This window comes from bacterium (assembly GCA_016708315.1).
GTDB lineage: Bacteria > Zixibacteria > MSB-5A5 > CAIYYT01 > CAIYYT01 > JADJGC01.
In genome coordinates this window covers 517,463-575,133 of record JADJGC010000002.1, presented here as the reverse complement: position 1 = coordinate 575,133, position 57,671 = coordinate 517,463, and the positions used below count along the sequence as shown (strand labels likewise).

The following is a 57,671-nucleotide window of genomic DNA, read 5'->3' as shown; positions in this document are numbered from 1 at the left end:
GCGCTGGAGATGGACTCTGGCGCCCTGGATGAAATCAAAGGCCATCTTGATACTTTGCGAGGCGAGATTGCCGAATTAGCCAAGTCGGAACCGCTAACAATTAACATTACCAAAGATGGCAACATGATCGGCAGTCTCACCTGCCAGATCGGCGCAGAGCCACTCACAATTGGCAAGATCTTTCCAGGTGAATATCGAATCACTCTTTCCAATGGCCGCCTGCTTTGGTCCAAGCAACTCTCGGCGAATGAATTGCAGTGGGCCATAGCCTTTCCGCAAGCCAAATACCCCGCAGCAGCAATGACCGATCTTGCACAAGCGAAAGCCTCTCTTACGGAGTCTTTGCTTGGCGGCTGCTTGCTTGTTGAAGTCTTTCCCGGAATTGAATTCGGCAACATGCGAATCAGCCATCGCCCAACAAACCGGGATTCGGAAGCGACATGAACTCGGAATCCGCAGTAGTTGGCCAAGCCAAGTTTGGTTTGGTGATTCCCCCGGGGCACAGCGCCATCACCAGCATACACGTTCGCCAAAGAAAAGACAGCTCGGGCCAACGAATTGCCGTTATCGGCGCGGTGCAAGTCGATCAAGCTTCGGTCGACCACATACGAGACATCATCATTCCAGTCATTGACCGAGTGTGTCAGCCTCTCGGAATCAATCCTAGTGACTATGAAATGAGCGTGAAGGGAATTAGCGCAGCGGCCCTGCACGGACTCGACTTTACAGTTTCGGGCCATTCACTTGACCTTGCATTCCTGATGGCTGCGCTTTCAGTGACCCTGAATTTCCCGATTCCAGAAGACACTGTTTTCACCGGTCAAGTTGCGACAGTCGACGGGCATTTCCTACCGGTAAAAGGAATTCCGGAAAAGCTCAATGCCGCCTCTACCGATCCTTCAATAAAGCGATTCATTTTCGCCGGCGTCGATGCGGACGCATCCGCCAAGCAGTTATCACCTGGCGAAACCGACAAAGTCAGAAGGGCAGTAATCGAATATCAGGATCGGCTGGACATCATTGCGGTTCGTGACATTTCTGAGCTGTTGCCGCTGGTAGCAAGTGAGGAAGAGCTCTCATTAGCTTCGCTGAGGTCGGGCTATTTTGAAGGCGAAAGCGGCAATCCTACCTTCGGCAGTCCCGTTGAGAAAGCAACCATGCATCTCGTTCAGGGAAATGATCTTCGCTTCTGGACGGCGGAAGAAGGGAGCTTGTTAAAGAGTGACTTTAAGAAGGCAAGAGAGCTGTTTCATGTCTTCGTGGAGTACTTCGCAGGCATACGGGCATACCCTTCCGGCTTTGGCGACCGACTTTCGCAACTGATCGCTTCAATGCCACCCTATACAAAAAGGAAGCCGGGGATATGGCCATTGGTCGAGATGAAGGATTGCCTCAGCCTGTCGCAGTTAGCCGCTGAATCGGATTACCCGGACGTGAGGTCGCTTTATCGGGCTTCTTTTGGGGACACTGGACGACCATCGCCAGGAGTTGAGCCAGAGGCGCCTTCAAAGATTGCGGGGACAGTAACAACCGCTTTGCTCAAGCACTTGATCGATGAGCTTTCGGCAGAGAGTATCGCCCGGAATCTGCTTCTGCCGATTGACACCGCCCGCGCCGGCTACGTTTCTGACCGCGTGACGGTTGAGATTTTGAGGAGTTCTTAGAATGCATAACGGCATTTTATGCGCATCTACTTCGCCACCGCGGACTCCTGCCAGGGCTTGAGGATTATAACCGAGTCGGACCAGACGCATTGGAACTACTTCGACGCGCTTTTTCAAACTCCGGCGAAGAAAAAGGAGCTTACGTAGAGGCTGTCGATGGCACTCGCGGCGGACTTCGATTAATCTATGATGAAATGACCCGCCACCTCAAAGAGGAAGAGCGCCGAAAATACGTCAGAATGGTTCTGAAAACCGCCATTGATCCATTGGACTTCACAACCAAAACCAACCTGATTAAGTCGCTTATAGAACAACTGGGACCAACACTCCCACCAGAGATTCACAACCAGCCGCCGGAACGATACGCAGCCGATTATGAGCCAATTATCGAAACCTACTCACAATCACTTGACCGGCTTATCGCGATCATTAGATTGATGTAGTAGTATTTGAGGATCAATTATGGGATATCTTTCATCTATACTCGAACAACTTGACGAAAGATACATCGCTAGGCTGATCGCCATCCCGCATGATCAAGCCAGAATGAAATACGCTCCACCACTCTTCGCCATTGTCGACATCGGTGAATTCACACGAGTGATCGGAGAATATTACAATTATCATTTTGTCACCTGTATCTCCCATGGTGGCTACCTAACAGCTTCCGAGTCAGAGGGAAGAGCTAAGGACATTCTTGATCGCGAGTATCGACAGCAACGTGGAGGATTTGTTGGCGCATTCAACGATGCCCGTTTCGGGACAAATGGCGGACTGCGCGCCATACTTGACATCATCGCCGACAGCTTGAAGGCGGAGTCTATCGCAAGACATATGCGCAAGGTTCTTGACGACGAAGTCAAACCAAACTCTTGGGAGGACAAGGTTGATATCATCTCACAGTTCATGTCACGATGTGGACCAGATGTTCTGAAGCAATTAGATACAGCGAACCCAGAGAGATACGCAGCTGACTATGAAGATCTCATCCGGGCTTATGTTGATGGACTTAGAAAAACGTCTGCGTTGTTTCTGAGGATCTGAAAGACGGCAAGATGACGGTTCTTTCAGACTTGCTAGTTAAGCTCGATCCGGTCAAAGTTATCGACGGCCCGGAGCGGCGCGCCGACTTCGGCCTAGATACGTTTCCCTCCGCCAATGCATGCGTAGAAAGTTGTCAGGATTTCCTGCATTTCATGACACTATTCCATCAGAGTGTTCAGTCATGCGTGTGGGAGTACTGGCCGTACTATGACTATAGTTGGAATCGCAACCAGGTATTCAAGCTCTTGCGGTCTTACTTCGGTGAGAATGGGGTAGAGCATGCGCACCTCATAGCTCGCACAGGAATTCACGGCGGTCTATACGGGCTGATGAAGCGGATTGCCAAGCATGCCGCTAGCGAATTTCAACGTATAGATATACATGTGACCGTGGAAGAATTTCTCATGTATCTCGATGATGAGGAAAAGGAAGATGCAGCTCGGGAGTATTCGGAACGGTTTGAAGACTATCTTCCTCCAGAGTTACTTGAGAATAATGGCCTGACGCTTTTGATGCGATTCGAGAAAGTGCTCGAGAACCATCCCTATATGATCCGGAATGTGACCCTGCGAATCTGATTTTACCATTACATTGATGGTCCACCAAAAGTACCGTCCGTCAAGACTCCACAGGACGATTCACCGGACCTCGCCGAAGCGCTTTCGCCTACCAAAGAGATCACCTATCTGAAACAGTCGGTAACTTTGATCCGCCTTAAGCATTGGAAGACCCAGAACCCTGTTGCCGAAGGTTAAGACCAGTGCCAATCGAAAAGTCCATTATAGCCCGTGCACAATCACAAGTCATCGCCGCAAGGGCTCGAGCGGCAATCGAGGCCGAGGCAGCGAAAGGTTGTTTACCCGACATCTTCTCCGGCCCGGTCGCACTTGAGCCGCCGTTCTCACCGTTTGCAATTGGCATGGCAGGAAGCCCATCAGTGTCGACAACGGCCGAACAGTACCAGGCTGTAGCAGCAGTTTCTGAGCCCGTCAGACTCCAGCGGTTGAGAGCTTGGATATCGCCAGATCACAAGTTCAGCTGGGTGAAAGCGGAGCTCTTTCTCAAAATGCTCAAGGGATGCCGGTTCAGGGTGGCATTTGAGATTGTCGGAAATCGCGACAACATACAGCTGGGCTTCTTGGTAACGGACAAGGACGCAGCGCTTCTGGACACGGCATTTCGAAGCCAGTTCGAGGCGTGCGAGATAACTCTCGACATCGAGAATCCATTTGAGCGGTATGGCCATATAGACTGGAGTCAGGCGCTTTTCAGTGACTTCTATCCATTGCCGCCATATTCCCACCTGCTGACGCAGCCGGATGAATTCAAGATCTCTCCACTGGATGCAGTGTTTGTTGCGCTTGAACGTGTACCGAGCGATGCCGTAGGCTGCTATCAAGTATTGCTTCAGTCGACGGCTGCCGACAACGATTGGCATCAGAATGTCAACACGTTGCTCGACTTGGAGTACAATATCAAGCTTCTCTCTGGCTTTTCAGTTCCTTCTCGATCACCGAATCAATCGCCTTCCGGCGAACTTAAGGGCATGGCGTTTGATTCCGAGACCAAGGCTCACAATGACAAACCGTTCTTTGCTTGCGCGTTAAGAATCGGAATGGTTGGTGCCGGTGAAACGAGCAGTGAACATCTTCAAAGGTTGACTGGAGTTGCCCATCTATTCCAGCACGGAGGGCGTCCACTACAATCCGTTACACAGGATGAATACCAAATGGTCATTGCCGCCGGTGCCGTCCAGGCAATGTTCGTTAATGGCCAGTGTCACAGGCACGGATTCCTCTTGAACTCTTCTGAGCTTTGCGGGCTAGTGCATTTGCCGCCGGCGGAAATGCTGGACCGCCGGAAATCGGTGACCATGCTGGAGACACTGCCAGTCAAAGAAGAAACCCTGCTCGCCGGTACGCCGGTCGGCATCTCTGAATTCGCCGGTACGAAAAAAACGGTGTGCATACCGAGCGAAATTAGATCTCGCAGCACTCATCTTATCGCCAGACCTGGAATGGGTAAGTCAACTCTCTTGGAGCACATGGTTCTCAACGATATTCAGGCCGGTGCCGGAGTGGCCGTGCTTGATCCTCACGGTGACTTGGTACGTCGTCTTTTGCAGATTATCCCAGAGGAACACAGGGACCGCGTGATCTACTTTTTCCCTGGAGATCGTTCGTGGGTTCCGCTCTGGAATCCGTTACAAGCCGTTCCCAACCAAGACATCAGCCGTACAGCCGACGACATCGTCTCAGCGATCAAGTCAATTGTCCAAGGCTGGGGCGATCGCCTTGAAAACCTGCTGCGGCATGCCATCTATGCTTTGCTGATGGTCCCCGGATCTTCATTCCTTGACGTCGCCAACTTGCTGCGGAAAGGCTCAAAGGAAAGCAAATCCTTAATTATCGAAATCCAGAAGGTGCTCGACAATGCTATAACACAAAATTTCTGGCAAAACGACTTCGCCAAATACAGCAACCAGGACTTAACACCGCCACAGCATAAATTGAGCAAACTACTTGATGTCTGGCACGGTAGCGTTAATGCTCTCCCAGCCGGAAAGCCGCATTAACTTTCGCGAGATCATGGATTCCGGCAAGATTCTCCTGATCGATCTCGCCGAACTCGGGTCGGATGTTCGAGAATTGTTGGGGAGTTTCATTCTCTCACTGCTCCATATCACCGCGCTTAGCCGCAGCGACACGGCAATCGAACTGCGAAAGCCTTTTCATATCTATTGCGATGAAGCACACCGTTTTCTCAATGCCTCATTTGAGGATTTGATTGCTGAGAATCGCAAGTTTGCGGTGAGTCTCACGCTTGCCCACCAATACCTCGAGCAGTTTAACCGGGCGACTCGCGACGCCATTCTGACCTCGGGATCAACAATTGTGTTTAACGTTGACTTGAACGACGCCCATTATTTAGTCAAGGATTTGCGCAAGTTGGTTGAGCCGGACGACATTGCCAATTTTGGTATCGGTGAAGCGGTTGCTCGTATCGGTACCGACATCGTCAAGATCAAGACCAAAGACAAACTGCCAATTCCCGAAACGAACTACCAGCAACAAATCATTGACCACTCACATCAGCACTACTACAAGCCAATTCAGGAAGTCAAAGATGAAATAGCTGCCGGCGGCACCAAAGCGCGCATTTTCGGTACTTCCGGTGTTTCCATGGCTTCGAGTGACAAACAATCATCGCCGGAGGAGCAGTTCTACTATGAAGAATTCGAATGAAGAAGAGCAATCCAAACGGATCAGAGACATTATTGACAAGGTGCTTTCCGTAACTGCAGTTGAGGAAATGTCCCAAGTCTGGGATGCCGCCATTGGCAGCTACGTTCCCCGGAAGCCGACATCAGTGCATTCACCGAATTCAACGAATGCCTGACAGACTTTGTGCTGCATATGCCTGATTACAGTAGTGCAGTTCCGTCTGAACGCACACGCTCAAAAGCTCTAACCGAGGCAATCTGGCTCCTCGACCAACACTACGACAACAACGGCGCCCGCGGTTACGAAGCGGCATATCTCGATGCCATCGACATCTTTGGCGCCGGAATCGCAAACGTGCTGGCACAACTCGGAGAAGCCATGAAACAACAAAAACTCATCCAGCTGATCGAATGGCAGACCGCCAATCTAATCGATCCCTCCGATTGGCAACTGCAGAAAGAAATCGTTACTCACGTGATCCGAATCCTCAAGGACTCCCTACCTGGGATTATTCAAGACTCCGATTCGTCTCGATTCACCAAGACATATCGCGACTTCATAGCTTTGCTTCAGAATACCCGCCAGATCTAACGGTAATCTCAACAATGCTGATGGCTCAGTGCTCCGATCTGAAACCGGAGCACCAAGCCATCCGCTTGAGTTCAGGAGGGAGTGAAATGGAAAATATGACGCCAATACCGAGCCAAGATATCATTAACCTGTTCCGCCAGCGATTCGTCCAACGCGAGGACTGCTATCCACTTCAAATCGCCGCCAACGGCGGTGGCTATACCGTCATCCGAGAGCCAATAACCGACGCCGTCATTGCAAACCACCTGCAAGGCAACAAGACCATCGGCCTATACTCTTCGGCAGACAGCACGACCAAATGGCTCTGCATCGACATCGACACCCTCGACAAATCCGAACTCCGCAAAGTACAGAGGCGCGTCAGCCAACTTGAAATCCCATTCTTGACCGAATTCTCAGGGAAGAAGGGATACCATATCTGGATCTTCTTCGACAAACCATATCCAAACCGCATTGCCAGAGCCCTGGGTCAAGATATCAGTAATAATCACGAGATCTTTCCCAAACAAGACTACATCGAAACCGGCAAACTCGGAAACCTCGTCAAAGCCCCAATGGGAAAACACCAGGTCACCAACAACTGGTGCGACTTTCTTGACCAAAACCTGAATCCGGAAACAAACGAGCATGAAGTCTTGACGAAAGTGACAACAATTGATCCCGGACAAGCTCTTCAACAAAAGACTCCCCGATACCTGGGAGAAAATCCAGCACCGGAATTCCGGTTCCGTTTCGCCGGAAAACGACCGGCAAAGATACCGGCAAGGCGCAATTGTGCCGGTGATCAAGGATTGCGTCCGACATGCCATTTTCTGCGGAGCCGGCCAGGGCGAAAGAAACCACATCGGACACATCATCGCCAGCGAGCTAAGGCGACTCGGAATCAGCTCCAGCCAGGCAAGGATCATCCTTTCGTCCGTCTGGAATCCGCAAAACAACCCACCACTGAGCGAAACGGAAATCGAGATCATTCTCGGATCAGCCTTCGGCCAAGAAAAATACACATACGGCTGCAAACAAGGCGGCGCACTCAGACAGCGACTGACATGCGTCGGGTTCAAGAACTGCACCTACATAAACACCTTTCGCACCAATTCAAAGAGTGATACTCCTCAAAAGAGCAGTCAACCGTCATGAAGAACCAAAACGGAAACCGGCAGACAGCGCCACGTCCAAACGCCCAGACGCCACTGAGGGGACAATTCCTCGACAAAAAACAACTCGCCGCATATCTCGGACTCAGCATCTTCACCATCGACTCCTGGGTCTCCCAACGAAGAGAAATACCATTCATCAAAATGGAAAAAAAGTCATGTTCGATCTCGCCGACGTGCTAACATGGCTCGAAAGCAAAAAAGTCCACCCGCGCGATCTTAGCGACTGACCTACGATACAAAGAGAGTTTCTCTTGACTATTGGCGAGGACATCGTAGTTTTGACGTCCGTGAGGGAAGGAAGTAGTAATGGCACTCTTTAAGAAAGATAATAGCTGGTACATCGACTATTATGTCGAGGGTGGACGCAAGCGTGAGGCCATCGGACCGAATAAAAAGATGGCAGAGCATGCACTGGCTAAGCGAAAGCTACAGATTGCAGAAAATCGCTATCTTGACATCGCGAAGATGTCGAAGGTTACATTCGAGCAGCTCTCGCGAAATTACCTCCAGTACGCCAAGGCAAATAAACTTTCGTGGGGCCGTGACGAACGTAGCATAAGGCTGCTGAGCAAGAAGTTCGCAGGAATGAAACTCTCCCTAATCACGCCCCTTGCGATCGAAGAATACAAAAACGAGCGAAGACAAAGCGTAGCTCCTGCTACTGTCAACAGAGAGCTCGCGTGTCTGAAACACATGTTCACGAAAGCGATTCATTGGGACATGACGAGCATAAATCCCGTGAAGCTTGTGAAGTTGTTTCGCGAGGATAACGCCCGGACACGATATCTCTCATTGGATGAGATCGACAAGTTACTGTCTTCAATTTCAGAGCGTGTCAAGCCCATGGTGATCACCGCCCTTAATACCGGAATGAGACTTGGTGAGATACTGAAACTCAAATGGGAAGACGTGGATCTGATTAACAGGGTAATAATCGTGCGAAGATCTAAGAACGGTTACTCTAGGGACATCCCAGTTACTGACCAGCTGTATCAAGCTCTGAAGCCGATCGATCAGAGCAAGGAGTATGTTTTCTCTAACGCAGACGGAAATCCCGTGAAGAGCATTCGGACGGCATTCGAGAAAGCAGTTCTACTAGCGGGTCTGAAGGACTTCACGTTTCATGATTTGAGGCATACATTCGCATCACACTTGGTCATGAATGGTGCCGATCTGCTAACCGTGAAGGAGTTGCTGGGCCACCGCACTATTAACATGACAGTTCGGTATTCACACTTGAGTCAAAGCCACAAGAGGGGAGCAGTGGACACATTGAGGTTTCCTGATAGACACTATTTGGACACCAAGGCAAATGGCCAGAAGAAGGCGAAAATCGTATCAGCTTCATCTGCAATGACTTAACGTGTTTGCCGGAGTGGCGAAATTGGTAGACGCAAGGGACTTAAAATCCCTCGTGTGGTGACACACGTACCGGTTCGATTCCGGTCTCCGGCAGATTATTTGCAGACGAATACTGGTGAACTTGGAGGGCGCACTTTCAGGAATTACTAGTACTGACCAGCACTACTTCTTGCTGCTATAATATTGGCCATAATACTCATTGCCGTAGTGATAGGGGAGAGCACGCTGGACGTTATTCAAGATTATCCCGAGTATGTTCGCTTCAGCTTTCAAGATAATATCTCGTGCCCGCTGCACTATTTCCTTTTGTGTCTTGCCTGCGCGAATGACGATAACGACTCCATCTACGGCCGAAGAAATGATCGCCGGATCAGAAACCGGAATAATTGGCGCACAATCAACGATCACTAGGTCAAAACTGAATACCGCCCGTTCGATGACCTTTCGAACCATGTCCTCCCGGATCATCTCGGTTGCGTTTCCATCAACAGTCCCGACGGGGAGAAGCCAGAGGTTGTCAATCCTAGTCGAGGCAAGTGCAGTTTCAAACTCAGCCTTTTCTGTGATCAGTTCCGAGAATCCTATTTTGTTCTCAATCCCGAACATCTCGTGTACCGTTGGACGACGAAGATCTGAATCGATTAGCAATGTCTTGCGTTTTTTGTGGTGTGCTGAAGTAACGGCCAACAATGCCGCAATCGTGGACTTACCTTCGCCGGTGATTGCAGAAGTTACTAGAATCGATCGCGGGGTGATTCCCTTGATCGGACGTGTTACGTTATGCAGCAGGCGACGTAACTCAGTACCGGCAACCGAGTCAAACTTATAGTAGTCGAGAATTGATGGGCGCTTTTCCTTGGCCATATAATCAGAGTATTCCTGTCCGTTTCGATTCTACCCGGTCCGCAGCAATGCGAGTCCATTCACCTACGAAATCGAGATTCTGATGGTTATGATAATGTTTCGGCATAAAGAGTCAAAACATAATAACCACCTTACGTTACAAACATTTGTTCAGTTTGGTTGTTGCCGCACAACTTTCGTCCGATATATTAACGAATCGAATGGACATCCCAACGGCAGATTTGTGTAGAAAGATACCAACGAGCGAGAAAACATGATAATCCAGAACTTCGTAGAATAGCATGGCAAAGACAGAGCGGAGAGGTGCATTCCGAGCGGACATAGATAAGTTCTACCGTGTCCAGTTTGGCAACACAAGTCCATCAATAGTTCGCAAGTGCCGCTTATGGCTCAAGCATTTTGGGCTTCATTGCGTCGCGGTCTATCGTTTCGGTAAGATGGCGGGACGGATTTCACAAGTAAGTCGGTTGTTGGGGATACCCTTTGTAATCGTACACGTAATCTTGAACTATTGGATGCAGTTCTTCCACCACGTAAACATAGATGATGCTACAATCGGTCCAGGTTTCTTCATTGGGCACGTGGGCACTATTTACATCGGTCCAGTAGTAATCGGAGAGAACTTCAGCGTCACTCACAATGTAACAATTGGCGTAGGTCATTCTGAAGGCAAGACTGGCTTACCGTCTATCGGTGATAACGTTTGGATAGGTACTGGATCGGTCGTTTCTGGCGCTATCTCGGTTGGCAACGGTGTCACGATTGCCAATGGCACCATGCTGACCCGCAGTGTGGGAGATGGTTGTTTGGTGGCAGGCAATCCGGGACGTGTGGTGATGAACAGTTTCGATAACAGCGAGCTCTTGACAAAGCGAGAACTGGAATAATGCGGTTTCTCAGGAACTACGATCGCTTGATCTTGGGTGCCTTCCATGAAGCGTAACCGACGCGAGTCGTCACCGGATCTCGATCCAAATTCCATCTCCAAAACAAACGAATTCAAGCTTCCAGCACCGTCAATAATCACCAAAGGCCGACTTGCAATCGTCGGACTAATTGTGCTATCAATCGTGGTAGCATTGGTGTTCGTTAAACTCCCCGAGAAATTTCAGTATGCCTTAGTTGCCGCTGTGCCGGCAATCTTGGTCGGCGCATACATCATCATTAGTCCATTTGCAGGTGTTTGGTGCTTTGTCTTTATGGACTATTTGCGGCCGTACACATTTATTGTCGCACTGCGCCCTCTTCGCCTTGGAATTCTGACGGTTGCAGTAACACTGGTGTCGTGGATAGTTTTTCAAGCCGCCAGAAAGCACAGAATCTACTGGAGTTCACAATGCACGTGGTTTTTAGGCTATCTTCTCATTATTGCGACGGGTATTCTTACTGCACATAACAACTTCCGAGCCTATCAGGCTTTTGAAGGACTCTTGGTCACCTTCCTGATGTTCTTCTTGCTTCTCAATATAGTTGATTCGAAGGAACGATTACTGAGGATCATCTGGCTATTGCTATTCACCCACGTTTATTATGCGCTCAAGGGCATCTACAACTTTGCCTTTGTCGGATACGTCGCCGGTCATCAGGTCACAAGTGGAGTTGTTGGGGGCAGTTTCATGGCGGACGAAAACGACTTTGCGCTCGCTCTGAATGCGATGATACCCTTTGCCTTCTTCATGTTTCAGAACCAGACTTCTAATCTCAAACGATTCTTTCTTATCGGCACCGTACTGGTATTTGTATTGGGTGTCGTATCCAGTCAATCTCGCGGCGGCTGGGTTGGGCTTATGGCAGTTGTTGTCTTTTGCATTCTTAAATCGAAGCGCAAACTTATGAGTCTTTCCTTTGTCGCTCTTCTTGCAATTTCTGTTGCAGTCTTTGCGCCAAGCAGCTACTGGTCCGAGGTGCAATCTATCACGGATACAGAGGAAGCCACGGCAAATTCAAGACTCAATTATTGGATGGCGGCAGTCCGGATGTTCGCTGATCACCCATTGACCGGCGTTGGAGCTGGCAACGGTCCCCTGCGCATGCCTGAATATGTAACAGGTTTCCGGGATCCGGCAACGCAATGGGGTAGGACGTTTCACGGGACCTTGCCTCTTGTTCTTGCTGAGACGGGGTTTCTTGGAATTCTGTGCTACTTAATGATGTTTGCGGTCGCCGTTCGAGGTATGATGGTTGTTCAGAGGAAATACGGTAACGATCACAGAACTGATGAGTGGACACTTGCCAGCGCACTCACCGGAGGAATGGTAGGGTGGATGGCGTCGGCTACATTTCTATCCGCTGCTTACTACCCCCATCTTTGGACATTGTTTGCGATGTCTGGAGTGTTGATGCGGATCTCGAAGTCTAAAGTTGAAGCCACCCCTTGACCTCGAATTTGTTTGAAATGCAATCTACTAATTCCTAACAGAAGACAAAATCAATTAGCTGGTCGGCTTCCGAAGAAATTCAAGTTCAGTCGCAGTATATTTTTGTCTCGCCTTTCGCCGTTTCACAGCATCAAGAAACCAGCTCAGCTCCAATGTCAGTTGTTGTCGGCTACTAAGTGTTTCGCATCCGCATTGATTGACATAATAATCGAGTATATCGCTGACCGGCGCAAACCAGCAATCTCTTTTGGCTCAGATCAAAAAGTAATCGCTTTGTTTCTGAATTTAATTCGTCATTCGCGACAAAACCCTTGCCAAAATGTGTGCTGATGATGCAAAGTCCTCCGTCGCTTTCCAAAGCGGCCTGATTGGCGTTGGAAAGAAGCGAATTGAACTCTTCGACGTTTTCAGCATCGTTTGTCAAGAACCAAGAGTTGATCCAAGGTGTTTTCTTGCTTCGATATACAACTGGCGTAGTTCTGTCTAGAAGATTTATGCCCGTGAAGGTGAAGCTGCGGACATACTTAATGTGCTCTTTCGCGAGATCGCCCCAGAAGTAAGGCGAACCATCAACGTGTCCTTGGAAATAGTCGCTGTCGTCTCCGCTCAATAGTGCATAGAGTTTCTTGGTCAACCAATATGAGAATCGTTCCGAGCCCCAATAGAGATTATCACGGTTACGTCCATGAGCCGCATTACTTACCGGATATGCGCCGAATACTTCCTTGAAGTTGCCAAGACCCCTTTCGATGTCCGCTCTGAGTGAACTTTCCATGCCAGCGCCATGAAATGCAACTTCAAATCCTCTGCGCTTCAGTTCTCGCAAGTACTCAGCGTATTCACGAATTTCGAGCGTATGCGATCCCATATAGTCGCTTGGACCTTTCCAATCAATGCTCCAGACAGACTTTGTGGTGAATATCCCGAGTTCAGTAAGATAGTCATATATGGGTCGAATGGATTCAAGTGTTGCCACATCAGTGTCATCAAACACCGAGAATGCACACCGTTTGCCGCCTGGAAAGATCATAACTATTCCGGACCCAAACCGCCGGCGGCGTCGGCATATCCACGAGTAACATAGGCTCCGACAAAGATTCGCTCGAAGTCGTACTCATTGCCTACGCTGTGAAATCCTGCCCAAATCGTAGAAGGAAGCTTCAAGAAAGCAGCCCGCTTGAGTGCTCGTTTCAGGTCCGGATGTTCGCCGGAAAACATGATTATGTCCGTCTTCTCGGCATAAGCCCTCGCGATGAAATAGTCAACTAAACTGCCAATTATAGTTGGATCAGAAGAGTCCCATAACGCGTCTATGACATTCAGGGATTTCAAACCATCCAGTTGACCACCATCGCTGTATGTCTTGATTGCATACATACCCCATGCTCGAACTCCGCGAGAATCTGTGAGGACAACCTTTTTCCAGCCTTTTGAAGTGGGAAACTGCCAATTCAGGTAGTCTGCTCTTCTAACATTGGTAAGGATGAAATTCTTGCTCTCAACACTCCACAGCTTATCGATGTCCGAGCCGAATTTATCGACCTCGCCGAATGGCGCGTTCTCGCCGGACTTTATCGATCTCTTGACGGAGGAGAAACTCTTCCAGGACTTTATCCCGAGGCACATTGGTATTTTCATAACTCTCAAAGTAATTTCCGTTGCGGGTCTAAGCAGCTTTGGAACGAACCGCTCAACTCTTTCGCCGCTCATTTGCGCAAGAAATGCAGATGGATTGACTATGTGTATGTAGTCTGATATTCTGCCCGGCCAAACCCAATTAGTAGCCTTGAATGCTTTAATCGACGGCTCGACTCGAGCAACACCGGTTACAATTGGCAACGAATTGGTAATGCACGATGCAAGTTTGCGCGCGATTCCCATGCCTCGGTATTCAGGAAAAACATGAATTCCGCCAAGCCAGTAGGCAAGCTGTTCTTTGCCTTCGATCCAAAGCATAAATGGTGTCGACGTTACGTGTCCGACTACAATGCCTTCGTGAATAGCAATCGCCGTTGGCGAAGGACCATCCGAATAAGGATTAGTCGATTGCTCGCCAGGGAACTGCTGATCCGCTGTCTGAGGCTGGGTGGTATTTGCACCGAAGACTTGACGACAGAAGTCGTCTACGAGTTCTCGTTCCGTAGCATAATCGCACAGCCTAACTTCCATTTATCGACATCCTCATTTATCTCAAACTAGCTTCCTCGATACACCATTGTATCGGTTGATCACGATTGGGCAATCAAATTGTAGAGATACTTTATTGGGAGAATCAATCGGACGCCGAACAGAATTTTCAGATTGAAACAATCGCGATACTCGCTTGTTTCCGAATGATGCGAACACTGACATTCTGATGAACTCGCTATTGTGTGTATCGACGAATCACCCTGCGCAGCTTATTTGTGTAACTGATTTTCGATTGTGGTCGATACCTAACGTGTAGTCTATTTGAAGATAGACTTATACAAGCGACAAATCACTTGCAATCTTTGGGTTTCGGTTGTATGTTGTTGAACTGTATGGTTTAAACCAAAGTTCGAGGCGGAACTTAAGTTGGCGGCTAACATCTCTTCAAGCGGAAGGACCTTGTTGCAGAAAGTTTCAGAGTATACTGACGATTGCGAAGGAATCTGGACTGACTACATCAAGAGTTCACCGCGCGCATCAATCGCACATCAGATCGGCTTTCGAAAGGTAATCCGAGAAGGGTTGGGAAATCGACCAGTCTATCTCCTAGTGCGTGACGAAAACCGGGTGACGGGAGTACTGCCGCTGTTTCTGGTTCGTACCTGGTGGAACGTGACATACTTAATTTCGGTACCATGGTTGGACTACGGAGGCATTTGCGCGGACGATCCTGAATCCGAATCACTTCTCTTGAAGGAAGCTCAGCGAATTGCCGAACGAGAGAAGGCTGTATTCATCGAATTGCGATCGGAAAGAAGAAGCAATCAGGCGCTGGCGGGAGTCGATCAAAGGGTAACATTTTTGATGGATTTAACGCCTGGTCCCGACGCCTTGTGGAAGGGCCTTGACTCAAAACTGCGAAATCAAATCCGTAAGTCTCAGAATTCCGGATTGACGGTCAAGTACGGCCGACTGGAATTACTGGACGAGTTCTTTAGGGTATTTTCCTGGAAAATGCACGAACTTGGTACACCAGTTTGGGGCAAGAAGCTCTTTCGCGGAGTTCTAAACGAGTTTCCCGATTCGGTAGAGATTGCGCTGGTCAAGCAGGGCGAGACGACTATTACTGGCGCACTGTTGATGTCGCATAAAGATCGCTTATACGTGCCATCCGCCGCATCATATCGCAAGTATTTGAAGATGTGCCCGTATCACGCTCTCTACTGGAATGTAATCGAACGAGGCAGCCAAGCTGGTTACAAGTATTTTGATTTTGGCCGTTCAATGATAGATTCTTCAACGTATCACTTTAAGGAACAGTGGGTAAGTACGCCAACGCCATTAGAATGGCAATATTCACTGCACCGAATCTCGGAGATTCCGCAAATTAATCCGAGCAACCCTAAGTATCGATTTGCGAAGTGGATTTGGAGCAAACTGCCGCTTGCGGTTGCAAATACTCTTGGACCGGCTGTAATCAAGAATTTCCCATAGTCGCAGATATTGGAGACCGAGGCAAAATCTATATGAATCACCATCTTGTTGCGCCTGCCGGAACTCCTATTGTCTTTGGTGAACTGGTAAAGACACTCTATGATCGTCTGAAGAGCCAATCTCACACTGTTTCACTTTCCGAGAAAATTCAGCGATTCACAGGTTCACGGCATTGCTACTTTCTCAATTCTGGGAGAGCTTCGCAAACCGTCCTCCTGAATGCAATGCGACGGATCTCATCTGAAGAGCGGAATGAAGTCGTCCTTCCCGCCTACACTTGTTACTCAGTTGCTGCCGCGACAGTCCGCGCCGGATTCAAGATTCGACTCGTGGATACAGATGCGACGAGCCTCGATTTCAATCTCGAAGAGCTTGGCAATATCCAAAGCAGGCGAGTGATTGCCGCTCTTGGCTGCAATCTTTTCGGCGTAATGAATGACTGGGACCGCCTCAATCAAATCGGGAAGATCGGTAATTACTTCCTCATTGACGACGGCGCACAGTCATTTGGTGCGTCCTACAAGGGAAAACCGTCCGGTACACTGGGTACAGCCGGATTCTATAGTCTTGGACGTGGCAAAGCTCTGACAACTTATAATGGCGGGATTCTTGTCACCAACAACCGTGAGCTCTCGACTCAGTTGGATGAAATTGTCAACGACCTTCCAGCCGCCGGGCTCGTGGAAGAATCCATTGTCTACATCAAGATGATGATGTACTCGATGTTCATTCGACCCAGCCTCTATTGGATTCCCGCTTCGTTGCCATTCTTGGGTCTCGGTGAGACGATTTACGAGGATGACTTCGGGATCAGTCGTTTATCATCGGTTCAGACTGTTGCCGGCTCCGTGATATTTGAGAGCATACTCTACTTTCATACACTTAGAGCTGAAAACGCGTTTGAACTCGCAAACGCAGTCTTGGGTCTCGACAAGTTTGAAATCCCCGGCTGGAACGCCACAAATTGTCCTCCGTATTTGCGACTACCAGTACTTGCACCGAGTCGAGAATGCCGGGATCGGGCTATCGAGGAACTGCGGTCGGCCGGCATAGTCGCGACCAAAATGTATCCTAGCACGCTCCGCGACATCCCCGGAATAGACGCTCATCTTGTTTCGAATAGTTCTGAATTCCCGGGTGCGCAGAAACTTGTTGAACGCCTCTTCACTTTGCCGACACATCCATATCTAACTGAACAAGATTTTGACAAAATCGTAGTGGGCCTGCGCAAAGTCTAATGTCATCGGTCTCTAAAAAATGCGCCGTTTAGTTAAACAGCTCTTTGCCGCAATTGTCTACTACTCTGGACTTTTGGCGCTAATTGATGTTTGCGTCGGAATAATTGCGAAGAAGCAACACCATGTTCTGCTGATGTATCATCGTGTCTTGACTGATCCGTTCGCTGAAAACGAATACGCTCAGACGGGAACGGCAGTATCGAAAGGCGCATTCGAGGCACAAATCCGTTTCATCGCACAGAAGTTCACGACGCTGACAGCGAGTGACTACATTGAGTCGCTCCGCCAGAGAAAGACATTGCCAAGAAAGTGTGCTGTTGTCACATTTGATGATGGCTGGCTGGACAATTTCGAGATCGCTTATCCCATTCTAAAGTTACACAATGTACCTGCGACGATATTTGTCTGTACCGGTTTTCTCGACACAGCCAAGAAATTTTGGTTTCACGAAATTCTCCATTCAATCAAGTGGCAGAGATTGGATTCTGATCAACTTGCCAATACAATTCTGCGATTTTTCTCTGATAAATCGGCTGAATCTAGTGTTCGAGAGTTGCTGGCTCCAACTCATCCTCAAGATGTGCTGATCGACAATTTCTTTCATCTGGCAAAGTCGCTTGAAGCGGAACAGCTTGAAGAACTATCCTCCGCATTGATGAAGCTGAGAGGCAAATCGGACGACGCTTGGAGACAACGTAGGTTTATGATGAACTGGGATGAAATCCGCTCTATGGACCCACAGATCATCGAAATTGGGTCACATGGGCAGTCTCACCGACTGCTGACATCAATCACTTCAACTGATGCCAATCGCGAGATTCGTGAATCGAAGACAGAAATTGAATCCAATCTTGGCAGAAAAGTCCGCACATTTGCTTATCCTAACGGTACTTATGACGAAAATATCAAGGGGATGGTCAAGGACGCAGGTTACGTAGGCGCTTTCGCAGTAGGCGGGGGCGTTGGAACTGGTGATTTGTATGCAATTTCCCGAACCGGAGTGCATGAAGGTGCAACAACTGGTTCTGGTGACAAATTCTCGAAAGCGATGTGGGCCTTGGCGCTAAGTTCCACTAAAGGAGTATTTCAGGGGCTGCGGCGAGATTCGTCCGGAATTGACTATTGATCGCTCGACGGATGGCTCTTGATAGAATGAGACTATGGTAAGTCGTAAAATCAATCTTTTGCATGTGGTGTTGGAGATGGGCATCGGCGGACTGCAGCGCCTGATAACCGACACAACACTTGCAATGGATCGTGATCGCTTCAATGTCGAAGTGGTTTGTCTTGATGAACTCGGTTGTTTTGCGGAGGTGCTTCAAGCCAATGGCGTTCCAGTCACACTTTTGCGACGTCACGACCATCACCTGGCACTGTATCCAATCCGTCTCGCTCGCTTCATGCGACAGCGAAAGATCGATGTTGTTCATATGCATCCGGGAAGTTTCATTTTTGGCATCCTTGCGGCGGTCCTGGCACGTGTCCCGGTTTCGGTGTATACCGAGCATGGTCGAGCTGTCCCGGAGCACCCGTTACGGATACTCGAAGACAGAGTGTCGGGAGTTTTCGTCGATCGGATCATTGCGGTGTCCAAGGAATTGGAAGTGTATCTGGCAGAAGCAATCAAACTACCACCCAAAAAAATCTGCACAGTAATAAACGGAATTAGAGTCTCTGAATTCGTTCGACGCCCTAAGGATCCCAAACTACTGTCTGAATTCGGAATCTCGCCGGAAACTAAGGTTCTGGGTACCGTGGCAAGATTGGACCCGATTAAAGATCAATTGACAATGGTCCAGGCACTCAAAGTCGTTCGTGAACGAGTGCCCAATGTGCGGTTGCTACTTGTGGGCGATGGTCCCGCCCGCGGGGATTTGGAGGCTCTCGCACTTGCAGACGGACTTGAGAATTATGTGACCATTACTGGTCAGCGCAGCGATGTGCCGGGATTAGTCAATCTTTTCGATCTGTTTTTGTTGTCGTCTTTGCGTGAGGGAACCAGTATATCACTCCTCGAAGCAATGTCATCCGGTGTTGCTCCGATTGTAACGAATGTCGGAGGCAATCCGGCAATTGTCAGTGATGGCGTCGATGGTCTGTTAGTGCCACCGCGCGACCCACAGGCGTTGGCAAGCGCTATCATCGAACTGTTGGTGAATGAGACCAAACGGAAAACTTTTGCCGAGGCTGCCGCCGCGAAAGTGCGCGAGCAATTCAGTATCGAGAACATGGTGCGTCAGTACGTCGAAATCTACTGCGAACATCTGGCGAAGAAACGGCGTTCGCGGCACCTGGTCCAGTCTGCTGCTGGTCGAAGTTGATTCGCAGGTTGTACAGCAATGACTATGAAAGTCGAATGCAGGAAAGACCTTGAGTAATACAGAAATTGCACTTATTGCGATTTTCGCAGTGGCGGTAGCGGAAATCCTCTGGTCGTATGTCGGCTATCCTATTCTGCTTTTCGTATGTTCTCGTTTCGTTCATCGCAAAGTCGAAACAAAGGAATGGTATCCAGCGGTTGCTGTCGTCATAACAGCGCACAATGAAGAGAAGCGAATTGCACAAAAAATCGAAAATACACTATCGCTTGACTATCCCAAAGACAAGCTGCACATCATTGTCGTCTCGGATGCTTCAACGGACAGGACCGAGGAGGTCGTTCGTGGTTATGCGCACAAAGGCGTGACTCTCAGGATTATTCCTGAACGTCGGGGAAAGCACTATGGTCAGGGCAAAGGCGTCGCTTCAGCTCCAACAGAGTTTGTCGTACTGACAGACGCGACGACGTTCTTGAAAGCCGATGCTGTTAAGCTGATCGTTCAGAACTATGCCGATCCGACGATAGGTTGTGTTTCCGGATGTGACGACGTTAAAGAGCAGCATGATAGTTCGGTTGGAGAAGGAGCGTACGTTAAGTATGAAATGGCGCTTCGTCGTCTGGAGAGCCGGGTGTCGTCGCTCATCGGAGCCAGCGGATCATTCTTTTCAGTACGAAGAAGCCTGTGCGACAATTGGATTGATGACATGTCGAGCGATTTCTACCTTCCGCTGACCTGCTACATCAAAGGCTACCGCTCGATTCTTGACGAGCGCGCCATCGGATACTATAGCGTGCTGCACGATCCGTCGAGGGAGTTTCAACGTAAACTGCGCACGATAGTACACGGTCTCGAAGTGCTATTTCATTTCAAGCGCGTATTGAACCCCTTCAAATACGGTCTGTACGCAATTCAACTCTTGAGTCACAAACTGTGTCGTTGGTTGGTTCCGTTGGCAATGATTGCTGCGCTCGTCTGCAATATTCTGTTGCTGCCTTACGGAGTAGCCTATCAGATGGTTTTTGTGTTGCACATTGCGACCTACATTCTGGCAGCGGCGGCATTCATTTACAAACCTGTACAAAACCTGACAATCTTCAAGATCCCGCTTTTCTTTGTAATGGTGAACTTCTCGATTCTGCTCGCGTGGTACAAATTTTTGCGGGGCGAAAAGTATGTGGTATGGAAAGCAACCGAAAGATAGCAGTCTGCCATATCATTTCCGGCGATCTTTGGGCGGGAGCAGAAGCGCAAGCATTTACAATGATTACGGCACTCCGCTCTCTACCTGAAATCGAAGTATCTGCAATTGTGCTTAATCAGGGAAAACTCGCCAAACGACTGAAAGAGACACAAATTCCCGTTGCCGTGATAGATGAGAGTCGATACAGTTTCCTTCAAATACTCAAGATGGCTACTGAAATAGTTGCGTCGAGGCAGGCGCAGGTTCTCCATTCACATCGGTACAAAGAGAACCTGTTGTCTGCTCTGATCAAACGCCGCGGTCAGGCAGTCCATCTCGTTCAAACAGTTCACGGTGTGCAGGAGAGATTGACAGGGATCAGAAATCTGAAGGTCGCGGTTTACGGAGTTGTCAACAAGTTTGTCTCGAGTCGATACTTTGACCGAATCCTCGCCGTATCGAACGATATCAATCAGCAGTTAAGTCGGCAATACGGTGATAATCTGGTCCGGCACATTGCCAATTCAATCGATATTGACGAAGTGAAAGTAGCAAAGTCGCCTAATGAAATTCGCAGTTCTCTCGGCGTTTCTACGGACGAAATAGTTATCGGTGCGGTAGGAAGAATGGTGCCAATAAAGGGATTCGATATCCTACTCAAGACTGCCGTCGAGGTAGTGCGCGTTTCCCCCAAGACAAGATTTGTTCTTGTTGGCGATGGTCCGGAATTGGCAACTCTCAAGAAAATGTCGTCCGAATTAGGAATCTCTGAGAATGTATTGTTCACCGGTTTCCGCGATGACATACTTGATATTATCAACGCTTTTGACATCTTCCTAATGACGTCATGGCATGAAGGAATACCCGTGGCTCTTCTCGAAGCAATGGCGCTGTCCAAACCGACGGTATCTACTGCAGTGGGCGGCATAAACGAGGTGATTGTCAATGGAAGCAGCGGATTGACTGCCCCTGCTGGCGACGTGACTGCAATTGCCAAACATTGCCAGAGTCTGAGTGCGAGTACTGAACTTAGAGCTGAAATAGGGAAGCAAGCCCGACAACGAGTTGAGGAAGAATTCTCTTCTCAGCAACAGAAGCATAAACTTTTTGACATTTACAGGGAATTGGTACAATAAGCATGCGCGTACTATTTGTCTCTCATTTCATCCCTCACCCTCCAACCGGTGGGGCATCTCTGCGAAACTTCAACATCGTAAAGGAACTCTCGCGCAATAACAGTGTCCACCTTGTAACCTTCACTCAGCGAGATCGCCATCCTACGCGCGAAAGAATCGAGAAGAGCCGGGAAGTGCTGAAAGAATTCTGCGAGGAAATCACGATCATTGATGTTCCAAGTGACGGTAGCTCACTTCGCTGGTACTCGCTTCTCGGACTAAACATGTTCTCACGCGAACCATACTCTGCATGGCGATTCTGGTCTGCGATGATGGCGCAGGCGATTGAAGACCAAATTGCCAGACACACGTTTGATATTGTCCATGTCGACACGATTGCGCTGGCAGGTTATCTCAAGAATCTTAACGGACTACCCGCAGTGCTCAATCATCATAACGTCGAATCGACGCTTCTGCTCCGTCGCGCCGCAACGGAAAAGAATCCTGCGACAAGAGCCTATATCGGACTGCAGGGACGAAAACTGCGAAGGGCTGAACAACGCGCACTCAGCGCATTTGATGGAAATATCAGCGTCTCAGATCTTGACGGCCAGGAGTTGTCGGAACTGAATCCGAAAGCAACGATCTGCGTCGTCCCCAATGGTACTGATACAGAGTTCTTCAAACCCATTGACGGAGTCGACGAGGACCTGAGCCTCGTTTTTGCGGGTTCAATGGCGTGGTATCCTAACGGCGATGCAATGATACTCTTTGGCGAGAAGATTTGGCCCTTGATTAAGCGGGAACTACCCGATATCCAGATGAACTTGATCGGTTCGAGGGCTCCGGCGGAAGTCGTCAAACTTGGTCAAGTTGATAGCCAATTCAAAGTCCTTGGATTCGTCGACGATGTCCGTCCGACAATTGCACGTGCCGCAGTCTACGTCGTACCAATTCGAGTCGGTGGCGGAACCCGTCTGAAAATCTTGGACGCAATGGCTATGGGGAAGGCGATCGTCAGCCATCCGATTGGAGCCGAAGGTCTTGATGTTACAGACGGCAAGGACATAGTGATCGCTGAAGAGCCGGAGTTGTTCGCGAAACGAGTAGTGGAACTTGTGCGAGACGTAAAATCCCGGCAGTTAATTAGTGCGCAGGCAAGAAAGAGTGTGGTAGAGAAGTACTCTTGGTCGACAATAATCCCTAAGATGGAGCAGTTCTATCAGGAGATCGCCAAGCGCAAACGAGAGAAATCAAACAAGAATAACGCTTAGTCAATGTATCTGGAGAATGATTGACGCACGGTAATTCAGGGCTCACGATCTCTGCCGTTGGCGACATTATGCTGGGAGATCTGCCAGCTTGCTCTGGGTTTGGAGTCGGCAGCATGATCGCCAAATACGGACCGGACTTTCCGTTTGCGAAGTGCAAAGGCGTGTTCACTGGATCGGACATCGCAATTGGCAACCTTGAAGTCGTGTTATCACGTTTCAATCCCAAAACCGACCCATTTGCGAAGACCCATCTCCGTGCCCAGCCGGAAGCTATTGAAGGACTTGTCAGTGCTGGGATCAATTGTGTCACTCTCGCGAACAACCACATTATGCAGCACGGAATGGCCGCAGTGCTCGAAACTGCAGACCACCTTATCTCAAAGGGCATTGCATTTACGGGAATCGAGTATCCCGATCGCGACATGCGAAATCTCAGAATCCTCGAGAAGAATGGATTCAGGGTGGGAATGTTGGGTTACAATTTCAGGCCGGAACAATACACTGTCTCACCCAGAATCGACGTTGCAGGCAGCGAACAACGAATCTGCAATGACATAGAGTCAGTTCGCAGCCAGGTTGATATAATTGTGCTGTCCTTGCATTGGGGGGAGGAGTTCATCAATCGACCGTCGGGCGAACAGGTCCGCCTTGGGCGCAAGTTCATTGATTCAGGCGCGCATATAATTCTCGGTCATCATCCGCACATTCTGCAGGGTGTCGAGAGATATCGAGGTCGAGTAATCGCCTACAGCCTCGGGGACTTCGTTTTCGACCTGTGGGACGAACCTCTGCGAAAGTCGATGATTTTGCGAATGCAGGTGAGGAATGTCAACGATGTTATCTATGATATTATTCCGGCGGTCATCAATCGAGACTGGCAGCCGGTCTTGGCCGAGGGCGATGATGCTATTAGGCTCAAGAAGGAAATTGAGCAATTGGCGACACTAATTGATCCCGATGCCAACCAATCAGAGTGGGAACAGGAAGTGGCAAGGGAGCTGCACCGTTTTCGTCAAGGGGTATACAGCCACTATCTGAAAAATCTCCACCGATTCGGAATTCGCCGGCTCTGGGCAATAGCGCAAGGTATTGTCTCGAACCGAATCACGAGAAAGGAGCCTCCTTCAAGTTGAAGCCACTGTATGTCGATAAGAGTGCATAGACTGCGGTCGAACATCCGCCCGCGAGTTCGGATGGTTCCGCAGTATTTTCCAAGGCAGCGGCTCTCAGATTGCAAATTTGGAACAATATCTGGTACAGTATTTTCAAAAAGATTATGTTGATGCTGGAGTGATTTCATGCGGAGCTTACAAGGTCAACGAAGTGCCAATCCTCGCTTGCCTTGAAAAACGGAGTTGGAATTGGCGGTTCAATTCGAAACCAATGGTCAAGCAATAGCCATTGCGATCTATAGCTCGCGATGTAACTATTAGTTCGGAGCGGAATTGTCTTCAGGTATCTTACAATCTCTATACGAATCATCGCCACCGTTGGTGCAGCACCTCGGAGTATCGCTGTACGGACTCAAGGTTTATTGGCGAGAATACGGACCCAAGTTTGATCGACTCCTCAATGAATTCGAAGGACATCTAAAGTGGTCTCAGGCAGAATTGGTGGCCTACCAAGAAGAGCAATTGCAGAAACTAGTTTCGCATTGCTATACAAACGTACCGTTTTACAGTGATCTATTTAGGAATCTGCATCTGACGCCCGCCGACATACGTAATCTTTCTGATTTGGCAAAGTTACCGCGCTTGACAAGAAAAATGGTGATGGAGAAGGGTGCAGAACTCATCGCACAGAATGTGTCAAAGTCTGACCGCATCGTCGGACACACTTCAGGAACGACGGGATCGCCGCTTCGTCTCGTGTGGGACCGACACGTCTGCCTGCTAAAGACTGTCGTTGATTGGCGACAGAAGCGTCTCGCCGGTATTAACCCCGGCGACAAAATTGCTTTTTTCCTTGGACGCCAAGTCGCCCCATTGGGTCAATCAAAGCCACCTTTTTGGAGACATAACTGGGTGATGAATCACCTCTTTTGCTCGTCTTTTCATTTGTCGCCCGGCAACATGAGATTCTACTTTGAGAAGCTTGCCAAATTCGGTCCGCTGGCCCTGGAAGGATACCCGTCGACAATGTCAGTACTGGCAGGCTACCTCAATCAACGCAACGAGACATTTCCACTCAAGGCAGTATTCACTTCGTCGGAGACTCTCCAGCCTTCTCAACGTGCGGCCATTGAAAAGGCCTTTGCGTGTCGAGTATTCGATTTCTATGGAATGGCAGAGCGAGTTGTATTTGCAACAGAGTGCGAACAACACATGGGCAAGCACATCAACAGTGATTTTGGTCTTGTAGAGATTTCCGACGGAAAGGGCGGCGCATCGCCTGCTAACACCTTGGGGAGAATAGTTGCGACCGGACTGCACAATTTCTCGATGCCGTTGATTCGGTACGAAACAAGCGATGTAACTTCGCTGGAAACTGAACCTTGCCGCTGTGGCCGGTCAATGCCGGTAATGAGCGGTGTCACGACAAAAGATGAAGATATTGTTGTCACACCAGACGGGCGTTATGTATCTTCGTCTATCCTCAATGCTGTGACTCATCACCTAATAAATGTTGCCGAGTCGCAGATTGTTCAAGAAGAGCGCCACCGCGTGGTGATGCGGGTAGTGCCGCGTGCGGCATATACGGAGGCAGACAGCGAGTTCATTCAAACGGAGCTGCAAAAGGTTTTGGGAGCTCGTGTCGAAGTTACTGTCGATATTGTTGAATCGATTGAGCGAACCGCCAATGGGAAATTTCGCTGGGTGATATCAAAAGTGCCGCTAGAGTTCTAAATTGTGCGATGATTACTGGGTAAGTCTTCGACATCGCAAAACGGGTTGAAAGTTGAATCAAGAATGCTTAGAGTAGAAGATCTTCGCACAATCGAGGAATTGAATTCCGTTTCCGGCCAATGGGATCGGCTACTGGAGCAAAGTCTCACGCCCTGTCATGCAATGAGCTGGGACTGGATTTCAAATTGGCTGCACGTCTACTTACAGAACCGGGCGATTCTCTGTCTTGCGGTCTATGACGACGACCGTTTGGTTGGTCTTGCACCGTTCTGGGTTGAGAAGAAACGTAGCTTTCTCCTCTTTGGGGTCCGGATTCTCAAGTTGATCGGTTCTGAGGAGGTGTGCGGTGACCACACCGATTTGATCGTGCATCGGAAAAACTCCGTAGCAATCTGCGGCGCCATTTGGGAACGTCTATTTGGCGAGCTAGGCGGGGAGTGGGACATCTGGGAGTACAACAGCATACCGTCCAACTCGAAAGTGCTTCAGGCATTTCGCAAGAAGTCTGAAACCGACAAACGCTGCCTTGAGCTTGCTCTCTGGGGTTACATCATCTGTCCATACATCGAATTGCCATCAACTTGGGAAGAGTACCTCGCCTCACTGAGCGTCAATCAAAGACGAGCATTTAAGGTATCTTCCGAATCGATGTCGCAGGCCGGTGAAGTCCAACTTCGACTTTGTGAGAATTCTCAAGACCTTGCTTCATTTATGCAAACGCATATCGAATTGCATAGAAAATCGTGGATCGACCGCGGTCATCAAGGTGCATTTGAAACCAAAACGTTTCGCGAGTTTCACATGAAGTATGCGCTTAGTTTGTTATCAACCGGCCAATTATTTCTCTGCAACTTGGAACTCAACGGGACACCGGTGGCGAGCCTGTATGGATTTGTTTACGGAAGGGTGCTCTACTATTACTTGCTGGGAGTTGATCGTTCGGCAGTGCCAAAGGCCAGTATTGGACGCGTGCTGATGGGAAGATGTATTGAAGAGGCAATCAGAAGGGGCTATAGTCGTTTTGATTTTCTGCGGGGATTCGAGGAGTACAAGTACGATTGGACCGACTTGGAGCAAAGAGAATTATTGTCGTCTTTTTACAACCGTTCAATCGGCGCAGTTGCTTTCATTCTTCGGCAGTTCATTTCTAAATTCGGCCGCCAAGTAATCAATGTCATTTTGGGGGATAAGACCGCTACCGTCAAAAGAATGCTCGGTGGGAAAACTAGAAAGCAGGTAACAGCTTGAGCGCGCGACACACAGAATTGCTTAAGAAGCTGTTGTATTATAGCGGCTATACGTCGTTGCACGAGTTTATCAGTGCTCCGAGCGAAAACCGATTACTAATTCTGATGTACCACGATGTCGTGACAGAGAGCGAACAACTGGCACACTGGTACAGCTCTGATACTCCTAATACTTCACAGCTTGAGGCATTAATCGTCGCGATGAAGCGGCACTACCGGGTGATAACTGTAGAGGACGCTGTATTGGAGATTCTGAACACAGGAAAGATCCAAACCAAAAGTGTCGCTCTCACTTTCGATGACGGCTACGTCGGTACCCACAGCCTCCTGTATCCGCTACTGAGGAAACACGATATCCCTGCGACTATCTATCTGCCAACGAATTGGATCGATGGCAAAGTAAGTCCATGGTGGCTATTGCTAAACCAGTATGTGGACGAGTGCTCAATAGACTCTCACAGAATTGCTGGCGTGGAGAAGATAATTGCAGGCTTCAAAGTAAACGTCACATGGTTGGCGAAGCAGCCAAATAAATTCAAAGCAGTACTTCGCGACCAGCTTGGTGGCATCCTTATGAAGATGGAAGACAAAGTCAGAGATCAAGTGATGCATGACCTGCGCGCAACTCTGATTGGGGACAGTCCATTGTTGCAAAGGGAACAACTCGTTTTAAATTGGACGCAGATAAAAGAAATGGCTGCTTATGGCATTAGGTTTGGAGCGCACTCGTGTTCGCACAGAAATCTCTCATTTCTGGACTTGGAGGCTGCCGACATGGAAATTAGAGAATCAAAAAGAGTTATACAACAACGACTCGGCGTAGAAGCAGTAGGTTTCGCATATCCTTACGGTTACGATGTGAATGGATACCGACGACTTCGACCACTCTTTGAAAAGCACGACTACCTGTACGCTTGTACGAGCTGGTGGGGCCATGTTGACGCTGGGTGCGACCGTTATCTCCTTGCTCGTACCTGCCTTGCCCAAACAAACTCAACTGCGGTCTTCGCGAGGGTCTTGGGGCTAGAATATTGCACGAAACAATGGCCCCGCCCCTTTGGTCTTGAAGAATGGCCGCTTCATACGAAATCCAGCGATTAGAAATGCCTCATGAGATAGCGATTTCAAGGGAGCTGATAACGTGATATGTGATATCACCCGCGAATTTGAAGCAAATGGACTTGACTGATCTTCGAGAAATTCGTAAATTGTGAGCGAATAAGTCCATGATTGTTCGTATCGTTTCTTTCGTGGTCGAATATTGCTTCAACTTTATTAAGTTCTGACGATTATAGATAGAGCAGATGTAACCGTAATTCCGAGCGAAATGGAAAACTAGCCAATGAATGACTTTGCCATCTCAACCATCATACCAACGTTTAATCGCGCCCATTTGATCACTAGAGCTATCAACTCAGTACTTTCGCAGATGGAACCAGATGACGAGTTGATCATAATTGACGACGGATCGACGGACAACACTCAGGACATCGTTGCTAAGTATGGCGACCGGGTTAAGTATATCAAAACAAAAAACGGCGGGTGCGGTGCCGCGCGAAATCGCGGCGTACAGGAAGCGACCCGACCTCTGATTACGTTCTTGGATTCCGATGATGAATGGATGCCCGAACACAATCTACTGCTCCGCTCAGTGATGAGAGCGCGACCGGAACTGCTGTTTTGCTTCACTAATTTTTGCACTCGATTCAAAGACGGAACTGTGCGCCGGTTTTCACTTGAGACGCAAGACAATCGGGAATTGGACTGGGACGAGATCGTTGGCCCTTCGAAGAAGTTGTCTTCGTTCATGACACTACCGAAAGGACTACAGGATTACACCTGCCATGAAACGGACAATCTCTACAAGTCGCTGTGTGGTACAAGCTATCTATCTGCCGACACTTTGATTGTACGCAAGGAAGCGGCAGGCCAAGCGCTTTGGTTTGCCGACGATACCAAGGTAGCCGAGGAGTTGGAGTGTGGCGCCCGATTGGCCGCTGCAGGCAAGGGACTGTACATTCATTACGAAAGTACACTCGTCCACCACCATACTGGTGAGCAGCTGGTCGACAATAGCGGGTTCGATATGGCGGCTTCACGGATTGTCGTTCTACAGCGAATCTGGGGAGCCGACGACAACTTTTTGCGTCACCACCGATCCTATTATGAGCAGCGACTAAGGGCTGACAGAATGATCAGGGTGGGCGGGTTTCTCGTGCAGGGAAAAACGAAAGAGGCAAGACAGGAAATCAAGTTTACCCAAAATGTACCCCATAGTTACAAGCTGCTCTCGAAGCTTCCCGGAAATGTCACTAAGGGTCTTCTGAATTTTCGGCGGGCAATCAAATCTATTTTGAAAGGCATCGCCGTTCTTGGCATTGCCGCCCACTCGGATTTCAGCTTTCCCGGTTCTGATCCTGCGCTTGTATCGGACGTCGTAGCGCAATATGCCCAAACGGCTTTATTGGGGCTGTTTTAGGATAGAAAAGAAGCCTAAACAACCAGCCCCGCTATTTGCAGAGGTAGTGGAGCATTGTGATTCATTGCCAACTGAGCAGCAATATTTAGGTTGCTTTGGATTCTGCCGACAACTAGTTTTAGGGTTCACCGGATTCAAACTAGCCAAAGTTTAGGAAAATGAAAACCTCCGCTATCTCCGTTATTATACCGACTTACAATCGCGCATCGCTGATCTCGAGAGCAATCAATTCAGTACTCGTGCAACTTGAACCGGACGATGAGTTAATTGTAGTAAATGATGGCTCAACCGACAACACCGACGAAGTAGTGGGTCGGTTCGGTTCGAAATTGAGGTATGTTAAGACCTCCAACGCCGGCGCTGGCGCCGCTCGAAATCGCGGCATTCGCGAAGCCACAAGGCCACTAGTTGCCTTTCTCGATTCTGATGATGAATGGATGCCTGATCATCTGTTGTTGCTCCGAAACGTAATCATTGCGCGGACTGACTTGTTGTTTTGCTTCAGCAATTTCACGACGCGCTTCAATGACGGCAACGTGAGGCGCTTTGCCTTAGAAACACAGTCGGAGCGTGAGTTGGATTGGCATGAAATTATGGGTTCAGCGAGACCAATTTCTTCTTTCATGACGCTTCCCGCCGGGGTTGTTGATTGCTTGTGTTACGAAGGGACGAACCTTTATCGCTCGCAGTGTTGTACATCTTATGTGTCTGTAGACACAATTATTGTCAGGCGCTCCGAAGCTGGAGAGAATCTTAAATTTGCTGAAGATACGACAACGGCGGAAGAATGGGAGTGCGGTGCGCGATTGGCACGTGCAGGCAAAGGCGCATACCTTCATTGCGAGTCGACCATGGTGCATCATCATAGCGGCACTCAGCTTACAGACTTGGATCTCTTCGATCTTGCTACCGCTCGGCTAAAGATAATGGAACGAGTTTGGGGAATCGATCAGGAGTTCTTGCAGCAACACGGCGATTTTTACAGAGCGCGTGTTAGAGAGGAACGACTGATTCGCGCTGAACGATTCCTTTTGAGGGGCAAAGCGCACGATGCAAGGCTCGAATTGTCCAAAATCGAAAATGCTCCCCAGATTTATATGTTCATGTCCAAATTTCCGGGTTGGATCACGAAGTTTCTCCTCGATTCACGACGCGCCATTAAGTCGGTCTTCAAGTAACTTAGTGATCTCAACGTAGAGCCGTTGCTGGTACAGGGGACCGTATCTCTTTTTATATGGGCTAAACAGACCGAGTTAGATTCTAATGGTCGATGACATTGTGAGCGCGGGGAGTAAGCTTTGGAGACAAAGATTTCATGACGACCGGGCGATTGCGTTCGATAGACGCTGTTCGCGGAATTGCTATGGTGCTCGTGATCGCTGCACACTCATTCCTTGTGTGCAACCCGCAGAAGTTTAGCGAGTTCTTCTTATCAGGACTGTGGCTTCTGACCCAATCAGCATCAATAGCATTTATGTTCGTTTCCGGCATGATCATGACATATCTCATGTTGACAGGGGATCAGTCGCCACGTTCGACTTGGCGATTCTTCCGGCGCGGCCTATTTCTCATTGTGGTCATTCATCCAGTGCTGCGGTTGGTTACTTTCGCGTTCTCCAACACGAATCAGGACTTTTTTCATAACATGCTTTTCGATCATCCCATAACCGATACTATTGGATTTTGCTTGATCGTCGCTCCCCTTATTGTCAGGATCTTCAAGCCATCGTATCGTCTAATACTTATCATCTTGATGTTGCTTGGTGCGTTTGGAACGAAGCTATGGTGGCATCCGGAATCAGGACTTGCGATGGTCCTAAAAGTTGTGTTGTTTGGTACTGATCCCGATTCAGAAACGACGTTGGCGGTGGGATGGCCAGTAATTCCTTGGTTGGCAATTTTCTTGTGTGGTTCATTTGTTGGTGAAACATATACAGCGATGCGAAAGAATCAGATTGTCGCAAACGACGCGTTTCTTCGATTTCGAAAAGGAGCGCTTTTGCTATTGTCGGTTGGAATTGCTTTGGCGATGATTTACTTTACACTCAAGAGACTCAATCCGTTCGTATGGAATCCGGCAACATTCCTGTCTCTTTATCCTTCTCGTACAGGAACTTTGTTACCATTCTACCTAGGTCTAATCCTAGTGGTAATAGCATTTCTCGTCAAGTATGTGGATTGTAAAGGGAAGTACAATATTGCTCTGTGGGCACTGTCTATTTTTGGGCGAAACTCGCTCTTCACTTTTGTAACTCAATTTGTGGTAGTGTGGACGATACCAGCATTACTCGGATTGAAAGGCACACTGGGCCACGTCGGTTACGCGGCCTTGCTCGCTATCGGATTACTATTGATCTGGACATCAGCATATGTGTATGGACGGCTTCGGAATAGGATCACCGCAAATGATTACCAAACCCTCCTCGGGCACACATGCGTCCCGTAGTGCAAATGGAAATGAAACATGAATAAGCAAAATGTCCTCGTTGTTGTCGGAACAAGGCCAAACTTCGTGAAATCAGCGCCGTTGGTGCGAGAGTTGAAGAAGTATAGCAAAGAGTTTAACACGCTGTTGCTTCATACCGGGCAACACTACGATGAGAATCTGTCGCAATGGCTATTCAATGACTTGAAAATGTCGCCACCGGATATCAGTCTCGGTGTAGGCTCAGGTTCTCAGGCACAGCAAACAGCCAAGATCATGATGGGTTTAGAAGAATCTATTTTGAGCTTCAAATCTGATCTAGTGGTCGTGTTTGGAGACGTCAACTCGACTCTGGCAGCCGCTGTGGTTACGTCTAAAATTGGTGTTAGATTGGCGCACGTGGAATCAGGATTACGCAGTTTCGACCGAACAATGCCGGAAGAAGTCAACCGTGTAGTTACCGACCATTTATCCGACCTGTTGTTCGTGACAGAAGAGTCAGGCTTGCACAATCTCCAGAAAGAGGGCATTTCGCTGGACAAAGTGTTCTTTTCGGGAAATATCATGATCGACTCGCTTATTGCCAGCCGTGTTGTTGTTGCGAAATCCGATGTATTGTCGCGGCTGGGACTAACGGCTCAAGGATACGCTCTTGTGACACTGCACCGTCCGTCGAATGTCGATTCCAAGGATTCGTTGACGGCTGCAATGGAAATTCTCACGGAGATTGGCAAGAGAATCCCCGTAGTCTTTCCGTGCCATCCGCGCACCAAGAATAACCTCGAGAGATTCGGCCTTGGGACCGCAATACAAGAGTGCAATCTGATCGTCACTGAACCGCTCGGATACATTGACTTCTGCCGGCTCACCAGTGATTCAAAATTCGTGATGACGGATTCCGGCGGCATTCAGGAAGAGACGACCTTCCTAAAAATCCCCTGCATCACCATGCGCGAAAATACAGAACGGCCAATTACTGTTACTGTCGGAACCAATGTGATGACAGGTGTTGACGCGGACAAGATACGCACAACCGTCGACGACATTCTCGGCGGTCGTCAGAAGCAGAGTAGCATCCCAGCGTTGTGGGATGGTCATACGGCAGAACGAATCGTCGAGATAATAAAGAAATGCTAATCTCCGCCTATGCGCAATCCGCACTGATAACTCGACAGCAGGACACAGCATATGGGTAATCGTGCACCAAATTCCTTAGCAATTGAACTGGTACGCAAGCAACTGCTGATGGCGGGAGATTTGTCGGACTCTGAAGTAGTCGCCGTTTTCAGATCCGGTGTAGGTCGCTTCTGGCCGAATTCCGACGTCAATTCAAGTGAGTTTCGTGCTCGGTTTCCCGTACCCGAATGCTTAGTAAACATGGCGCGCCTGTTGGAGGAAGACAAAGTTCAATACTGGCAGCCTTGGCATATGGAAAAAACCCCACGTCCGGAGAAGATCGGAAAGCGAATCATTTGGGAGGCTGCACCAAATGGCGATGAAGAGTGGTCGCACGCCTTAGTGCGCTTCACGCACATGGTTGATCTTGCTGCAAGCTGCAAACTGACCAACGATGCCAGGTTCCTTCAGATTTATAGGCGTCACTTGCAGGAGTTCTTTCGCGCTCGCGTGAAGTCAAGTCCGCTTTGGGGAAATCGATTAGATTCAGCAATTAGGCTGATGAACCTTGCGAAATCGTACGATCTGATTCGCCGCGACGAGGACTTGTTGGAATGCGACCACTACGCCATTTTGTCACTGATGACTATGGAAGCGTGCCTGCTCGAAGCAAAACTCGGAACTCGTGTAGGGAACTGGGAATTCTTTATCACGACGTCTCTTCTGACTACTTCCATCTATTTGGAAAACGTGCTCAATACGACCACTTGGAAGAAACGTGCTTCAGAGCGATTAAATGAGATAATTGAATCTGAAATACTCGCTGACGGCTCTCTGATTGAACAAGTGCCGATGTATCATGGCCAGTGCATCTTGACCATTCTCGATCTTCTTCTCGCACAGAAAGCAAATAGCAAGCAACCTTCGACGGAGCTCGTAGAAATAGTCTTTAAGATGACCGAGGTTCTTGCAAAGATCATGGATCCACAAGGCCAGCTTCCTCCGATTGGCGATTCTGACTCCTTTGACGTTGACTATGTCTTAAATTATGCTAAGGCGGTGCTTGGACCTGAATCTACTGGAAAATTTACTTCGGCAAAATCGCCGGTTCCTCCCGGCATTCTTACTTTCGACCGGTTACAGGAAACCGGATGGACAGTCTTGCGTTGGCAAACCGAAAGAGAAGGAACCGGGTACTTGTTACTGGATTGCTCGGGGAAGCCTGCACGCGGACGAGAAGGTCATTCGCATGCTGATGATCTGCAGTTCATATTTCACACCGAAAGAGCTAATGTGCTGGTTGATCCTGGACGATTTACCTATGCACCGATCTTCATGTCGGAGCTCAATTTCCTTCCATGGCGGATAAAACTGCGGAAAGAGTTCAAGAAACTCTATTCGACACTGCGTCCACGATTTCGAGAACTCAATAGACAGAACTGGCATCGGTATTTCCGGCATACTCTTCGCCACAACACAGTCTCTCGGAACGGGGAGAATCAAGCAGGGTATGACGATTCGCCTAACTTAATGTCAAGGGTGACCGCAGAAGAACCTTCGCACAAAGGCCCGCTGTTGAGTTGTCGAGGCGTCCTGGAATCTGCTGGCGACTATTCGCACACTCGCGAGTTTCTCTGCCATGCCCCATATTTCTTGGTTATCGTAGACAAGATCGTCGCAAAGGCTTCGGCGAACTGGACAGCTTCTCTTCATTTGGGGCAGGGCTTTGATGCTGAAATCAAGGACGGCGTCGGATTTATCCATTCGTCTATTGGTGACTACGGATATTCGTTTGCTGTAAAAGAAGCATTCGGGTCAAACATCAATTTCAAGGTGGAAGATGACTGGATTTCTCCTGAATACAACACTAAGATACCGTCCAAATCACTTAGGATTAGTGTGCCCGAGCAGGCTAGTTCTACCCTGATCACTGTAATTGCACTTGAAACGCAGCACTCTGGCGAACGACGCGCAACAATTGAGTTAAATCCCATCAGAATTGCAAATTCCGCGGTTACACCGAATTTTGCGCTGATCTATCGTTCACCAACAGCTGAAGTAGATGCCTATCTTCGTTTAGGCGAACAATCATTGCAGTCAGGCGATTTGTCGACCGATGCGTACTATTCGGCAATCTGTCGCAACAATCAGACATTAAGCAGAATTGGCTTTCTACAAGGAACGTACCTTGAAATTGGCAAAAATCGTTACACTTGTGAGAAGAAAGACGGTTCAATGTACCAATCAGTTGACAATGCCGATTAGTTCAGTATGAATGCACCGATTGAACAAGGACAGGAATAATGAAGAGTGTTCTGATAATAGCTTATCACTTCCCGCCAGCTAGAAGCGCTGGGATATATCGCCCAGTGAAATTCTCGAAATATCTTCCTGATTTCGGGTGGCGGCCAGTTATTCTCTCCGTTAAGAATCCTGACACCAAAATCATTGATGACAGCCTTCTCAAAGAATTGCCTGAAAATACTAAGATATACAAAGCATATTCATTTGAGTTTGTTCGCATTGAGGACTGGGTCTTCGAGAAAATTTACGGACGGCGACAGTATCAAGCTCAGCCAGCTAAGCCCCGCGTAAGCGGCGATTCTAACTCGCCTGCAACCCCTGTCCGCCAATCTCCACTCAAGCGATTTGTTCTGACTCCGCTGCGAAATGTCATTCATAACTTCGTGAACACCCCAGACGGGAAAGTAGGCTGGATTCCGTTTGCGATTGTTAAAGGTCTTTGGATTATCTGGCGAGAGAAAATCGACGTCATACTCTCGACGTCGCCGCCGGAGAGCGGTCATGTAATTGCCCTCATTCTCTCATTTTTGACTCGCAAGAAGCTTGTTGTAGATTTTCGCGATCCTTGGACAACTCATGACAATCGCCGCAATCTTGAAACTACTGCCTTGTGGGCACCAAGAGTGTCGAAATCGCGTTTCCGTTATGAACGCTGGCTCGAACGAAGGACGCTTTCGCGGGCAGGCGCAATTATCCACACTGGGAATGGACGGGCGCAGCTCGTGAAAGAATCGTTCCCAACTATCGATGCCGGCAAGCATCATGTCATTACCAACGGGTATGATGAGGCAGACTTCGCAACAATTCAACCAGTCAGCCAAGATCAAACGGCCAAGTGTCTGCACATCTTCAGTATCGGGGAAATCTATACTGACTCTGCTATCGAGAACTTGCTGATTGCGCTAGAAAATCTGATTGCTGCAGAAGGTATTGGCTCTGAAATCAAACTTACCTTTGTCAGCGAATCCGTGGAAATGTGGCGGGAGAGACTCTCGGTGCCGCCATTCGACAAAAATGTCTCAGTTCTTGGATTCCGCCCTCACAAGGAAGCGGTTGCTATGATGACTCAGGCTGATGTTTTGCTGCTGTTGGTGCCAAGCGGCAGCGAAGTAATGCGCGACCGCGTAATCGCAGGTCGTACATTCGAGTACATGCGCTCGGCACGCCCGATTCTGATGATCGGATGGGAGGGTGAATCGTCGCGAATTCTATCAGCGGGCGGAACGTTGACATTTGTGCCGCATGATGATATCAAGAAGATAGAGCATGTTATTCTTGAATTTCATCGCCGGAAAATGGCTGGAGAACTGGTCGCAAATCCGAACTGGGAATTCGTTCGACAATTCGATCGAAAACTCCAGACGGGCAGACTCGCTGGCCTTATGGATTCTTTGATCAAGAGGTAAAGTGTTTCACATAATCAAGAATCTCGCAAAGCACTCTGCAATTTACGGTGTTGCCGACATGCTGAGCCGTGCGCTCGGCTTCTTGATGATTCCCCTCTATACGCACTATCTTTCAACGTCAGATTACGGTACGCTCGAATTGCTGGACCTAACCAGCTATATCGCAGGCATGTTTCTCGGAATGGGAATCACGCAGGCTGTCATGAGATTCTACTACAAGTACGACGATCCAGAGATGAAGCAGCACGTCCTAAGCGTCGCAATGATCACACTCAGCATAATCTCGGTATCGATCCTTGCGTTATTGCTTCTGTTTTCAGACGAAATTTCCACACTTGTGTTCGACTCTGAGAGCTTTTCCAGACTAATCAACATTGTATTCATTACTTTCGTCATCCAGTTGGCCCAGGAAGTGCCCAAGGCGCTGCTGCGAATGGAAGAGAAATCTGTGCTCTTCGTGTCGATTTCGTTCACCAAGACTCTTCTTAGCCTTGGCTTGAACGTTTATTTTATCGTTGGATTGGGACTTGGTGTAATGGGGCTTCTGTTTAGCGGGCTAATCACTGCGAGCGTTTCGGCAATCGGATTCGCAATTTACATTCTCCGTCGGGTCAAGTTTACGTTCTCATTCAAAATGGCCCGCGAGCTCTTAAAGTTCGGTGTTCCATTGGTTTGGGGAACGCTGGGAATGTTCATTCTAAACTTTGGCGACAGGTTCATCTTGCAGCGAATGATGTCGCTGTCGGAGGTTGGGATTTACGCGTTAGCTTACAAATTTGGAATGATGCCAAACATGTTGGTCATGTCGCCGTTTCTGATGATTTGGGGACCTAAACGATTTGATTTGGTAAAGGAAGCCAACGCCAAATCAATTTTCGCCACGATCTTCACATATTTTGTTTTTATCGAAATCTTAGTGTCGCTTGGAATTGCCGTGACCATTAAAGATGTGATTTCTGTTGCCGCAGATCCAAGCTATGCCGAAGCCCATAAATATGTACCGTTACTACTCGTTTCCTACATTCTGAACGGAATATACGTATACGTTCAGTTTGGGTTACACCTTGAAAACAAGACAAAGTACCTGGCATTGGCGACACTCACGGCGGCAGCGATTAACACCGCATGCAACTTGCTTTTAATACCAATTGTTGGTATTTGGGGGGCTGCTGTGTCCACTGTTGTGGCCTTCACATTCTTGACCATCTACACTCATGTAAAATCACAACGTTTGTACGTCGTGAACTACGAAGTCGGGCGAATTGTAAAAATGTCGGTAGTGGCAATGATCCTATATGCAGTTTCGCTCGTGATCGATGTTCCGAACCTTGCTTTCTCTCTGATTGTCAAGATGGCAATAGCATTGTCCTTCCCAATAATTCTGTACTTTTGGCGATTCTACAGCGAAGATGAATTGCAAAAAATGACCGAGCTGTCTCGCCTTGTTGTGGGAACATCCAAGCGGCTTCTCTTGCGAAACTCTAGACATTGATAACCTTGCGCAGCGCGTTGAGGAGATCATATTCGCAACGATGAGTATTATGGCCGGGGGTGTGTAGATTGTCCGCTTGGTTGGTTTGGGCGGATTGTGTTGTGGTTAAGTTAAGTGAGATTAGAAAACCGTAAGACTGATCAGATTTATGTTCCAATCAGGCTGGTGTATGCACTGGAATGGTTACTAAACAGACCGTTTTGCCTGCAATGTTGATGTTTGAGAGTAGGTTGTTGTCGTTACAAACGGCAGAAAACCATCAAACAGTTTCGGATTTACGTGGTTCAATTACTGCACAGATTTCAGAAATTGCACAACACCTTTCGACGTTTTGGTTGGCGACGACATTTGCTGCGTCGTAACATGTTATGCAACGAGTGGTTATGAGGCGATAGGTTGTCTCCAGTCACGGAACGACAATTGCTTTATAAACGAGTGTTGAAAGTCGATATAACAATTTAGGAGCGAAACATCCCCAGAGGCATGTTGAGGAATAAAATGAAAATGAAGTTTGTCCTACTTATGGTATGTGTGTGCTTGTTGTCAGCGAGCGCCCTTGCCAAGACGATCTATGTGAGTAAGGCAGGTTCGAATACTGCGCCTTACGACACCTGGGCCAAAGCAGCGACTTCAATCAGTGCGGCTGTGGCCGCGGATGCCGCTGGCGACACAATTCTCATTGGTCGAGGAGTCTATCTAAACTCTCAGATTGTTCCGCCATCTGGCAGCACACGCCCGAACATGACCTATTATTTGGATTCAGCCTATGTTGCAAACGGTTCGAATAACTTCTCTGGATTGGCGCAAATTAACGGCGCAGACTCAATTCCAAAGGCGAGCTGGTCGGTCTATTCTGGAAATGTCTATCGCGCAACATGGACTGGCACTGGCTGCGATACCGAGGACGGCGCAGGTGGTCAGGCGTATGTTGGGGCACAAAATGGCACGCTACTCGAACCGCAGTTGTCCATATCGGGAGTCAATGCACCGGGTGAGTTTTATCACGACTTGGCGTCGAATCGAGTGTACGTCCAATGCTTCGGTAATGTCAATCCGAACACGGTTGAGATTCAAGTAGCATGCAAGTCACCCGTAAAGTTTGATAACACTGCACAAGACAATATCTACTTTGGCGGACTCGATATTAGAATGGGAAAGCGCGCTGCAGTAATGTTTCTTGATGGCTCCGATTCTGCCATCTTTCGCTACTGTAAGCTTTCGCGAACTTCTTACTGCCAGACTTGTAATCCCGCAGTGATCATGTCAAATCAACACGGGGATGTACACGATTCAACGGGCAACTGGGATGCCGGATATAATCGCTTCAACGTATTCAGTAGTTGCTCGATTGGAGTAGCGATTGCTCCCGAAGGTGAAGGCACCATTGCCCACCGTGGTTCGGGATTTATCGGATATGATATCACTGAAACGACATTCGATAGCTGCGTGTTTCATAACTTACCTGGAGACGGCATCGAAGTCAAAAACTCGTACGCTTCCGGCACCAAGAGAATTGTAGAGCGCCTTACGGTGCGATTTAGCAAATTCGATGATATTGGTGGAGAAGGCATTAATCTGTACACGAATGCCTATGCTTGTTCAGTTTACGGATCAATATTCGTCGGATGCCAAGATGCGGGAATTCTTGTCGGCAACAGCTCAAGTGGCAATGACGACCGCGGAAATCACATCTTCGTAAACAACACCTTTTACAATTGCAATGCGGGTTTGCAAGTGCAAACACCATATGCCGCAAATACCGGAACATTCAAGTACAACGTAATCTATGATCTGCAGCCCGGACCATATGGATTCTCGTACCATTATGATTTTCGCGACAATGTGTCTGGTTTGACAATTTCCATTGATTCGAATCAGATTTACGAACCGTCAGGCTCATTCTCGGCTCTCTGGGGAGGGAGCAGTCAGAGTTGGGCGACCTGGCAGGCAGCAGGGCGAGATGCACGTGGCAGTTACTCCAACCCAGGCCTTAACACAACAACGTTCGAGACTTCATCGACAGGGTCAATGAGTCGTAACTACGGTGGACGAAACTGGACCAAGTATGGAGCTGTACAGCCACCTGATGATGGGTGTATTGTCCCGGGAGTTGTGACATTATCTACACCGGCTAATGGCGCTACCGGTCTTTCCCTCCCAGTCTCCCTTGATTGGGCAGATTTGTCCGGCGCAATCAATTATGAAGTTCAAGTCGATAACAATGCCGACTTCTCAAGTCCGGAAGTAGACCAGTACTCCACTTCGTCCGGTTATTCGGTCCTCAGTTTGACTGGATTGGCATTTAACTGGCGAGTCAGAGCGCAGAATAATTGCGGTTGGGGGCCTTGGACAACTGGACGGACTTTTTCGATCGTCTGTGTAACACCAGGTACTCCGACCCTAGCGACACCGGCAAATGGTGCCACAAATCTCACCCAGCCAATAACCTTGGATTGGGATGATGTTGTGACTTCTACCAGCTATCAAATTCAGATCGACAACAACTCGGACTTCTCAAGTGTCACACTTGACCAATCGGTTGCTGCTTCGGCCTACGCTGTCACCGGTTTGGCTGACGGTGCGACGTTCTATTGGCGAGTTAGGGCGCAAAACAGCTGCGGGTACGGAAGTTGGAGCGCATCGAGATTCTTCTCGACAGCTTGTAATCTTCCGGTTGCTCCTAACTATGTTTCACCGGCCAACGGTGCAACGGGCCTTGCTCAACCGGTGGCGCTCGATTGGAGTGACATCGCCGGAGCAATTGCTTATCAGGTCCAGGTCGATGACAATTCAAGCTTTGCCAGTACTGTGATCGATCAGCAACCTGCTTCGTCAACTGTCTCTGCTTCGGGATTGACTGGCGGTACTGTGTATTACTGGCGCGTACGTGCACAGAACGTCTGCGGATGGGGAAGTTGGACTACTGCCCGAACTTTCAGTCCAGTCGCTGTTGACGTCACAGCACCTTCCATAACGGATGTGGTTGCAACGAACATCACTCATAACTCAGCGTTAATCACATGGACTACCGACGAGCCTTCAAGCTCGCAGATCAACTATGGCGCGACAACATCATATGGTTCGTCGACAACACTTGTCTCGACTTTGGTCACAAGCCACGAGCAGTTGATTTCCGGGCTCGATTCGATGTCGACATACCATTTTCGCGTAAGATCAAGGGATGCTGCCGGCAACGAAGGAGTTAGTGGTGACTTCACTTTTCTTACTACAAACAATATTGGCGAAGGTATAGCTCCCACAGTATCCGGTACCTATCCCGGTTACAGCGCTACCACTTTGACCGATGGCAATCTAAATCCATTCGGTGGTGAAGCATCGACTTGGGCGGCCGAAAGCGCCACTCAGCCGCATTGGGTTGAATTGAATTTAGGCGCTGCACGTCCGGTCGAACGAATAGCAATTTACTGGGCGTGGAATACCTATCAGCAGCGTTGGATGACGTCACAGCAGTTCCGGATTCAGGCATGGAACGGTTCTGCGTACAGCGACGTCTCGACAATCAGCAGCGCCACCGTCGACAGTTGCACATTTGTCGACATTACGCCGACGACGACCTCGCGCATTCGCTACTATCAAGCGGTAAATCAGGGTCCATCAACTTATCCGACTGTGGTGTGGCTTAGCGAATTCGATATTTTCGGTATGCCAAATCTGGCGCCGTCACTGCCAACACTCTCCAGTCCAGCCAACGCCGCCCAGCTAGCAACGCTAACACCGGCATTGGTTCTCAATAACGCAACTGATCCTGAAGGCAGCACCGTTTCATACGATTTCCAAGTTTCTACTTCAGCGGCATTTGCGACAATTGCTGCACAGGCGACGGGTGTAACACAAGGTGGCGGCGGCACAACTTCGTGGACCGTGTCATCGAACCTGACGAACGGCACGACCTACTATTGGCGAGTGCGCTCATATGACGGTTCACTGTATTCGAGCTACTCAGCAAGCCGTTCTTTTGCCATTAGCGTAAACACTGCTCCAACAGTGCCGACATTGGCCAGCCCAATCGGAGGCTCGCAAGTTGGATCAACGACCCCCACGCTGACTTTGAATAATTCCACAGACGCCGAAGGGAACGCTATTTTCTACGATTTCCAAGTCTCAACTTCGGCGGCCTTTGGGACGATTGCAGCGCAAACGACAGGCGTTACCCAAGGTACCGGCGGTGTCACCTCATGGGTAGTAGGTACCGACCTGAATAACGGAACTACGTACTACTGGCGCGCTCGTGCCTATGATGGTTCACTCTATTCCAGTTATTCAAGTAACGGGTCGTTTGTAATTGGTGTCAATAGTGCGCCCACAGTGCCGAATCTTTCCAGCCCTGTTGCCGCAGGTCAAGTCAGCACACTGACGCCGACCCTGACTTTAACTAATTCGACCGATGCAGAGGGCAACACAATCGTTTATGACTTTCAAGTATCGACTTCGACCACATTTGGAACTATCGCCGCTCAAGCGACTGGCGTCACTCAGGGGGGGGCTGGGTCGACATCCTGGACGGTGAGTCCCAATCTTGTGAATGGAACCACTTACTATTGGCGCGCCCGCGCTTATGACGGATTGCTTTATTCAAGCTATGCAGCGTACCGCTCGTTTACGGTTTCCGCAAACAATGCACCAGCGGCTCCGACTCTGGCGAGCCCGGCAGCTGGCGCTTCACTGGCTACTTCGACTCCATTGCTGTCGCTGAACAATGCAACCGATCCAGATGGCGATTCTCTGACATACCAATTCCAAGTTGCAACGACTTCAGCGTTCACAACTATTGTTGCGCAAATTTCGGACGTGGCACCGGGGTCAGGCACAACTTCATGGCAAGTATCCACCAACTTAAGCACTGGGACGACCTATTATTGGCGGGCGCGTGCTTTCGATGGTTCACTCGCTTCCAGCTATGCGGCGTACCGTACGTTTTCGATTGTTGCCAATTCGGCACCGACGGTACCAACGTTATCGAGCCCTTCTGCCGGCGCAACACTTACTATTGCGACACCTTCGTTGGTGGTGAATAATTCCACTGACGCCAACGGAGATCCGATTACTTACAGTTTCCAGGTCGCAACCAATACATCATTCGCGAATATTGTAGCGCAGGTGTCTGGCGTGGTTCAGGGATCAAGCACGACTTCTTGGGTAGTGACTCCTAGCTTAAGCAGCGGAACGACCTATTACTGGCGTGCCCGGGCTTATGACGGTTCGCTTTACTCCAATTATGCTTCATACCGGTCGTTCAGTGTCAATACAAACGTCGCTCCAGGAGCACCAGCTCCTCAGTTGCCTTTACAGAATAGTCGCGTAATCGACATGACACCTGACTTAATCGCTGGTAACGCGACGGATTCCAACGGCGACGCCTTGACCTATCAGTTCTATCTGTACAATGGAGCTGCAACAGTCCTGTTGGCACAATCCCCGATGACGACCCAAGGCCTGAACAGCACTTTGTGGACGACTTCAATTACTCTGGCACCCAAGACGGCCTACAGCTGGCGCGCACGTGCTTACGACGGTCAGTCCTGGTCTCCATACTCAACAACCAGGAACTTCCGAACAAACCGTATTCCGTACTCGCCTGTTCCATCTGCTCCAATTGATGGTGATACTGTAATTGGCTCGATGCACGAGTATATTGTGATGAATGCTACTGACCCCGATGACGAGCCACTGACTTATGATTTTGAAGTGTACTCCGATTCGCTGCTGACAATCCTCATTGAAACCGTCAATGGTGTAATGCCCGGCCCAGGTCAGACGAGCGTCATTCAAAACGCAGAGCTGACTCCAAATCAGTTCTACTGGTGGCGCGCTCGTGCCAACGACAGCACGCATTCTTCCAACTGGTGTGAGGCGGAGAAGTTTTATCAGATGCAAATCACTCTTGATGTTGCCGAAGCTCCGTCCATTGTGTCGCCAGCTAATGGCGCCACTGTCGAATACGTCCAACCCTCATTGATCATCTCATGGTCAGGAGCGGCGGATAGTTCGACTCTCTGTCTCTTTGAACTGTCTACAAGCAACACATTCGACGATTTGCTTTTAGCAGGGAATGTAACGAGCGGCGGTAATACTGCGATATGGACGCCAGACATCGTTCTGAGCGAAGGCGTTTATTACTGGCGAGCAAAGCATGGGGAAAGCGACTATAGCGTGACCGCAAGCTTCTCGATCGTTGCTCCCATTTTTGTATCACCGAATCCGTTTGCTTACTCTCAAGACGGTGTCGTAGTTCACAACTTGCCCGCCGGGTCAAAATTCGAAGTCTACACGGCTTCTGGCGATCAGGTTGCTGAGATCGAGAATCTCGCCGGCGATTTCCTTTGGGATGTCCGCAACTCGGCAGGGGAGAAGCTCGGTTCGGGAGTTTTCCTGTGGTACGTTCGTCTTGTCGACAAGACCATCACTGGCAAGTTGATCGTACAGAGATAGCTCGCATCGCACTGCTCGAAACGAAGTGCCGGAACTCACTTGAGCTCCGGCACTTCTGTTTCTAATCCGGTGCATTTCTGCTACCTCAATCTGATGTTATCGATATAGAGCGCCACAAGACTATCCTTGACAGTTGTGAACATGATGATGTTGGCGATACTCGTCATATCCATTTTGCGGCCGCGCGGTGCGTTTTCTACGTCTAGCAAGGGAATCGAGACGAAGTTGAGTCCCGGTTCTACTCTCAATTCAGTGTTGTAACGATCTTCAAAATCGAAGTTGTGCTGTACATCATTTATTCGAAGAGAAACTGAAACTGCTTCAGTCATCTCTGAGTAAATCTGGAATTCCAAGTGATCATATCCCGCCCAGACCGGATTTGGATACTTGACTGTTATTGATGACAACTTGCCAGGTTGAATGGCCCACCAGCAGACTTTGGATCCTGCGTTCAGCGTCCACGTCCGTGGAGCTTGCACAAAATCAATCATCGCATTTGATGCTTCAAGAAAGCTCTTATCGAGAAAGGACTCAAAATCTAGAATCACAGGAAACTGCGTCTTTCGATGGGCATGTGCTGAAGCAATCACCGCAAAGGCGATGAACGCAGTGCTGAGAATTACAAGCGAGCCCAATCGCGCAATAATGCGGTATCGTAGTCGACTCAGCGGCGACACTACTCGCAATCCTCTATCAAACGTCGCGGCAAAAACGAGAAAACTGACTATTCCGATAAGGTTGTAAACCATATCCAATGCGCTTGCGTCTCTTGGAGTGAAGTACTGGATTACCTCCGTCGTAAAACCGAGACCCGCCGTCGTGATACCTGCGAATAGGTAGTAACTCTTGGGAGATTTCCAGCTATTGAAGCAAGCCCTTGTCAAGACCAAGACTGCAATCGACAGAACACCAAACAACGGCGCGTGACCGGCATTTGTGAACTCGCGCCATAGTCGCGACTGAGCAGGTATCTCGACGCCATCAAGCAGATAAACACCTGCAAGCAACGCAAGTATTGCTAAGACAATATTGGTCCGATTCTGCACGCCCTGAATCAACTGATTCTCAATTCTTAGGCAAGTCGTTTAAGTAAGTTGCCTGTCTGCAATTCGATCTAGAAGTTGCTGTTTAAAATGGTGGTCGCAAAATGTCATTTATCTGAAAAGTGTTGCACACTGAATTTGCTTGATATAGTCGCTTCCTTTTGTTAAGTGATAGTGCAACAACGCGCTACGACGAGTAATTCAACCGTTCCTTGTTGGCACAGCAGTTGCTTCAAGTCAAGTAGTTACTTCGTAGTAGATTGCTTCACCTATAACCCCTCGGAGGGCTTGATGCTGAAATCCTTTCTCGCCGCACTTGCATTGACTTCCTTAATCGGAGTCTCTACAGCAAGTGCATTCAACTGGACATATTACGACTTCGGATCGGCTTACTTCGATGAGCACAACAACACCGCAGATATCACATATCCGGGTGGTGTCGGTTCATTGCCGTCTCCGGGTAATCTGGCGGAAGGTGGAGAGAAGTTTGATATCGAAGGACTTAACTTTGCTTACGACAACGATTTCATCTACCTGAGCGTGACCTCGTCTTTCAACGAAGGTGCCTATTCTACGGGATGGAATCAGACCTATGGCCGTGGCGACCTGTTCTTCGGGTTTGGCGGCGATAAAGACGATTACGCAATCACAAGCGACGGAAGGTTAGTTGATGTCGCGACTGCAAACGGCATCACCAATAAGCCGGGTACGTATTACAACAACTTAGCCATTCGCGACGCTGTCGGAGCTTGGCGCGTCGGTACCGGCACAAACCTCGGAGGTGTCGATATTCTGAAGAGCTACGATGCTACCCTCGAGGGCAACCCAATGTTCGGAGGCGGAGCCGGCACTTACATTTGGGAATACCGCTTCTCCCGTTCACTTCTTAGCGACTTCGGTTCTGGCGCGATTACGTTCCATCAGACTCTGGAATGTGGCAACGACTTACTCGAAAAGCAGTACGAAAGCGTACCTGAACCGGCTACGATGGTTCTTTTCGGAATCGGACTCGCTGGCCTTGGTGCTAAGCTGCGTGGACGTAAGAAAGCTACTGTATAGTAGAATTCTTCAAGTACTAGACAAACATCTCGAAAGGCTGTCCTGATTTGGGCAGCCTTTCTTAGTTTATGGGCGACTTTTACCCTTGACTTTTTCTCTCCAAATTGTATACTCCTGCTGTCGATATTTCGTATTCGTCCCAAGGAGAAGTTATGCTTAATTCAATACTTAAGCTGTTCGTTCTGACACTCGCAATTCTATTCTGCCTCACTGCGAGTGCGTTTTCGTTTAGTTCGTCCCAAAGCATCTTCTTTGATTGGACATTTGATAGTGGAATTCTCAATGGTTGGAGTGGCGATGGGCAAAACTACGACTATGCCTCTTATATCGACTTTTATGAAGGCGCCGGACCCGATGGAGCGTTTGGCGGAGCTTGGATTGGAACTGCCTCAAGCCTTGAGTCCAGCATGCATTGGAGCCACTTGTTGCCTAACCTCTCGGCCCCGGGATCAAGCGTTACTTCTGCAAAGCTATTCATTGACGGCGCTTGGATTGACGGTCGTAACAACCTCGTGAACATCGAAGGAACTTGGAACTGGGATCCTCTTAACAATACCTTCATTGGCAACACAGTTTACGATTTAAGCTCCCTTGATGATCCCGCAATGTGGTCGGACGGTTCACTTGATGTTTCGATATACGCCGGTGAGCGAAGTCTCCGGATTGATCGCGCAATTCTCATGTTTGACTACGAAGAAGGAAATGGTGCTGGCTCGGCTGAAGTCCCTGAACCTGCTTCGCTGATTCTCCTGGGAGTCGGCATGATAGGGCTCAGCTCGGCACTTCGCCGTCGTCGATAGTATCAACCATTCGAGAGTGTGCCGCATTTCCTCAGTAAAGCTATGCCTCCCGGAAATAAATTGTCCCCTGCAGCTTTTGTCTAAATCCATCTTGCCGATACAATTAGGTGTGATGGCTTTTGTAAGTTGTGGTTGATTTAATAATCGAGATGCGGATATTGTCCCTGCGTATAAAGATTAAGAAATTCGAGACACGGAGTCTGCCATCCGTTGCTCGCGACAATACTCTGGTTCAGGTTTGGCGGGGAGGAATTGAGATTGGATAATTCCAAGCAAAGCAAGACGTTCTACGTTCGCGATATTCTTTCGATCGCTTGGAAGCGAAAGTGGCTTTTGGTCATACCCATCGTCTTGGTCACGGCGATAACTGCTGCAAGCACCTTCTACCTAAGCCCGATTTACGAAGCCTCAGTGACAATCTTCATGGAAAAGCCAGTCAGACTTTCGCAAGATCTCCAGCGATTAATCGGGGGCGGTGCAAGTGGAATGGGCGCAAATCCCGAAACCCGTGCAAGTGAGCTGCAGAGCCTTCAAAATGAAATCGTTTCTGCGCCCTACATTGCTCAATTGGTGCAGAATATCGGACTCGACAAGGATCCTGCAATTGATCTGGCTGCCCGAAAGCTGCAAGTTAACCAACCTAACGTTACAGTCGATGATTTGAAGTTTGACATGCTACTCGAGAGTCTGCGCAATCGAATCAGGGTTGAGTTTGCCGGCACGAATCAAGTTAAGATACTTTCACAATCGTCAAGTGCCGAACAAGCAAAACTGATCGTCCAAAACCTCGGCGATATTTTCATTCAGGAAAAGACCAAACAAGAGTCGCGCACAATTTCAGCGTCATCTGATTTCTCATCAGATCAACTGCAGACTTACGAAAAGGACATGCAGGACAAGATTACTGAACGCACTGGACTTGAAACCGAATTGCTGCGAGTGCAACTTGATGACGTCGTCGCGGCACCCACAAATCGCCAACAGATCAACATGGAAGTTCAGGCGATCGGGCTTGAGATCGCTGAGAAAGAGAAACAGGTTCGCGACTCGCAAATGCGTTTATCGAGCATATCTGGTGGGTTACCGGTATTTGAAGAGAGTTCGAATTTGACCGAAAAGAAGGCCGAGATTACAAAGCTTCTCACTACGATGCCGGAGCTGCTGCGAAAGAATAGCTGGAGCGCACCGACGGTTGTGAGTTTTAAGGTCCGGCTCTATGGCATGGCCAGCGATGTCGATGAAGAAGTCGCACAAGTTGTCAGAAGTAAGTTCGGTCAAGAACCGGAAACGACTAAGAACGACCTGATCACGCTTTTTGGGCTGCGCTTGAGACTCGAGACACTCTATTCATACAGCAACAATCTGAAGCTCGCACTCGCGGATCTTGAAAGACGCGGCAGTTTGATGCCGGGCTACCGTGCCAGAATTGAACAACTGAATCGCGAAATCGACGCATCGCGGACTCTTCGCGATCAATTCAAACTGTCTCAAGAAGGGACACAGATCTCGCAGGCCCTCCTGATGGAATCCAAGTTTCGCGTCGTCGAGCCAGCTCGCTTACCGTTATCGCCGATTTGGCCGAACAAGCGAATGATCGTGCTCTTGGGATTGATGGTTGGAATTAGCCTTGGTGCCGGTGCAATAATTGTGGCTGAGTTTTTTGACAACTCGATCAAGAAGATTGAAGACGCCGAAAGCGCTCTGGGATTCCCGGTCATTGGGACAATGCCGCGGATTGATGGTCTGGAGAAACTTAAGGTTTCTTCGGGTCGTTAACAGAACGAAAATGTGGATTGGATTGGTGTCCGTTTCATTCAATTCAAGTTGCAGTTGCGACAATTGCTGACCGATACTATTTTAGGAAACATTGTAAACGAGACTGTAAAGCTTTTGCAAAGGATAAGATTTGAAGTTCCATAAAGACATACTCAAGATGGATGCCGCGAAAGTTACGGATCAATTGTGTGAGGCGATTCGCCGTCAGATTCGTGATGACTTGAAGAAAAGCGGTGCAGTCGTAGGCATCTCGGGTGGCATTGACTCAACAGTCGTTTCGGCGTTATGCGCCCGTGCGCTTGGACCCGAACGCGTACTTGGCATAATGATGCCTGAACAGGAGTCTTCCGGCGAAAGCGAAAAACTGGCACGCGAATTGGCAGCGCAATTTGGATTTGAGGCCATTAAAGAGGACATCACTGGTGGTCTCGCAGGTCTCGGGTGCTATGAGAAGCGCGACGAAGCGATTAAACAGTTGTTTCCTGAATACGACAAGTCGTACAAGTGCAAGATCACGATTCCCGAGAATATCCTCACGAAAGACACATTTAACTTCTTCCACCTGATGATCCAGAAGCCGGGTGGAGAACCGCAGACCAAGCGCATGACTCCTGGTGTCTATGCGCAGGTCGTCGCCGCTTCCAATTTGAAACAGCGCCTTCGCATGACGACACTTTACTATCATGCCGAAAGACGCAACTGGGCGGTTGCTGGCACCGGAAACAAAGATGAGCACATGCAAGGGTTCTTCGTGAAGTATGGTGATGGCGGCGCAGACTTCAAGCCGATTGCGCACCTTTTCAAGATTCAAGTGTATCAATTGGCTGAGTACCTTGGCGTTCCGAAGGACATCATTAGCCGCATTCCAACGACCGATACGTATAGCGCGGGTTCGACCCAGGAAGAGTTTTTCTTTGGGCTCGATTTCTATCGCATGGATATGCTCTGGCACGCCATGGAAACGAACGTACCGGCGGCCGAGGCGGCAGAAGTACTTGGGTTATCTGTTCAAGAGGTTGAGCATGGCTATGCGCACATTGCTCGCAAAATCAGGGCAACGGAGCCATTGCGTATGCACCCGCTCGAAGTCAACCCGAGCGTGTAACTAGTAATTCAATTGGACTCGCGTTTTGGATAGACGCAAAACATTGCTTAGCAAGGATTAGTATGGAATTCAATACCGAAAAGGTTCGCAGCGAAATAAGAAAGTTCATTGTCGATTCATATCTGCTCGGCGACGAAAGTGTGAAGTTTACGGACTCAGATTCGTTCATGCGTCGCGGAATCATCGATTCAATGGGTATTCTCGAACTCACCGCATTTCTCGAGCAGCAATACAGCATCACGGTCGCCGACAGCGAAATGCTCCCGACCAATTTGGACAGCGTCGAAAACCTCATCGGTTTCATCAAGACAAAATCGGGTAGTTGATCTCCCGTGGCCGACGCCTGTCTGACAAGAGTCTAACTTTGCGAGGCCAATGACTTCATGAGACTCGAACAACTTCTGCGCCAAAGCACGCTGTCTTTTCAGGACCGCCCCGCCGTTGTTGAACAAGATCGCACCATCAACTACCGCCAGCTTGGTGAAGCCGTTTCGGCATTTGCCACACAGCTTCGTCGCCTTCCGATAAGAAGAGGATCGCGAATAGCGCTCCTGATGGAAAACAGCATCGACTATGTTGTAGCATACTTCGGCGTACTTGAGGCAGGATTTGTATTGGTGCCGCTTGACACGTCTGCCAACGGGGAGACGATTGCGTATATTCTGGAAAACTGCGACGTCAGAGTTTTGGTCGCGCAGTCGCGCTATCGCCGACAACTAAAAGCGGTCTTCGATGCTGGCTGCAAAGTCGAATACTTTTTCTGCGACGCTGAGCTGCCAATCGGTACGGACGCTACGCAGAAACTGATCTTTGGCGAAGCCATGGCTATGAACACTAGCTTGCCAGACTCCTCGCAAAACACAGATGACAATAGAGATGTCATTGAGTTGGAGAGAGACGGCAAGATCCACGAATTGGCGGCGGTTTTTTATACTTCCGGAAGCACCGGCAAACCCAAAGGCGTGATGCTTTCTCACTTAAACCTCTGCAGCAACACGAATGCGACCATAGACTATCTGAAGTTGACAGAAGACGACCGTACTTTGGTGATACTGCCATTTTACTACATTTATGGTAACTCACTACTCCTGACCAATATCGCAGTCGGGGCGTGCCTTGTGATTGACAATCGTTTTCTGTATCCCGAGACAGTCCTGAATACTTTGGAAGAACAACGTTGCACCGGACTTTCGGGAGTGCCGTCGAATTTCATGATACTTCTGGGCAAGTCAACCTTGACATCAAGGAAACTCCCAAATCTGCGATACTTCACGCAGGCAGGTGGAGCAATGGCTCCAGATGTAACTCGTGCCCTCGCCGACGCGTTTCCCGACAAAGAGATTTACATCATGTACGGTCAAACTGAAGCAGCTCCGCGCGTGACTTATCTTCCTCCGGCAAGGCTCTCTGAAAAACTCGGCTCAATCGGCATTCCATTGCAAGGCGTGACCGTAACGATAGTCAATGATGAACAGGTTGAAGTACCGGCAGGCACTACGGGCGAATTGGTGGTTTCAGGCGATAACGTGATGATGGGATATTGGCGTCAGCCGGAAGAACAAGCAGAGGTACTGCGTGAAGGGCAGTTGTTCACAGGCGATCTTGGATACAAAGACGATGAAAGTTTTATCTTCATTGTCGGTCGAAAGAAAGAGATTATCAAGGCTGGTGGAAATCGAGTCAGCGTCAAAGAAGTGGAAGAAGCACTTGTTGCCCACGAAAAGGTTCTGGAAGTCTGCGTTATCGGAATTCCAGATCCACTGCTTGGAGAAGCTATCAAAGCCTTTATTGTACTTAAGCCCGGACTACAGTTAGTCGACCGCGAGCTGCAAAGACACTGTCAAAAACTGCTTTCCGACTACAAGGTGCCAAAGGTGTTCGAAGTTGTTGAAAACTTGCCGAAATATCAATCGGGCAAGATAAATCGTCAGTTGCTCAAGAAGCAAACGGCTTAAGAACGTGCAATCAGCATGGAAATTGAGGACGATCGACTAAATGTGTGGAATTGCCGGATACTTCCAACTCGAGGACTCGCGCCCTCCAGATCGTGACCTTGTTACCAGAATGATCTCGCTGATCAGGCACCGCGGACCTGATGAGTTCGGCGCCTTTCTGGACGACAAGTGTGTCCTCGGACACGCTCGACTTTCGATCATTGATCTCTCTACTGGTCAACAACCCCTATGTAACGAAGATGAGACCGTTTGGATTGCCTTCAATGGCGAGATATACAATTACATTGAATTGCGACCCATCCTCGAGTCGTTTGGGCACAAGTTTCGGACCAACTCAGATACCGAAGTTATTGTCCATGCCTATGAGCAGTGGGGAAGAGACTGCCTAGAGCGATTCAACGGGCAATTCTCATTTGCAATCTATGACTCAAAGAAGCAATCTCTTTTCAGCGCGCGCGACCGCATGGGCAAACGCCCATTGTTTTATACTGTTCATAATGGCAGATTCTATTTCGCTTCCGAGATCAAAGCGCTATTCGCTGATCCAACTATCGAGCGTAGATTAGATGCTTCCGGGTTGGACCAAGTCTTCACATGGTGGACCTGTGCTCCGCCGAGAACGGTGTTTTCAAACGTACAGGAATTGGAGTCGGGCTCATTCCTCGAAATCGATGCCGGCAAGATTAACACGGCTCGCTTTTGGTCAATGCAATACCCCGATGCTTATGATTCATCGCGTAGTGTGGATTCTTGGGCTGAAGAACTTCACGCATTGCTGGTCGATTCAATACGGCTGAGACTCCGCGCAGATGTTCCAGTCGGTGCCTATCTTTCCGGAGGGCTCGATTCTTCCGCCATCGCGGCGTTAGTACGCTCATTCACATCAAATCGCCTGGAGTCTTTCTCAATCGCCTTTGGTGACAGTGCGTTCGACGAATCCAACTATCAAAAGCAAATGGCTGATCAGCTTGGCACTCACCATCACTCGGTTCAATGCAACTACTCTGATATTGCAAACTGCTTCCCTGAAATCATCTGGCATACGGAGAGGCCAATTCTCCGTACAGCTCCGGCGCCAATGTACTTGCTCTCAAAGCTGGTAAACGATACGGGCTTCAAGGTCGTGCTTACTGGCGAAGGTTCAGACGAAATGTTTGCAGGCTATGATATTTTCAAAGAATCCAAGATTAGACGCTTCTGGGCACGCAATCCCGACTCCCGATTTAGAGCACTACTTTTGAAGCGGCTCTACCCGACTCTACCGCTCAGCGACGTTAAGTCTGACCTATTCTTGCAGGAATTCTATCGTGAAGGGCTCACCGATACAGATCGTTATTACTATTCACACATGCTCCGAATCAAGACATCGTCGCGCGTGAAAGACTTCTATGCTCTTGAGACGAAGAGCAGTTCAAGATCGGAAGAGTCGTTGAACGCCTTCGCGCATACACTGCCAGCAGGCTTCGCAGGTTGGCATCATCTGTCGCAAGCGCAGTTCGTGGAAGCAAAGTCCTTGCTTTCGGGATATCTGCTTTCATCACAGGGCGATAGAATGGCCGCCGCCAATGCTGTCGAGGGCCGCTATCCGTTTCTTGACCATCGGGTGATTGAATTCGCTGCCAAAATTCCGCCGCAGCACAAATTATTCGGATTGAAAGAGAAGTGGGTGCTGAAGCGTGCAATGCGCGGAGCCTTGCCAGAAGCAATATTGAAGCGTCCCAAGCAGCCCTATATGGCGCCGGATTCGAATTGCTTTACGCAAAAGCAATCGCCGGAATACGTCCGTCAATTGCTCTCGCCAGACCGCATTAAGCGTGCGGGCGTTTTCAATCCAGTCATGGCTGGTAAACTATACGAGAAATGTCTGAAGCAATCTCAAGTGCAGATGTCCTTTAAAGATAATATGGCCTTCGTCGGAATTCTCTCCACCCAACTACTGGTTGACCAATTCATTGAGAACTTCGATGCAAGAACTATCAAAACGGTGTCGAACTTCCGCGTCTGGCGCGATTATAGCTCAGCTCAGTCAGACCATTTGAAAGCTAAGAACTAGCTTTCGCCGTCTCTACACCAGCTTGCCACTTGTTCCACAATGGCTTGAAGAACTCCAAGAAGCGAACAGCAGCAATCTTATACGCCTTTTCATTCGGATGTGAATCATTGACATCGGGCGGACAAAATTCTGCACGTAGGACATTTTCTTTATCGGCAAGTACGTCAAACAAATCGAAGATTGCGAAGTTTTGTAGACCCGTCTCTTTTTGATACTGCGGCAAGAACTCATTCAATAGCCAAGCATTAAACTCGCGACCCCTGCGTGCGCCCTCTGGATAGGTCTGCGAACGCGTTAGTGGAGGATAGGTGACATAGATGAAGAGTTTCTCAGGATACTTCCTGACCTCCCTTGACAGCTCGGCGAAGGCTGCTTTGTAGTTTTGGGTCGTGTGCTCGCGACTAGTCGCGCTTCCGGGTGCAGTCCCTTCGGACTCAATGTAGCTGCAAGGGAAACACGATTTAAACATGATGATGTCATTTGTCCGACCATCTTTGTAGTAACGATTTGGATGGTTCTTGAAATCGAATAATTTCTTGATATCGGTTGTGAACTTGGCGTTCCAATCGCAGATGTCAGTCTGCTGGCCAATTTCGTCACCGTAGGTGGCTCCCTTTACGAATATCCCCATATTCAAGAGACTATCGCGCAAGCCGCCCTGGTCAAGCATTCCTTGTCCTACAGAGTGATGCAGAAACAGCATTCGCTTGCTATAACCACTTTCAACCCTATCAGTCAGATCGTCGACAACACGACCGGCGCCAACAACCGCATCGCGAAGGCCGGACACCTGATAACCGAGCTTGCGGTACTTATAGGCAAAGAACAGCCCAATGACGTTACCAATAATCGACACTACCAAGACAACGATTAGCAGCTTATTCACTTCTCAACTCCCAATTGTCGAAATCATAAATTCTAATCAGATTCGTCAAAACACGAACATTATACGATTGGACCAGGGTGATACAACCATAAATTTCATTCGCTGTCAAGCGACGACAATCCGACTCTTGGATAATGAACTCAGGTGCGGAAGGGAAGTTTGATTGTAAACTCTGTGCCCTTGCCGACAGTGCTACTTACCAGAATTTCGCCATCGTGCTTTTTGACAATGTTATAGGAAATCGACAGACCGAGTCCGGTACCGACTCCGACACCCTTCGTGGTAAAGCCCGGATCAAAGATTCGCGATAAGCTTGCGGGCGCAATTCCGGTGCCGGTATCCGCAATACTGACATACGCCCATCGATTGTCGTGAGAAGTCTTTACAACAACTTGGCCTTTATCCGGAATAGCCTGAGACGAGTTCACCAGAAGATTCATGAATACTTGGTTTAGCTCATTCGGGAAACACAGTATCGGAGGGACGTGTGAGTACTCGCGAACCACCTCGATCCTATTCTTGAATTCGTGCTGGACAAGTGTCAATGTGGTTTCGAGTCCTTCCTCTAAGCTTGCACGCTGAAAATCAGCTTCGTCAAGTCGGGCAAAGGACTTCAAGCTCTTAACAATGTGTGCGATCCGCTTACTTGCTGTTGCCGTAATCATTGTGTTTTCGTCGAGGACTTTTAGCATCCGCTCAACGTCAGCTTCGCCGGCAACCCTTTGAAGCTCGTCGTTTGCAGCAATGAGTTCTCGTAGCCTCAACACTGCTCGTCGAGCATTGTCAGCTGAAGAATTAACTGCACCAATCGGATTGTTGATTTCGTGGGCGACACCTGCCACCAGATTTCCCAGAGAGGCCATCTTTTCTTTCATAATCAACTGCTGCTGCGCTTCCTGGAGTTGGGCAAGCGTCTCTTGCAGTTCGTTGTTTTGTCTGCGCAGCGTCATCTCCTGCTCATCTGTCTTGGAGCGCGCTTCCTTAAGAGCAGTAGTCATCCGATTAAAGGAAGAGGTAAGCTTACCAAGTTCATCTTCCGACCGGTGCTCCAGTTGGACCGACAGATCACCTTGTGCGACTTTGCCAACCGCATTCGAAAGTTGCTTCACTGGTATCGTAATCAATCGAATGGTTACAAAGACAGCGAGCGCAGAGACAATGAGGGACAGCACGAAAATGTTCTGTGCTACGCGACGGGCAGTTCGAAATGCTTCTTCTGCGCGAACTGCTGCTCGCTGAGAATCGGTAGCATTGACCCGGACAAGTTCTTGCAGGTCATGTCGGAAGTCATCAAAAAGCAGTCGTGCTTCACCGTTCAATAAGTTCACCGCTTCGATGATGCGATCTTCGCGGGTGTATCCAAAGAAAGTTAAACTCAATTCCTGATACTTGTCCCACTTCAAATCAAACGATTCATAGAGCCCTCGCTCCTCTTCCGAATACAAGCCCTGCGTCAACGCGTGTTCCCGCAGTTGTTCGTATTCATCGAGGTTGGCGCTGATGCTGTCGATCAACTCCACGATCCGATCGGCCTGCGCCTCTCGTTCAATCTCGCTGTCTGCAAAGATTAGCTGTAGCTGGCTTTGGCGAAGGTCGGTTGTGTTGATATTTATCTCGGAAATCGTAATTGCGCGAGGAAGCCAGCTCTTAGTAACGTCATCGATCGATTGCTTGAGATTGAAGAGCTGATAAAATGAGGAGAAATTCGCACCAGCCATTAGAAACAGGATGCAGACAAAACCGATCGTCTGTTTGACGCCGATTCTCAGGTCCTTGAGTCTCATTTCTCGAAAACATCCCGTCCTGGGATTAAGGAAAACTGCTTCTGATGATGACTTTTACTTCTTGTCGTTGCTCTTATCTTCAATAATAGCAAGCGTCTTGACGGTATCATTGACCGCATCACGGGAAACAAATCCGATTGCGCCCGGAGTGGCAGCTACCCTTTTGATCATCTCATTCTCTGATTCAACGGCAACTGGGGGATCACCCTCGCCGGACAACATTCGCTTCATCCAGACAGACTTCATTCGCGAGGGGCTCTTGCCAAGGTACTTGTAAAACGTCTCCTTGACATCACCTGCGGGTTTGAGATCGATTACGACGACTGGCTTACCATCGCTCCAGTTCTTGACATCTCCAGTGTAGATGTCGAGTAACCTTGTCTTATTCAGTTCCTGTTCGGGAACCGAT

The 57,671-nt window shown here is 48.9% G+C and carries 47 protein-coding genes and 1 tRNA gene (2 of these 48 running past the window's edge); 40 read left to right on the top strand and 8 right to left on the bottom strand.

The genetic code is table 11. From position 1 onward, the window contains the following. From IPH59_02915 to IPH59_02875, 9 genes are all read left to right on the top strand, one after another. On the top strand, positions 1–444 hold the 3' portion of the coding sequence (locus IPH59_02915) for a hypothetical protein (GenBank protein MBK7090665.1). 180 nt of this gene lie to the left of the window's left edge; 444 of the gene's 624 nt are visible here — the last part of the coding sequence; its start codon lies beyond the left edge, outside the window; the stop codon is at positions 442–444. Beyond that, a complete protein-coding gene (locus IPH59_02910; GenBank protein ID MBK7090664.1) occupies positions 441–1,664 on the top strand; it encodes a hypothetical protein in 1,224 nt (407 codons plus the stop codon). Before IPH59_02915 ends, IPH59_02910 begins: the two co-directional genes overlap by 4 nt. A gap of 89 nt (positions 1,665–1,753) precedes the next feature. Next, entirely contained in the window at positions 1,754–2,107 is a 354-nt protein-coding gene (locus IPH59_02905) for a hypothetical protein (protein MBK7090663.1), read from the top strand. A gap of 19 nt (positions 2,108–2,126) precedes the next feature. Further along, positions 2,127–2,708, top strand: a complete 582-nt coding sequence (locus IPH59_02900) for a hypothetical protein (GenBank protein MBK7090662.1) — start codon at positions 2,127–2,129, stop codon at positions 2,706–2,708. Positions 2,709–2,719: 11 nt separating this feature from the next. Beyond that, positions 2,720–3,286, top strand: a complete 567-nt coding sequence (locus tag IPH59_02895; protein ID MBK7090661.1) for a hypothetical protein — start codon at positions 2,720–2,722, stop codon at positions 3,284–3,286. Between the two features lie 182 nt (positions 3,287–3,468). After that, positions 3,469–5,283, top strand: coding sequence for a type IV secretion system DNA-binding domain-containing protein (locus IPH59_02890; GenBank protein MBK7090660.1), 1,815 nt, complete (start codon positions 3,469–3,471; stop codon positions 5,281–5,283). Next, positions 5,234–5,953, top strand: a complete 720-nt coding sequence (locus tag IPH59_02885) for a hypothetical protein (protein ID MBK7090659.1) — start codon at positions 5,234–5,236, stop codon at positions 5,951–5,953. The genes IPH59_02890 and IPH59_02885 overlap by 50 nt, the downstream gene beginning before the upstream one ends. Then, positions 5,937–6,107: a hypothetical protein gene (locus tag IPH59_02880; GenBank protein MBK7090658.1), complete on the top strand. Its 171-nt coding sequence runs from the start codon at positions 5,937–5,939 to the stop codon at positions 6,105–6,107. The genes IPH59_02885 and IPH59_02880 overlap by 17 nt, the downstream gene beginning before the upstream one ends. Positions 6,108–6,124: 17 nt before the next feature. After that, entirely contained in the window at positions 6,125–6,523 is a 399-nt protein-coding gene (locus IPH59_02875) for a hypothetical protein (GenBank protein MBK7090657.1), read from the top strand. Between the two features lie 395 nt (positions 6,524–6,918). Here the strand turns inward: IPH59_02875 and IPH59_02870 are convergent, their stop codons facing one another. Continuing rightward, positions 6,919–7,125 carry a hypothetical protein gene (locus IPH59_02870; GenBank protein ID MBK7090656.1) on the bottom strand — a complete coding sequence of 69 codons (207 nt, stop codon included), beginning with the start codon at positions 7,123–7,125 and terminating at the stop codon, positions 6,919–6,921. A gap of 52 nt (positions 7,126–7,177) precedes the next feature. On the opposite strand from IPH59_02870, the gene IPH59_02865 reads away from it, so the two are divergent. The 3 genes from IPH59_02865 to IPH59_02855 all read left to right on the top strand — a co-directional run bounded on the left by IPH59_02865 (position 7,178) and on the right by IPH59_02855 (position 9,135). Continuing rightward, positions 7,178–7,660 (top strand): hypothetical protein, encoded by a 483-nt coding sequence (locus IPH59_02865; protein ID MBK7090655.1) that lies wholly within the window; start codon positions 7,178–7,180, stop codon positions 7,658–7,660. 326 nt (positions 7,661–7,986) lie between these two features. Next, positions 7,987–9,042 (top strand): site-specific integrase, encoded by a 1,056-nt coding sequence (locus IPH59_02860; GenBank protein ID MBK7090654.1) that lies wholly within the window; start codon positions 7,987–7,989, stop codon positions 9,040–9,042. A gap of 7 nt (positions 9,043–9,049) precedes the next feature. Next, positions 9,050–9,135 (top strand) — tRNA-Leu (locus IPH59_02855). A gap of 69 nt (positions 9,136–9,204) precedes the next feature. Here IPH59_02855 and IPH59_02850 read toward each other — a convergent pair. Further along, positions 9,205–9,906, bottom strand: a complete 702-nt coding sequence (locus IPH59_02850) for a CpsD/CapB family tyrosine-protein kinase (protein MBK7090653.1) — start codon at positions 9,904–9,906, stop codon at positions 9,205–9,207. Between the two features lie 281 nt (positions 9,907–10,187). Between IPH59_02850 and IPH59_02845 the strand changes: the two genes are divergently transcribed. After that, positions 10,188–10,793 (top strand): serine acetyltransferase, encoded by a 606-nt coding sequence (locus tag IPH59_02845; GenBank protein ID MBK7090652.1) that lies wholly within the window; start codon positions 10,188–10,190, stop codon positions 10,791–10,793. A gap of 45 nt (positions 10,794–10,838) precedes the next feature. Next, positions 10,839–12,284 (top strand): O-antigen ligase family protein, encoded by a 1,446-nt coding sequence (locus IPH59_02840; protein MBK7090651.1) that lies wholly within the window; start codon positions 10,839–10,841, stop codon positions 12,282–12,284. A 172-nt stretch (positions 12,285–12,456) separates the two neighbouring features. Here IPH59_02840 and IPH59_02835 read toward each other — a convergent pair whose 3' ends face one another. After that, positions 12,457–13,314, bottom strand: coding sequence for a hypothetical protein (locus IPH59_02835; GenBank protein MBK7090650.1), 858 nt, complete (start codon positions 13,312–13,314; stop codon positions 12,457–12,459). A 2-nt stretch (positions 13,315–13,316) separates the two neighbouring features. Next, positions 13,317–14,453, bottom strand: coding sequence for a GNAT family N-acetyltransferase (locus IPH59_02830; GenBank protein MBK7090649.1), 1,137 nt, complete (start codon positions 14,451–14,453; stop codon positions 13,317–13,319). A 423-nt stretch (positions 14,454–14,876) separates the two neighbouring features. Here IPH59_02830 and IPH59_02825 point away from each other — a divergent pair, with 423 nt between their 5' ends. From IPH59_02825 to IPH59_02735, 19 genes are all read left to right on the top strand, one after another. Next, positions 14,877–15,908, top strand: coding sequence for a FemAB family PEP-CTERM system-associated protein (locus tag IPH59_02825; protein ID MBK7090648.1), 1,032 nt, complete (start codon positions 14,877–14,879; stop codon positions 15,906–15,908). Positions 15,909–15,940: 32 nt separating this feature from the next. Beyond that, on the top strand, positions 15,941–17,146 hold the full coding sequence (locus IPH59_02820; GenBank protein MBK7090647.1) for a DegT/DnrJ/EryC1/StrS aminotransferase family protein: 1,206 nt from the start codon (positions 15,941–15,943) through the stop codon (positions 17,144–17,146). 19 nt (positions 17,147–17,165) lie between these two features. Beyond that, complete coding sequence (locus IPH59_02815) at positions 17,166–18,272, top strand: polysaccharide deacetylase family protein (protein MBK7090646.1); 1,107 nt, start codon at positions 17,166–17,168, stop codon at positions 18,270–18,272. 34 nt (positions 18,273–18,306) lie between these two features. After that, the gene (locus IPH59_02810; protein MBK7090645.1) at positions 18,307–19,467 is read left to right on the top strand and encodes a glycosyltransferase; all 1,161 of its coding nucleotides are present in this window, start codon (positions 18,307–18,309) and stop codon (positions 19,465–19,467) included. A 49-nt stretch (positions 19,468–19,516) separates the two neighbouring features. Beyond that, complete coding sequence (locus tag IPH59_02805; GenBank protein ID MBK7090644.1) at positions 19,517–20,668, top strand: glycosyltransferase family 2 protein; 1,152 nt, start codon at positions 19,517–19,519, stop codon at positions 20,666–20,668. Further along, positions 20,647–21,783, top strand: coding sequence for a glycosyltransferase family 4 protein (locus IPH59_02800; protein ID MBK7090643.1), 1,137 nt, complete (start codon positions 20,647–20,649; stop codon positions 21,781–21,783). The genes IPH59_02805 and IPH59_02800 overlap by 22 nt, the downstream gene beginning before the upstream one ends. 2 nt (positions 21,784–21,785) lie before the next feature. Beyond that, complete coding sequence (locus tag IPH59_02795; protein MBK7090642.1) at positions 21,786–23,036, top strand: glycosyltransferase; 1,251 nt, start codon at positions 21,786–21,788, stop codon at positions 23,034–23,036. A 20-nt stretch (positions 23,037–23,056) separates the two neighbouring features. Next, positions 23,057–24,169 carry a CapA family protein gene (locus IPH59_02790; GenBank protein MBK7090641.1) on the top strand — a complete coding sequence of 371 codons (1,113 nt, stop codon included), beginning with the start codon at positions 23,057–23,059 and terminating at the stop codon, positions 24,167–24,169. Positions 24,170–24,481: 312 nt separating this feature from the next. Further along, positions 24,482–25,882, top strand: a complete 1,401-nt coding sequence (locus IPH59_02785) for a phenylacetate--CoA ligase family protein (protein MBK7090640.1) — start codon at positions 24,482–24,484, stop codon at positions 25,880–25,882. 63 nt (positions 25,883–25,945) lie between these two features. Then, positions 25,946–27,130, top strand: coding sequence for a GNAT family N-acetyltransferase (locus tag IPH59_02780; GenBank protein ID MBK7090639.1), 1,185 nt, complete (start codon positions 25,946–25,948; stop codon positions 27,128–27,130). Next, positions 27,127–28,230, top strand: coding sequence for a polysaccharide deacetylase family protein (locus tag IPH59_02775; protein MBK7090638.1), 1,104 nt, complete (start codon positions 27,127–27,129; stop codon positions 28,228–28,230). Before IPH59_02780 ends, IPH59_02775 begins: the two co-directional genes overlap by 4 nt. Positions 28,231–28,471: 241 nt before the next feature. After that, entirely contained in the window at positions 28,472–29,608 is a 1,137-nt protein-coding gene (locus IPH59_02770; GenBank protein MBK7090637.1) for a glycosyltransferase family 2 protein, read from the top strand. 158 nt (positions 29,609–29,766) lie between these two features. Continuing rightward, positions 29,767–30,786, top strand: coding sequence for a glycosyltransferase family 2 protein (locus tag IPH59_02765; GenBank protein MBK7090636.1), 1,020 nt, complete (start codon positions 29,767–29,769; stop codon positions 30,784–30,786). 137 nt (positions 30,787–30,923) lie between these two features. After that, entirely contained in the window at positions 30,924–32,054 is a 1,131-nt protein-coding gene (locus tag IPH59_02760) for a DUF1624 domain-containing protein (protein MBK7090635.1), read from the top strand. An 18-nt stretch (positions 32,055–32,072) separates the two neighbouring features. After that, complete coding sequence (gene wecB, locus IPH59_02755; protein ID MBK7090634.1) at positions 32,073–33,170, top strand: UDP-N-acetylglucosamine 2-epimerase (non-hydrolyzing); 1,098 nt, start codon at positions 32,073–32,075, stop codon at positions 33,168–33,170. A gap of 51 nt (positions 33,171–33,221) precedes the next feature. After that, a complete protein-coding gene (locus IPH59_02750; GenBank protein ID MBK7090633.1) occupies positions 33,222–35,414 on the top strand; it encodes an alginate lyase family protein in 2,193 nt (730 codons plus the stop codon). A 104-nt stretch (positions 35,415–35,518) separates the two neighbouring features. Beyond that, a complete protein-coding gene (locus IPH59_02745) occupies positions 35,519–36,859 on the top strand; it encodes a glycosyltransferase (protein ID MBK7090632.1) in 1,341 nt (446 codons plus the stop codon). Between the two features lies 1 nt (position 36,860). After that, a complete protein-coding gene (locus IPH59_02740; protein MBK7090631.1) occupies positions 36,861–38,351 on the top strand; it encodes an oligosaccharide flippase family protein in 1,491 nt (496 codons plus the stop codon). Positions 38,352–38,849: 498 nt separating this feature from the next. Beyond that, positions 38,850–44,801 (top strand): hypothetical protein, encoded by a 5,952-nt coding sequence (locus tag IPH59_02735; GenBank protein ID MBK7090630.1) that lies wholly within the window; start codon positions 38,850–38,852, stop codon positions 44,799–44,801. Between the two features lie 80 nt (positions 44,802–44,881). Here the strand turns inward: IPH59_02735 and vanZ are convergent, their stop codons facing one another. Continuing rightward, positions 44,882–45,859 (bottom strand): VanZ family protein, encoded by a 978-nt coding sequence (gene vanZ / locus IPH59_02730; GenBank protein ID MBK7090629.1) that lies wholly within the window; start codon positions 45,857–45,859, stop codon positions 44,882–44,884. 276 nt (positions 45,860–46,135) lie between these two features. On the opposite strand from vanZ, the gene IPH59_02725 reads away from it, so the two are divergent. The 7 genes from IPH59_02725 to asnB all read left to right on the top strand — a co-directional run bounded on the left by IPH59_02725 (position 46,136) and on the right by asnB (position 54,592). Continuing rightward, on the top strand, positions 46,136–46,903 hold the full coding sequence (locus IPH59_02725; protein MBK7090628.1) for a PEP-CTERM sorting domain-containing protein: 768 nt from the start codon (positions 46,136–46,138) through the stop codon (positions 46,901–46,903). A gap of 152 nt (positions 46,904–47,055) precedes the next feature. Next, positions 47,056–47,703, top strand: a complete 648-nt coding sequence (locus IPH59_02720) for a PEP-CTERM sorting domain-containing protein (GenBank protein MBK7090627.1) — start codon at positions 47,056–47,058, stop codon at positions 47,701–47,703. A gap of 258 nt (positions 47,704–47,961) precedes the next feature. Then, the gene (locus IPH59_02715; GenBank protein MBK7090626.1) at positions 47,962–49,479 is read left to right on the top strand and encodes a hypothetical protein; all 1,518 of its coding nucleotides are present in this window, start codon (positions 47,962–47,964) and stop codon (positions 49,477–49,479) included. Positions 49,480–49,609: 130 nt separating this feature from the next. Next, positions 49,610–50,584, top strand: a complete 975-nt coding sequence (gene nadE / locus IPH59_02710; protein ID MBK7090625.1) for an NAD(+) synthase — start codon at positions 49,610–49,612, stop codon at positions 50,582–50,584. 62 nt (positions 50,585–50,646) lie between these two features. Beyond that, entirely contained in the window at positions 50,647–50,910 is a 264-nt protein-coding gene (locus IPH59_02705; protein MBK7090624.1) for an acyl carrier protein, read from the top strand. Between the two features lie 57 nt (positions 50,911–50,967). Then, a complete protein-coding gene (locus IPH59_02700; GenBank protein MBK7090623.1) occupies positions 50,968–52,539 on the top strand; it encodes an acyl--CoA ligase in 1,572 nt (523 codons plus the stop codon). A 40-nt stretch (positions 52,540–52,579) separates the two neighbouring features. After that, positions 52,580–54,592: an asparagine synthase (glutamine-hydrolyzing) gene (asnB, locus tag IPH59_02695; protein ID MBK7090622.1), complete on the top strand. Its 2,013-nt coding sequence runs from the start codon at positions 52,580–52,582 to the stop codon at positions 54,590–54,592. Here the strand turns inward: asnB and IPH59_02690 are convergent. From IPH59_02690 to IPH59_02680, 3 genes are all read right to left on the bottom strand, one after another. Beyond that, positions 54,582–55,478 (bottom strand): SGNH/GDSL hydrolase family protein, encoded by an 897-nt coding sequence (locus IPH59_02690; GenBank protein ID MBK7090621.1) that lies wholly within the window; start codon positions 55,476–55,478, stop codon positions 54,582–54,584. The genes asnB and IPH59_02690 overlap by 11 nt on opposite strands. Before the next feature lie 140 nt (positions 55,479–55,618). Then, the gene (locus IPH59_02685; GenBank protein ID MBK7090620.1) at positions 55,619–57,262 is read right to left on the bottom strand and encodes an MCP four helix bundle domain-containing protein; all 1,644 of its coding nucleotides are present in this window, start codon (positions 57,260–57,262) and stop codon (positions 55,619–55,621) included. Positions 57,263–57,316: 54 nt separating this feature from the next. Beyond that, positions 57,317–57,671, bottom strand: partial view of a substrate-binding domain-containing protein gene (locus IPH59_02680; GenBank protein ID MBK7090619.1) — the 3' portion only. 113 nt of this gene lie beyond the right edge of the window; only the last 355 of its 468 coding nucleotides appear in the window; the start codon falls outside the window, past its right edge; it ends in the stop codon at positions 57,317–57,319.

Bases quoted from the DNA above. Each gene is read 5' to 3' on its own strand.
- IPH59_02910 (MBK7090664.1), top strand. From the start codon at position 441: ATGAACTCGGAATCCGCAGTAGTTGGCCAAGCCAAGTTTGGTTTGGTG.
- IPH59_02900 (MBK7090662.1), top strand. From the start codon at position 2,127: ATGGGATATCTTTCATCTATACTCGAACAACTTGACGAAAGATACATC.
- IPH59_02895 (MBK7090661.1), top strand. From the start codon at position 2,720: ATGACGGTTCTTTCAGACTTGCTAGTTAAGCTCGATCCGGTCAAAGTT.
- IPH59_02885 (MBK7090659.1), top strand. From the start codon at position 5,234: ATGTCTGGCACGGTAGCGTTAATGCTCTCCCAGCCGGAAAGCCGCATT.
- IPH59_02880 (MBK7090658.1), top strand. From the start codon at position 5,937: ATGAAGAATTCGAATGAAGAAGAGCAATCCAAACGGATCAGAGACATT.
- IPH59_02875 (MBK7090657.1), top strand. From the start codon at position 6,125: ATGCCTGATTACAGTAGTGCAGTTCCGTCTGAACGCACACGCTCAAAA.
- IPH59_02860 (MBK7090654.1), top strand. From the start codon at position 7,987: ATGGCACTCTTTAAGAAAGATAATAGCTGGTACATCGACTATTATGTC.
- IPH59_02850 (MBK7090653.1), bottom strand. From the start codon at position 9,906: ATGGCCAAGGAAAAGCGCCCATCAATTCTCGACTACTATAAGTTTGAC.
- IPH59_02845 (MBK7090652.1), top strand. From the start codon at position 10,188: ATGGCAAAGACAGAGCGGAGAGGTGCATTCCGAGCGGACATAGATAAG.
- IPH59_02840 (MBK7090651.1), top strand. From the start codon at position 10,839: ATGAAGCGTAACCGACGCGAGTCGTCACCGGATCTCGATCCAAATTCC.
- IPH59_02835 (MBK7090650.1), bottom strand. From the start codon at position 13,314: ATGATCTTTCCAGGCGGCAAACGGTGTGCATTCTCGGTGTTTGATGAC.
- IPH59_02830 (MBK7090649.1), bottom strand. From the start codon at position 14,453: ATGGAAGTTAGGCTGTGCGATTATGCTACGGAACGAGAACTCGTAGAC.
- IPH59_02820 (MBK7090647.1), top strand. From the start codon at position 15,941: ATGAATCACCATCTTGTTGCGCCTGCCGGAACTCCTATTGTCTTTGGT.
- IPH59_02815 (MBK7090646.1), top strand. From the start codon at position 17,166: ATGCGCCGTTTAGTTAAACAGCTCTTTGCCGCAATTGTCTACTACTCT.
- IPH59_02810 (MBK7090645.1), top strand. From the start codon at position 18,307: ATGGTAAGTCGTAAAATCAATCTTTTGCATGTGGTGTTGGAGATGGGC.
- IPH59_02800 (MBK7090643.1), top strand. From the start codon at position 20,647: ATGGAAAGCAACCGAAAGATAGCAGTCTGCCATATCATTTCCGGCGAT.
- IPH59_02795 (MBK7090642.1), top strand. From the start codon at position 21,786: ATGCGCGTACTATTTGTCTCTCATTTCATCCCTCACCCTCCAACCGGT.
- IPH59_02780 (MBK7090639.1), top strand. From the start codon at position 25,946: ATGCTTAGAGTAGAAGATCTTCGCACAATCGAGGAATTGAATTCCGTT.
- IPH59_02770 (MBK7090637.1), top strand. From the start codon at position 28,472: ATGAATGACTTTGCCATCTCAACCATCATACCAACGTTTAATCGCGCC.
- IPH59_02765 (MBK7090636.1), top strand. From the start codon at position 29,767: ATGAAAACCTCCGCTATCTCCGTTATTATACCGACTTACAATCGCGCA.
- IPH59_02760 (MBK7090635.1), top strand. From the start codon at position 30,924: ATGACGACCGGGCGATTGCGTTCGATAGACGCTGTTCGCGGAATTGCT.
- wecB (MBK7090634.1), top strand. From the start codon at position 32,073: ATGAATAAGCAAAATGTCCTCGTTGTTGTCGGAACAAGGCCAAACTTC.
- IPH59_02750 (MBK7090633.1), top strand. From the start codon at position 33,222: ATGGGTAATCGTGCACCAAATTCCTTAGCAATTGAACTGGTACGCAAG.
- IPH59_02735 (MBK7090630.1), top strand. From the start codon at position 38,850: ATGAAAATGAAGTTTGTCCTACTTATGGTATGTGTGTGCTTGTTGTCA.
- IPH59_02725 (MBK7090628.1), top strand. From the start codon at position 46,136: ATGCTGAAATCCTTTCTCGCCGCACTTGCATTGACTTCCTTAATCGGA.
- IPH59_02720 (MBK7090627.1), top strand. From the start codon at position 47,056: ATGCTTAATTCAATACTTAAGCTGTTCGTTCTGACACTCGCAATTCTA.
- IPH59_02705 (MBK7090624.1), top strand. From the start codon at position 50,647: ATGGAATTCAATACCGAAAAGGTTCGCAGCGAAATAAGAAAGTTCATT.
- IPH59_02700 (MBK7090623.1), top strand. From the start codon at position 50,968: ATGAGACTCGAACAACTTCTGCGCCAAAGCACGCTGTCTTTTCAGGAC.
- asnB (MBK7090622.1), top strand. From the start codon at position 52,580: ATGTGTGGAATTGCCGGATACTTCCAACTCGAGGACTCGCGCCCTCCA.
- IPH59_02685 (MBK7090620.1), bottom strand. From the start codon at position 57,262: ATGAGACTCAAGGACCTGAGAATCGGCGTCAAACAGACGATCGGTTTT.